General features: G+C 58.8%; 58 protein-coding genes (1 of these 58 running past the window's edge). 29 read left to right on the forward strand and 29 right to left on the reverse strand.

Annotation, left to right across the window (positions count from 1 at the left end):
- The 5 genes from AO242_RS07850 to AO242_RS07870 form a co-directional block, all read left to right on the forward strand.
- Nucleotides 1–237, forward strand: partial view of a TonB-dependent siderophore receptor gene (locus AO242_RS07850; RefSeq protein WP_099268275.1) — the end only. The gene continues 1986 nt to the left of window position 1, outside the view; the window shows 237 of its 2223 coding nt (coding positions 1987–2223); its start codon lies beyond the left edge, outside the window; the stop codon is at nucleotides 235–237.
- Between the two features lie 8 nt (nucleotides 238–245).
- The gene (locus tag AO242_RS07855) at nucleotides 246–1082 is read left to right on the forward strand and encodes a 5'-nucleotidase, lipoprotein e(P4) family (protein WP_027899346.1); all 837 of its coding nucleotides are present in this window, start codon (nucleotides 246–248) and stop codon (nucleotides 1080–1082) included.
- Nucleotides 1083–1140: 58 nt separating this feature from the next.
- Complete coding sequence (gene pnuC, locus AO242_RS07860) at nucleotides 1141–1734, forward strand: nicotinamide riboside transporter PnuC (protein ID WP_099268276.1); 594 nt, start codon at nucleotides 1141–1143, stop codon at nucleotides 1732–1734.
- 225 nt (nucleotides 1735–1959) lie between these two features.
- Nucleotides 1960–2868 carry a glutaminase B gene (gene glsB / locus AO242_RS07865; RefSeq protein ID WP_027899344.1) on the forward strand — a complete coding sequence of 303 codons (909 nt, stop codon included), beginning with the start codon at nucleotides 1960–1962 and terminating at the stop codon, nucleotides 2866–2868.
- A gap of 117 nt (nucleotides 2869–2985) precedes the next feature.
- Complete coding sequence (locus tag AO242_RS07870; protein ID WP_164706156.1) at nucleotides 2986–4131, forward strand: DUF1615 domain-containing protein; 1146 nt, start codon at nucleotides 2986–2988, stop codon at nucleotides 4129–4131.
- Here the strand turns inward: AO242_RS07870 and AO242_RS07875 are convergent.
- Together AO242_RS07875 and AO242_RS07880 are read right to left on the reverse strand one after the other, a co-directional pair.
- The gene (locus AO242_RS07875; RefSeq protein ID WP_231677404.1) at nucleotides 4128–4358 is read right to left on the reverse strand and encodes a DUF6555 family protein; all 231 of its coding nucleotides are present in this window, start codon (nucleotides 4356–4358) and stop codon (nucleotides 4128–4130) included. The two genes, AO242_RS07870 and AO242_RS07875, sit on opposite strands and share 4 nt — an antisense overlap.
- 50 nt (nucleotides 4359–4408) lie before the next feature.
- Complete coding sequence (locus AO242_RS07880; protein ID WP_099268278.1) at nucleotides 4409–4843, reverse strand: DUF1810 domain-containing protein; 435 nt, start codon at nucleotides 4841–4843, stop codon at nucleotides 4409–4411.
- 281 nt (nucleotides 4844–5124) lie between these two features.
- Between AO242_RS07880 and AO242_RS07885 the strand changes: the two genes are divergently transcribed.
- Nucleotides 5125–6936, forward strand: coding sequence for an ABC transporter ATP-binding protein (locus AO242_RS07885; protein WP_099268279.1), 1812 nt, complete (start codon nucleotides 5125–5127; stop codon nucleotides 6934–6936).
- Between the two features lie 355 nt (nucleotides 6937–7291).
- Here AO242_RS07885 and AO242_RS07890 read toward each other — a convergent pair whose 3' ends face one another.
- From AO242_RS07890 to nac, 12 genes are all read right to left on the reverse strand, one after another.
- Nucleotides 7292–8125 carry an ABC transporter substrate-binding protein gene (locus AO242_RS07890; protein WP_099268280.1) on the reverse strand — a complete coding sequence of 278 codons (834 nt, stop codon included), beginning with the start codon at nucleotides 8123–8125 and terminating at the stop codon, nucleotides 7292–7294.
- 58 nt (nucleotides 8126–8183) lie between these two features.
- The gene (locus AO242_RS07895) at nucleotides 8184–8912 is read right to left on the reverse strand and encodes an amino acid ABC transporter ATP-binding protein (RefSeq protein WP_176560589.1); all 729 of its coding nucleotides are present in this window, start codon (nucleotides 8910–8912) and stop codon (nucleotides 8184–8186) included.
- 22 nt (nucleotides 8913–8934) lie between these two features.
- Nucleotides 8935–9678 carry an amino acid ABC transporter permease gene (locus AO242_RS07900; protein WP_099268282.1) on the reverse strand — a complete coding sequence of 248 codons (744 nt, stop codon included), beginning with the start codon at nucleotides 9676–9678 and terminating at the stop codon, nucleotides 8935–8937.
- A gap of 6 nt (nucleotides 9679–9684) precedes the next feature.
- Nucleotides 9685–10383 (reverse strand): amino acid ABC transporter permease, encoded by a 699-nt coding sequence (locus tag AO242_RS07905; RefSeq protein ID WP_049826736.1) that lies wholly within the window; start codon nucleotides 10381–10383, stop codon nucleotides 9685–9687.
- Nucleotides 10384–10488: 105 nt separating this feature from the next.
- On the reverse strand, nucleotides 10489–11241 hold the full coding sequence (locus AO242_RS07910) for an SDR family oxidoreductase (RefSeq protein WP_099268283.1): 753 nt from the start codon (nucleotides 11239–11241) through the stop codon (nucleotides 10489–10491).
- Between the two features lie 344 nt (nucleotides 11242–11585).
- On the reverse strand, nucleotides 11586–12353 hold the full coding sequence (locus tag AO242_RS07915) for a LamB/YcsF family protein (RefSeq protein ID WP_099268284.1): 768 nt from the start codon (nucleotides 12351–12353) through the stop codon (nucleotides 11586–11588).
- A complete protein-coding gene (locus AO242_RS07920; protein WP_099268285.1) occupies nucleotides 12350–12772 on the reverse strand; it encodes an acetyl-CoA carboxylase biotin carboxyl carrier protein in 423 nt (140 codons plus the stop codon). Before AO242_RS07920 ends, AO242_RS07915 begins: the two co-directional genes overlap by 4 nt.
- A 10-nt stretch (nucleotides 12773–12782) precedes the next feature.
- Complete coding sequence (locus AO242_RS07925; protein ID WP_099268286.1) at nucleotides 12783–13754, reverse strand: biotin-dependent carboxyltransferase family protein; 972 nt, start codon at nucleotides 13752–13754, stop codon at nucleotides 12783–12785.
- Nucleotides 13751–14422 carry a 5-oxoprolinase subunit PxpB gene (gene pxpB, locus AO242_RS07930; protein WP_099268287.1) on the reverse strand — a complete coding sequence of 224 codons (672 nt, stop codon included), beginning with the start codon at nucleotides 14420–14422 and terminating at the stop codon, nucleotides 13751–13753. Before pxpB ends, AO242_RS07925 begins: the two co-directional genes overlap by 4 nt.
- A complete protein-coding gene (accC, locus tag AO242_RS07935; RefSeq protein WP_099268288.1) occupies nucleotides 14419–15771 on the reverse strand; it encodes an acetyl-CoA carboxylase biotin carboxylase subunit in 1353 nt (450 codons plus the stop codon). Before accC ends, pxpB begins: the two co-directional genes overlap by 4 nt.
- 26 nt (nucleotides 15772–15797) lie before the next feature.
- Nucleotides 15798–16247 (reverse strand): acetyl-CoA carboxylase biotin carboxyl carrier protein, encoded by a 450-nt coding sequence (locus AO242_RS07940; protein ID WP_099268289.1) that lies wholly within the window; start codon nucleotides 16245–16247, stop codon nucleotides 15798–15800.
- A 105-nt stretch (nucleotides 16248–16352) separates the two neighbouring features.
- Complete coding sequence (nac, locus tag AO242_RS07945) at nucleotides 16353–17267, reverse strand: nitrogen assimilation transcriptional regulator NAC (protein ID WP_099268290.1); 915 nt, start codon at nucleotides 17265–17267, stop codon at nucleotides 16353–16355.
- Between the two features lie 1108 nt (nucleotides 17268–18375).
- Between nac and AO242_RS07955 the strand changes: the two genes are divergently transcribed.
- From AO242_RS07955 to AO242_RS07970, 4 genes are all read left to right on the forward strand, one after another.
- Nucleotides 18376–19584 carry an aspartate transaminase gene (locus tag AO242_RS07955; RefSeq protein ID WP_099268343.1) on the forward strand — a complete coding sequence of 403 codons (1209 nt, stop codon included), beginning with the start codon at nucleotides 18376–18378 and terminating at the stop codon, nucleotides 19582–19584.
- Between the two features lie 9 nt (nucleotides 19585–19593).
- Entirely contained in the window at nucleotides 19594–21129 is a 1536-nt protein-coding gene (locus AO242_RS07960; RefSeq protein WP_099268292.1) for an MFS transporter, read from the forward strand.
- Nucleotides 21130–21191: 62 nt separating this feature from the next.
- Nucleotides 21192–22523 (forward strand): OprD family porin, encoded by a 1332-nt coding sequence (locus AO242_RS07965; protein WP_027901502.1) that lies wholly within the window; start codon nucleotides 21192–21194, stop codon nucleotides 22521–22523.
- Nucleotides 22524–22663: 140 nt separating this feature from the next.
- Complete coding sequence (locus AO242_RS07970; RefSeq protein ID WP_099268293.1) at nucleotides 22664–23668, forward strand: alpha/beta fold hydrolase; 1005 nt, start codon at nucleotides 22664–22666, stop codon at nucleotides 23666–23668.
- A gap of 33 nt (nucleotides 23669–23701) precedes the next feature.
- On the opposite strand, the gene AO242_RS07975 is transcribed toward AO242_RS07970, so the two are convergent.
- A complete protein-coding gene (locus AO242_RS07975; protein ID WP_099268294.1) occupies nucleotides 23702–24103 on the reverse strand; it encodes a DUF4124 domain-containing protein in 402 nt (133 codons plus the stop codon).
- A gap of 365 nt (nucleotides 24104–24468) precedes the next feature.
- Between AO242_RS07975 and phnC the strand changes: the two genes are divergently transcribed.
- From phnC to AO242_RS08045, 14 genes are all read left to right on the forward strand, one after another.
- Nucleotides 24469–25302 carry a phosphonate ABC transporter ATP-binding protein gene (gene phnC / locus AO242_RS07980; RefSeq protein ID WP_099268295.1) on the forward strand — a complete coding sequence of 278 codons (834 nt, stop codon included), beginning with the start codon at nucleotides 24469–24471 and terminating at the stop codon, nucleotides 25300–25302.
- Between the two features lie 69 nt (nucleotides 25303–25371).
- Entirely contained in the window at nucleotides 25372–26376 is a 1005-nt protein-coding gene (phnD, locus tag AO242_RS07985) for a phosphonate ABC transporter substrate-binding protein (RefSeq protein ID WP_027901496.1), read from the forward strand.
- A 58-nt stretch (nucleotides 26377–26434) separates the two neighbouring features.
- Entirely contained in the window at nucleotides 26435–27232 is a 798-nt protein-coding gene (gene phnE, locus AO242_RS07990; protein WP_099268296.1) for a phosphonate ABC transporter, permease protein PhnE, read from the forward strand.
- 172 nt (nucleotides 27233–27404) lie between these two features.
- Nucleotides 27405–28112: a phosphonate metabolism transcriptional regulator PhnF gene (gene phnF, locus AO242_RS07995; RefSeq protein ID WP_027901494.1), complete on the forward strand. Its 708-nt coding sequence runs from the start codon at nucleotides 27405–27407 to the stop codon at nucleotides 28110–28112.
- Between the two features lie 14 nt (nucleotides 28113–28126).
- Nucleotides 28127–28582 (forward strand): phosphonate C-P lyase system protein PhnG, encoded by a 456-nt coding sequence (gene phnG / locus AO242_RS08000; RefSeq protein ID WP_099268297.1) that lies wholly within the window; start codon nucleotides 28127–28129, stop codon nucleotides 28580–28582.
- The gene (gene phnH, locus AO242_RS08005; RefSeq protein WP_027901492.1) at nucleotides 28582–29190 is read left to right on the forward strand and encodes a phosphonate C-P lyase system protein PhnH; all 609 of its coding nucleotides are present in this window, start codon (nucleotides 28582–28584) and stop codon (nucleotides 29188–29190) included. The genes phnG and phnH overlap by 1 nt, the downstream gene beginning before the upstream one ends.
- Nucleotides 29190–30266: a carbon-phosphorus lyase complex subunit PhnI gene (locus AO242_RS08010; protein ID WP_099268298.1), complete on the forward strand. Its 1077-nt coding sequence runs from the start codon at nucleotides 29190–29192 to the stop codon at nucleotides 30264–30266. Before phnH ends, AO242_RS08010 begins: the two co-directional genes overlap by 1 nt.
- Nucleotides 30263–31147 (forward strand): alpha-D-ribose 1-methylphosphonate 5-phosphate C-P-lyase PhnJ, encoded by an 885-nt coding sequence (locus AO242_RS08015; RefSeq protein WP_099268299.1) that lies wholly within the window; start codon nucleotides 30263–30265, stop codon nucleotides 31145–31147. The genes AO242_RS08010 and AO242_RS08015 overlap by 4 nt, the downstream gene beginning before the upstream one ends.
- On the forward strand, nucleotides 31144–31962 hold the full coding sequence (gene phnK, locus AO242_RS08020) for a phosphonate C-P lyase system protein PhnK (RefSeq protein WP_099268300.1): 819 nt from the start codon (nucleotides 31144–31146) through the stop codon (nucleotides 31960–31962). Before AO242_RS08015 ends, phnK begins: the two co-directional genes overlap by 4 nt.
- Nucleotides 31963–31984: 22 nt before the next feature.
- Nucleotides 31985–32701, forward strand: a complete 717-nt coding sequence (phnL, locus tag AO242_RS08025; RefSeq protein ID WP_099268301.1) for a phosphonate C-P lyase system protein PhnL — start codon at nucleotides 31985–31987, stop codon at nucleotides 32699–32701.
- Nucleotides 32695–33885, forward strand: a complete 1191-nt coding sequence (locus AO242_RS08030) for an alpha-D-ribose 1-methylphosphonate 5-triphosphate diphosphatase (RefSeq protein ID WP_099268302.1) — start codon at nucleotides 32695–32697, stop codon at nucleotides 33883–33885. Before phnL ends, AO242_RS08030 begins: the two co-directional genes overlap by 7 nt.
- Nucleotides 33885–34451 (forward strand): phosphonate metabolism protein/1,5-bisphosphokinase (PRPP-forming) PhnN, encoded by a 567-nt coding sequence (gene phnN / locus AO242_RS08035; protein WP_099268303.1) that lies wholly within the window; start codon nucleotides 33885–33887, stop codon nucleotides 34449–34451. Before AO242_RS08030 ends, phnN begins: the two co-directional genes overlap by 1 nt.
- Entirely contained in the window at nucleotides 34442–35191 is a 750-nt protein-coding gene (gene phnP / locus AO242_RS08040) for a phosphonate metabolism protein PhnP (RefSeq protein ID WP_099268304.1), read from the forward strand. The genes phnN and phnP overlap by 10 nt, the downstream gene beginning before the upstream one ends.
- A 99-nt stretch (nucleotides 35192–35290) precedes the next feature.
- Nucleotides 35291–35620, forward strand: coding sequence for a thioredoxin family protein (locus AO242_RS08045; RefSeq protein WP_099268305.1), 330 nt, complete (start codon nucleotides 35291–35293; stop codon nucleotides 35618–35620).
- Nucleotides 35621–35768: 148 nt separating this feature from the next.
- Here the strand turns inward: AO242_RS08045 and moaA are convergent, their stop codons facing one another.
- From moaA to AO242_RS08105, 12 genes are all read right to left on the reverse strand, one after another.
- Complete coding sequence (gene moaA / locus AO242_RS08050; RefSeq protein WP_027901483.1) at nucleotides 35769–36767, reverse strand: GTP 3',8-cyclase MoaA; 999 nt, start codon at nucleotides 36765–36767, stop codon at nucleotides 35769–35771.
- Between the two features lie 58 nt (nucleotides 36768–36825).
- A complete protein-coding gene (locus AO242_RS08055) occupies nucleotides 36826–37644 on the reverse strand; it encodes a formate/nitrite transporter family protein (protein WP_099268306.1) in 819 nt (272 codons plus the stop codon).
- A gap of 356 nt (nucleotides 37645–38000) precedes the next feature.
- The gene (locus tag AO242_RS08060) at nucleotides 38001–39023 is read right to left on the reverse strand and encodes a sensor histidine kinase (RefSeq protein ID WP_164706154.1); all 1023 of its coding nucleotides are present in this window, start codon (nucleotides 39021–39023) and stop codon (nucleotides 38001–38003) included.
- Nucleotides 39007–39459 carry a response regulator gene (locus AO242_RS08065; protein WP_099268308.1) on the reverse strand — a complete coding sequence of 151 codons (453 nt, stop codon included), beginning with the start codon at nucleotides 39457–39459 and terminating at the stop codon, nucleotides 39007–39009. Before AO242_RS08065 ends, AO242_RS08060 begins: the two co-directional genes overlap by 17 nt.
- 176 nt (nucleotides 39460–39635) lie before the next feature.
- A complete protein-coding gene (locus tag AO242_RS08070; RefSeq protein ID WP_099268309.1) occupies nucleotides 39636–40976 on the reverse strand; it encodes a cation:proton antiporter in 1341 nt (446 codons plus the stop codon).
- Between the two features lie 261 nt (nucleotides 40977–41237).
- Complete coding sequence (locus AO242_RS08075) at nucleotides 41238–42290, reverse strand: ABC transporter substrate-binding protein (protein ID WP_099268310.1); 1053 nt, start codon at nucleotides 42288–42290, stop codon at nucleotides 41238–41240.
- A gap of 33 nt (nucleotides 42291–42323) precedes the next feature.
- Nucleotides 42324–43457, reverse strand: a complete 1134-nt coding sequence (locus AO242_RS08080; protein ID WP_241154081.1) for an NAD(P)/FAD-dependent oxidoreductase — start codon at nucleotides 43455–43457, stop codon at nucleotides 42324–42326.
- Nucleotides 43458–43462: 5 nt separating this feature from the next.
- The gene (locus AO242_RS08085; RefSeq protein ID WP_099268312.1) at nucleotides 43463–44833 is read right to left on the reverse strand and encodes an FAD/NAD(P)-dependent oxidoreductase; all 1371 of its coding nucleotides are present in this window, start codon (nucleotides 44831–44833) and stop codon (nucleotides 43463–43465) included.
- A complete protein-coding gene (locus AO242_RS08090) occupies nucleotides 44830–45120 on the reverse strand; it encodes a (2Fe-2S)-binding protein (RefSeq protein ID WP_099268313.1) in 291 nt (96 codons plus the stop codon). The genes AO242_RS08085 and AO242_RS08090 overlap by 4 nt, the downstream gene beginning before the upstream one ends.
- A gap of 24 nt (nucleotides 45121–45144) precedes the next feature.
- Nucleotides 45145–45939, reverse strand: coding sequence for an ABC transporter permease (locus AO242_RS08095; RefSeq protein ID WP_099268314.1), 795 nt, complete (start codon nucleotides 45937–45939; stop codon nucleotides 45145–45147).
- A gap of 3 nt (nucleotides 45940–45942) precedes the next feature.
- On the reverse strand, nucleotides 45943–46815 hold the full coding sequence (locus AO242_RS08100; RefSeq protein WP_099268315.1) for an ABC transporter permease: 873 nt from the start codon (nucleotides 46813–46815) through the stop codon (nucleotides 45943–45945).
- Nucleotides 46812–47840, reverse strand: a complete 1029-nt coding sequence (locus AO242_RS08105; RefSeq protein WP_099268316.1) for an ABC transporter ATP-binding protein — start codon at nucleotides 47838–47840, stop codon at nucleotides 46812–46814. The genes AO242_RS08100 and AO242_RS08105 overlap by 4 nt, the downstream gene beginning before the upstream one ends.
- A 250-nt stretch (nucleotides 47841–48090) precedes the next feature.
- Here AO242_RS08105 and AO242_RS08110 point away from each other — a divergent pair, with 250 nt between their 5' ends.
- The 5 genes from AO242_RS08110 to AO242_RS08130 all read left to right on the forward strand — a co-directional run bounded on the left by AO242_RS08110 (nucleotide 48091) and on the right by AO242_RS08130 (nucleotide 53672).
- On the forward strand, nucleotides 48091–48927 hold the full coding sequence (locus tag AO242_RS08110; protein WP_099268317.1) for an IclR family transcriptional regulator: 837 nt from the start codon (nucleotides 48091–48093) through the stop codon (nucleotides 48925–48927).
- Between the two features lie 293 nt (nucleotides 48928–49220).
- A complete protein-coding gene (locus AO242_RS08115; protein WP_099268318.1) occupies nucleotides 49221–50840 on the forward strand; it encodes a methyl-accepting chemotaxis protein in 1620 nt (539 codons plus the stop codon).
- 93 nt (nucleotides 50841–50933) lie between these two features.
- Nucleotides 50934–52988: a hybrid sensor histidine kinase/response regulator gene (locus AO242_RS08120; RefSeq protein ID WP_099268319.1), complete on the forward strand. Its 2055-nt coding sequence runs from the start codon at nucleotides 50934–50936 to the stop codon at nucleotides 52986–52988.
- A 25-nt stretch (nucleotides 52989–53013) separates the two neighbouring features.
- A complete protein-coding gene (locus tag AO242_RS08125; protein WP_099268320.1) occupies nucleotides 53014–53451 on the forward strand; it encodes a YqaA family protein in 438 nt (145 codons plus the stop codon).
- Nucleotides 53452–53540: 89 nt separating this feature from the next.
- Complete coding sequence (locus tag AO242_RS08130; RefSeq protein WP_099268321.1) at nucleotides 53541–53672, forward strand: YHYH domain-containing protein; 132 nt, start codon at nucleotides 53541–53543, stop codon at nucleotides 53670–53672.
- 153 nt (nucleotides 53673–53825) lie between these two features.
- Here AO242_RS08130 and AO242_RS08135 read toward each other — a convergent pair whose 3' ends face one another.
- Together AO242_RS08135 and AO242_RS08140 are read right to left on the reverse strand one after the other, a co-directional pair.
- Nucleotides 53826–54677 carry a CAP domain-containing protein gene (locus AO242_RS08135; RefSeq protein ID WP_027901469.1) on the reverse strand — a complete coding sequence of 284 codons (852 nt, stop codon included), beginning with the start codon at nucleotides 54675–54677 and terminating at the stop codon, nucleotides 53826–53828.
- Between the two features lie 125 nt (nucleotides 54678–54802).
- The gene (locus AO242_RS08140; protein ID WP_027901468.1) at nucleotides 54803–55210 is read right to left on the reverse strand and encodes an SRPBCC family protein; all 408 of its coding nucleotides are present in this window, start codon (nucleotides 55208–55210) and stop codon (nucleotides 54803–54805) included.
- Nucleotides 55211–55228 lie beyond the last annotated feature (18 nt).

Raw genomic sequence — 55228 nt, forward strand, 5'->3', positions numbered from 1 at the left:
AGCGGTAGCAAGTACGCCAACAGGCAAGGCAGTGTAAAGGTCGACGACTATGCGGTGTTTGATATGGGCGGCCGTTACAGCACCAAGGTCGAGGGCTATGACACGGTGCTGCGCCTGACTGTCGACAACCTGTTCGATAAGCGTTACTGGCGTGATGTGGGCGAGTCTGCGGGCGACGGCTATCTGTTCCCCGGCGCACCGCGTACTGCGCGAGTGTCGGCCACTGTGAATTTCTGAGGTCAAGCATGGGCAAGTTCTTTATCAGTGGCGCGTTGGTACTGTGCGCTGCACTCGCCGGGTGCCAGCAACGGCCACCCGCCAATGATCAACTGGATGCCGTGCTGTGGACGCAGACGTCCATCGAGCACGAGTTGATTTACCGGCAGGTGTTCGACAGCGCCACGCGGCAACTCGATGTCGCACTGGCCGATCCGACCTGGGATGCCTTGCCGCAAGCACCGCGTAACCTGACCGGGTTGCCGCCAGCGGTGATCGTTGATATCGACGAAACCCTGCTGGATAACATTCCGCTTAACGCGCGGGATATTCGCAACGATCAGGTTTATTCCTATGATCGCTGGAATGTCTGGGTGGACGAGGCCAAAGCTCAGGATTTGCCGGGGGCGGTGGGTTTCCTGCAGGCCGCCGCTCAGCGTGGCGTCAAGGTGTATTACCTGACCAATCGGGAGCATTCACAAGTGGCGGCCACAGTGAAGAACCTGCGCCTGCGTGGTTTTCCGGTGGACGATGCGCAGCAGGTTCTGGCGGCGGCGACGCCCACTGGTGGATGTGAGAAGGACGGCTATGGCAAGACCTGCCGCCGCCAATGGGTCGCCAGCCATGCACGGGTATTGATGCTGGTAGGGGATTCATTTGGTGATTTCATCCAGGCCGACAGCAATAACCTGGCGGCACAACGCAAGGCCGCTGCGCCGTATCTGGCCTGGTTGGGACAGCGCTGGTTCCTGCTGCCTAATCCGACTTATGGCAAATGGTACAGCGCACCGTACGGTGATCAGGAAGATCTGCCGATGACGCGCAAACGCGAGCTAAAACAACAGGCGCTGGATCTCCAGCAATAACAACAACGCTAATGCTTTCCAGGCTGGTGCTTTTTGCCAGCAAGCCGAGGGGCAAACCATGTCAACACTGGAAATAATCGCGGTGCTCATCAACATCATCGGTGTGTGGCTCACCGCCCGGCGCATTCGTTGGTGCTGGCCGGTGAGTGTGGTGGCGGTGTTGTTGTATGCGTGGATTTTCTACGACGCAAAGCTTTACTCGGACATGTTGCTACAGGTGATTTTTGCCTTCCTTCAAGGCTACGGCTGGTGGTGCTGGAGTCAGGGCGGGCTGGACAATGGCAAGGTGCATGTGGCGCGCCTGCCGCTGCAAACGGCTGTGTTGAACCTGATCGTCGGTGCGATGGCAGCCGTGCTTCTCGGCAGTCTGATGGCCCACTTTACCGACGCCGTCGTTCCGTGGCTGGACGCATCGCTGACAGCTTTCAGCCTGGTCGCCAGCGTTTGGGCAGCACGCAAATACGTCGCGAGCTGGTGGCTATGGATCGTTCTCGACTGCGTCTATGTCGGCATGTACCTGCACCGCGATCTGGATCTGACTGCCGGATTGTATGCGGGGTTTGTGGTACTTGCGTTCTACGGCTACCGCGCCTGGCGGCGTGATCTACTGAGTCAGGAATCCCTGCGTGGGGAATTGAATGCTGGGGCTTGAGCCAGGAAACCACCGGATTGAACTGCATCCTGTAGTACCCAGCCATTTGCATTTCTGAGCTGACCCAAACTGTAGGAGCGCACGAGCATCGCGAGGCCGCGATAGCGTTGTATCAGACAGATCGCCATCGCTGGCCTCGTAACCTGCAAGTCAACAGGTGACCTGTGTGATGCGCTTCGCCGATTGATCGTCTAGCATGCGGTCCCAAAAACAATGAGCGCATCCATGCAGAAGTTGCTGAACGAGATACTCGATGAAGTACGTCCCTTGATCGGAACGGGCAAGGTCGCCGACTACATTCCGGCGCTGGGCGACGTGCCTGCGAATCAATTGGGCATTGCCGTATATGGCAACGACGGTGAGCTGTATTGCGCGGGCGATGCCGAGACGCGCTTTTCTATCCAGAGTATTTCCAAGGTCTTCAGCCTGGTTCAAGCCATCGGTCACTCCGGCGAGGAAATCTGGCAGCGGTTGGGCCATGAGCCCTCCGGTCAGCCGTTCAATTCGCTGGTGCAGCTGGAGTTCGAGCGCGGTCGGCCACGCAATCCCTTCATCAACGCCGGAGCGTTGGTGATCTGTGATATCAACCAGTCACGCTTCGCGGCACCCGCGTTGTCGATGCGTGACTTCGTGCGTCGTCTGTGCGGTAACCCTGAGATCATTTCCGACTCCAAAGTCGCCGAGTCCGAATATCAGCACCGTTCACGAAACGCAGCTGCGGCCTACCTGATGAAGTCCTTCGATAACTTCCACGGCGAAGTTGAAGCGGTCCTGCGCAGCTACTTCCATCACTGCGCCTTGAGCATGAGCTGTGTCGATCTGGCCCGCGCCTTTGGCTTCCTCGCCAATCAAGGCTATTGCGTGCACAGCGGTGAGCAAATTCTCAGTGCTCGACAGACCAAGCAACTCAACTCAATCATGGCCACCAGCGGGCTTTATGACGAGGCAGGCAACTTTGCCTACCGGGTGGGTTTGCCGGGCAAGAGCGGGGTAGGTGGAGGTATCGTGGCCGTAGTGCCTGGACGTTTCACGGTGTGCGTCTGGTCCCCCGAGCTCAATGCGGCAGGCAACTCTCTCGCTGGCATGGCCGCGTTGGAAAAGCTCAGTTCGCGCATCGAATGGTCGGTGTTCTGACCGCGGATTTATCGCTATTCAGGAAATCTCCGAGCATTCATGCTGTTACGCAGGTCTATTGAATTCGAATCAGCGGCCATGGGGCTGATTCCAATTTTCAGCAGTGCCAGGGGATGCATGCTTTTGAATCGATCATCGCTGCCGGTTTTCGGGTATTCGCTCGACTTTTCTACTGTGCTCAAACCCTTGCTGATCGCGTTCGGCGGGTTGTTACTGGCTGCTTGCGGCACTCAACGCACTCAGCAGGCTCCGGAACTGACGCCGGGGCAAGTCCGTGCGCAGATTGTGCGTCTGATGCCCGCTAAAACGCCGGACCGGGAAGGCTGGGCTGCGGATATTCAGACGGCCTTTGCCGCGCAGGAACTGGAACCCAGCACGGAAAACCTGTGTTCTGTATTGGCAGTTACAGAACAGGAATCCACCTATCAAGTTGATCCGGCCGTACCGGGGATGGCGAGAATCGCTCGGGGCGAAATAGATCGCCGCGCCGCCCGATTGCACATTCCGCAGATGCTGATTAACCGTGCGTTGAAAATCCGCTCGCCTGACGGCAAAACCTATGCCGCGCGACTGGAGGCTGCACGCACCGAGAAGGACCTCAGCGCGATCTTTGATGATTTCATTGGCATGGTGCCTTTGGGGCAGACGCTGTTTGGCAGCCTGAACCCGGTACATACGGGCGGGCCTATGCAGGTAAGCATCGCCTTCGCCGAGAAACAGGCCAAGGGTTATCCATACCCGGTTGACGGCACGATTCGCCGCGAAGTATTCAGCCGACGTGGCGGCATGTATTTCGGGATCGCCCATTTGCTCGGCTACCCGGCTGATTATCCGCAGTCGCTTTATCGCTTCGCCGATTTCAATGCCGGTTGGTACGCCAGTCGCAATGCGGCGTTCCAGAGTGCCGTCAGCCGCGCAACGGGCATCAAGCTGGCGCTGGACGGTGACTTGATTCGATACGACTCCACGTCACCCGGCGCCACCGAGTTGGCGATTCGCTCGCTGGGCAAGCGCCTGGATATGAGCAATTCGGCGATTTTCAGCCAGCTCAAGCAGGGCGATACGCTGGATTTCCAGAAGACTGAAGTGTACGAGCGGGTCTTCGAACTCGCCGAGCAGGCCGCAGGCAAACCGTTGCCGAGGGCAATCCTGCCGGGTATTACGCTGCAGAGTCCGAAGATCACCCGCGACCTGACCACCGCGTGGTTCGCCGAACGGGTTGATGATCGGCGCGAGCGATGCGTGCAGCGGGCAGGACGTTAGGTTTGTTCCTGCCAACTGACGTCGGTCAATCCCGAGCGTTCCGCGTGATGCCTGAGCAGGATAATCTCTTCGGGGGGCGGAGACTGATTGTGCAATACGCCGATACCTGCGTGCAGGCAGGCGTAATACCAGGCATCGGAGTCAGTCATTTGCGAATCAATTTGTACGAACAGTTTTACTTGCCCGTGGATCCTGTAGCGGATCTCGAAGTGTCGGCTAACTGCCATAAAGCGCTCCATGGGTGATAGCGCTATGACACTAGTGGCGTTCTGATAGTTCAATCACTGCGATTGCTGATTTTTCCCTGAGTGTTGGCATCGTGCGTGCCATCAAAGAAGGTGTCGAGTACGGCTTGAAACACTTTGCGTTGAGGTCCAGCGATAGCGAAAAGAGTCATGCTTGAGTGGAGCTTCAGATCATCGGGGGAGCCGAATATCTGCCGTGCCGTCCGTTGCAACTGTGGCTCGATGATTTTCGCGCATTGCTCCAGACGTGCTCCGAGGAGTGGATGCGCGAGATAGGCCTGGGCTTCATCCAGGCAGGTAATGGCATACCGACGGGCCATTTCGCTATGACCCAGTCCGGCAATTTGCGGGAAAACGAACCACATCCAGTGGCTTTGTTTGCGGCCGGCGCTGAGCTCTTTGAGCACCTGCTCGAATACCGGGTCTTGCGCATCGACGAAACGCTGCAGGTTGTAGGTGTCTTCCATGGTGCACGTCCTCGGGGCTTATGATGTGAGCTTAGTCGTTAACATGGTCTGTACCTGCCGCGATGTACCTGAAATCAAGCTGTCGCGAAGCAAACACAGGACCTGTAGGAGCTGCCGAAGGCTGCGATCGCGGCGTATCAGGAAAAATGCTTCGCAGCCTTCGGCAGCTCCTACACAAAATGGATTTCAATCCAGTAGTTTGTATGTTGTTTGGTGCTCGTGAGCTTCTACAAATCACCACCAGCAGGTTTTCAATCCAGCCATTCAGAGTCCCCCCAAGCATGCCCGTTGTCAGTCGTTTCACCGCTTTTCTCGATCAGGCGCGCCGTGCCATGGGACTGGTCTGGACCACGTCCCGAGGTTTGTCGCTAGGCTTGATCGTCGCCACCTTGATGGCGGGTGTACTGCCTGCTCTGGCTGCCTGGCTTGGCCAGCGCATAGTCGATGCCGTAGTGGCTGCCATGCAATTGCATGCGGCGGCGGGGGATGCGCCATTGTGGCCGGTGTTGCGTTACGTGTTGCTGGAAGCAGGCGTACTGGCCCTGTTGGCTGGCACTCAGCGCGCGTTGTCCGTGCAGCAATCGCTGTTGCGCGTGCAGCTGGGGCAGAAGGTCAACACGCTGATTCTTGAGAAAGCCCAGACCCTGTCTCTGATCCAGTTCGAAGACTCCGAGTTTTACGACAAGCTGGTGCGGGTCCGTCGCGAGGCTTCCACCCGGCCTTTGGCGCTGGTGACCAAATCCCTGGGCCTGATCCAGAACCTGATTTCCCTGGTCAGCTTCGGCATTTTGCTGGTGCACTTTTCGCCGTGGGCCCTGCTGATTCTGGTGGTCGGTGCCTTGCCGGTGTTCTTTGCCGAGGCGCATTTCTCCGGCGATGCATTTCGGTTGTTCACTCGTCGTGCCCCTGAAAGCCGTCAGCAGAATTACATCGAGACGCTGCTTTCCCACGAAACCTACATCAAGGAGGTCAAGCTGTTTGGCTTCGGTCCCTTGCTGATGCAGCGTTATCGCGACACCTTCCAGCGGTTGTATGCCGAAGACCGTAAGCTCACCCTGCGCCGCGATGGCTGGGGCTTTCTGCTGGGACTGTTGGGCACCAGCGCGTTTTATCTGGCCTATGCGTGGATTGTGATCGACGCGGTGCACGGGAAGATCACCCTGGGGCAGATGACCATGTACCTGGTGCTGTTCAAGCAGGGACAAAGCGCCGTCAGCAGCAGCCTTAGCGCAATCAGCGGACTGTACGAAGACGGTTTGTACCTCGCTGACCTCTACGAATACCTCGGGCAGCCGGTACCGGTGGAAACCGGCCATATCACCGAGGGTGTGCTGCCAGGCGATGGTCTGCGTTTTGAAAGCGTGAGCTTCAGTTATCCCGGCTCCAGCCACGTAACGCTGGAGAACATCGACCTGCATTTGGGCCCGGGTCGCAGTGTGGCGCTGGTTGGCGAAAACGGCTCTGGCAAGACGACGTTGATCAAATTGCTGACCCGCCTTTATCGGCCCAATCAGGGGCGCATCCTGCTCGACGGCAGTGACCTCAATGACTGGAACGAAGATGCACTGCGACGCCGCATTGGCGTGATTTTTCAGGATTACATTCGCTACCAGTTTGTAGTCGGAGAAAACCTCGGAGTTGGCGATATCGATGCGTTCGGCGAAGAGAATCGTTGGCGCGATGCAGCCAGTCAGGGCATGGCAGCGGAGTTCATCGAGCGCCTGGACAAAGGCTATGCCACGCAACTGGGCCGGTGGTTTGCCGGTGGGCAGGAGCTGTCAGGCGGGCAGTGGCAGAAGATCGCCTTGTCCCGGGCATACATGCGCCGCAACGCAGACATTCTGATTCTCGACGAGCCGACCGCTGCACTGGATGCCGGGGCGGAAGCGGCGGTATTTGATCACTTCCGCGAGTACGCCAAAGGGCGCATGACACTGTTGATTTCGCACCGGTTCTCCAGTGTGCGTAACGCCGATCATATCGTGGTGCTGGATAAGGGCAGGGTACTGGAGCGGGGCAATCACGCCAGCCTGGTGGCTGCGGGCGGCCGCTATGCCGAGCTGTTTGATTTGCAGGCGCGGGGGTATCGGTAAGAGATTGAAAACCCTCTACCACTGTGGGAGCAGAGCTTGCTCCTATCAAACAAACTACAACTATTTGATTTGGAGTACTTTTTCATCTGTAGGAGCGCGCTTGCCCGCGATCGCGTCAGCACAGGCAATATATTCATCGACTGACAGACCGAATCGCGGGCAAGCGCGCTCCTACAGGGTCCGTGTTTGCTGCGCGACAGCGTGGTGTCAGGGACACCGGGGCGACTCCCACAGATTCTGCGCAAACTCCTTAGGACCGGCTGGGGTTGCACCCGAACATAAAGTCCCCCACACAGGTCTGAGTTAGCAGGCAGAAAAAGAATCTGCCACGCATTCAGCCAAAGGTATCAGCCCATCAAGGCAACGGATCAAACTTCAGTGCGCTCAGGCTCTGCACTTTGTCTTCGCGGACCATTTTGTATTCGGTGTTCGGGCCGATCCAGCGTTCCCAGATAGCGTCGATTTCACCGGCGTCGTCCATGGCTTTCAGTGATTCATTGACCTTGGCGAGGAAGGCGGGCTCATCCTTGCGCATACCGGCACCGATCGGCTCAAGGGCCATGGGCTCTTTGGCGATGGCCAGTTCGATGCCGGACGCCTTGGCCTGATTGACCAGTTTGATCGCGGTCATGGTGTTGGTGACAAGGCCCAAGACCTTGTTCTGCTGCAACGCCATGTAAGCCGAGCCGGTGTCCTGGAAGGTCACTGGAATGGCTTCAGCAATCCGGATCGACTGCTCGGAGGTCGAGCCCTTGGTGGAGCTGATGCGCTTGCCCTTGAAGAACGCCTTGTCCTTGTCGGCATTGGCCGCGTGAACCACCAGGGTTTCCTTGGCAATGTAGTACGGGTCGCTGAACTGGATCTGGTCGGCGCGGGTTTTGGTGTACGCGAGGTTGGCGAACAGGACGTCAACGCGGCCCATTTTCACTTCTGGAATCCGTGCTTCAACCGACATCGGCTTGAGCTCCAGCTTGACGCCGAGCTTCTTCGCCAAGGCAGTACACAGGTCCACGTCCATGCCTACCAGTTCACGGGTTTTCGGATCCGGTGCGGAGAATGGCGGGACATCGGCATACACGCCGCAGCTCAACGACTGCCTGGCCATGATGTCGCTCAACTGATCGGCGTGGGCGATGGTGACTGCCAAAGGACTCAAGGCTACAGCGGCGAACAAATGCTTGATACGCATGGGAAACTCCAGAAATTCAGGATGAGTTAAGAGCAGGTCCAGCGGCAGTTTTTAGAAATCAGTGCGCCCGCAGGTCTGCGATGAAACGTTGGGCGCGAGGGTGTTGGGGTTGGCTGAAAAAGCTCTCAGGGTCGCTTTTTTCAAGGATCTGCCCGGCGTCCATGAACCAGATGGTGTCAGCGACTTCACGGGCGAAATTCATCTCGTGGGTCACGCACATCATGGTCATCCCGTCTTTGGCCAGGCCTTTCATGACGCTCAGCACTTCGCCGACCATTTCCGGGTCCAGGGCGCTGGTGGGTTCGTCGAACAGCATCACCGGTGGTTCCATGGCCAAGGCTCGGGCAATCGCCACTCGCTGTTGCTGGCCGCCGGACAGTTGCGCCGGATAAGCCCCCGCCTTGTGCGCCAGGCCCACACGGTCCAGCAACTGCATGGCCCGCTCCTTGGCAGCCGAACCCTTGAGCCCGAGGGTCTTGGTCGGTGACAGGATGATGTTGTCCAGCACCGACAGATGCGGGAACAGGTTAAAGCTCTGAAACACGAAGCCCACCCGGCTGCGCAGGCGATTGACGTTGGCATCGGTGCCGTTCACGTCTTGACCGTCGAACAGGATCTGGCCTTTCTGGATGTCTTCCAGGCGGTTGACTGTACGGATCAGGGTTGATTTGCCCGAGCCCGAAGGCCCGCACAGCACCACCACTTCACCGGTGTTCACTTGTGCGGTGAGGTTGGTCAGCGCCTGGTACTCGCCGTACCACTTGTTGACGTTGGAAAACATGATCATTGGACGCATGAGTCAGCCCTCTTCAATTAATGGGGGTCAGCAAAGGGCTGTCGACGGCGGCAGCGGTGACGGTGCCCAGACGCTTGCGGGCAATGCGCCGCTCCAGCCAGTCGGCCAGATGAGTCAGGGCGAAACACAGCAGGTAGTAGATGACAGCAAGGATGAAAAACACCTGGAATGGCTTGGTCAGCAACTGGTTGTTTACCTGATTGGCGGCAAAGGTGATTTCCTGCACGTTGATCACGTAGCCCAGCGAGGTTTCCTTGATAATCGAAATGAACTGGCTGAGCAGGCTGGGCAGGGCGTTGTAAAGTGCCTGAGGCAAGATCACCCAAAGGGTAGTGCGCATATAGCCCATGCCCAGTGCCCGGGACGCTTCGTATTGGCCGGCTGGCAACGCCTGAATGCTGCCGCGAATGATTTCGCTCAGATAGGCGCTCTGGTAGATCACCAATGTGCACAGCATGGTGGTGAAACCGGTGATGTTGTGGCCGATCAGCAGCGGCACCAGGAAGTAGGTCCAGAAGATCACCATCAGCAGCGGGATGCCGCGCAGTACATAGACCCAGACGGTCGAAAACCAGCGCAGCGGGGCCCATGGGGAAATCCGCGCCATGGCCAGCAACAGGCCTAGCGGGAAGGCGAAAACTAGCGCCAGAATCGCCAGAATCAACGTCGCCGCCAGACCGCCCAGTGGCCCGTGCGGGTATTGACCAATAAGGAACAGCGTCCAGTTCTGTTGAAGGATCGTGAAGATATCGAACATGCTCGCTTACCTCGCCAGGGCTTTGTTGAATCGCTTGGCCAGCAGGGCACCCAAGCCCATCAGCAGCAGCGAAAAGGCCAGGTACACCACCGAGGCGACCAGAAAGGATTCAAAGGTGCGGAACGTGTAGTTCTCGACTTCGCGAGTGGCGTAGGTCAACTCCATCACGCCAATGGCCATGGCCAGGCTGGTGTTCTTGAACAGAAGTACGGTGTGGTTGATCAGCGAGGGCAGGCAATTACGCACCCCTTGCGGCAGGATCACGTAACGCATCGAGCGCACGTAGCCCATGCCCAGCGCCCGTGACGCTTCGGTTTGTCCGGATGGGATGGCGCGCAGGCCGCTGCGAATGTCTTCGCTGAAGTAGGCGGCCTGACAGAGGCCCAGCGCGATGACGGAAAACAGATACTCAGTGTTGTAACCCGCGAGCCAGATCTGAGTGGAGGTCGACAGCAAGGTTGGAATACCGAAATACCAGAGCATCAATTGCACCAGCGTCGGCACGTTGCGGTGGTAGGAAACGTAGGCCGCCACCAGACCATTGGCGTATTTGTTGCCGGTCAGACGCACCGTCACCAGAACCAGCGCGAGCAGCATGGCCAGGCACCAGGCGAACAGCGCCAGTTGCAACGTCATTTCGATGCCCTTGACGATCAACTCGGCGTATTCGCCGGTGAGGATCGGGGCTAGATCGAAGTCATTCATGGTCAATCCCTATCGGCATTGGTAGGGGCAGAAAAAATGCCAGGCGCTGGCCTGGCCAAAAGAGCGCATTGACGGATCAGTCCGTTCTGGTCGCCTGGGCTGAACTCAACCCTGATAGTCCTGTGGGCGGGCCGTGGACAGACCGCCGGGGACTTGCAGCGTCGGGGTGATTTCCATATGGCCAATGTTCACCGCAACCGGGGCCGCGATCGCGAAGGCGATGGCATTGGCGATGTCCGCGGCCACCGGCAATTCGAAACCTTCGACGAAGCGTTTGTAGGTCTCTTCGGAGTCGCCATGCACATGGGCAAAGATGTCAGTGGCAACCCGGCCCGGACAGATTTCGGTGACCCGGACGCGCTTGCCGAATGCGTCAATACGCAGCTGGCGCGAGAGCATGCTCACGGCTGCTTTAGTCGCGTGATACGTGGAGTTGCCGCCGAAGTTGTAGGCCGCAGCGATGGAGCTGATGTTGATGATATGGCCGCTGTCGCGCTCGACCATGCCGGGCAGCGCCAGACGGGCCAGATGCAGCACTGCGCGCAGGTTGACGTCGATCAGGAAGTCGATACCTTCAGCGTCCGAAGCCAGGATCGAACCCGGACGATCAACCCCGGCGTTGTTGACCAGAATGTCGAAGCTGTGTTTTTCGAAGAGGGCGGTGAGGCCCGGCAGGTCGGTCACGTCGATGACGTGGGCGATGCAGCCGGTACGTGCCGCCAGTTCGGCGAGCTTGTCGGCGCTGCGGGCAATGGCGTGAACTTCAATGCCTTCCTGACACAGGCGCTCAACCACGGCGGCACCGATCCCGGAAGAGGCGCCGGTGACCAGCGCGGTTTTGTAATCGGAAAATGGCATTGCGTGTACCTCTGAATCTAGTGGTTCACCGGTCTGTCCGGTGAACGTTAAATACGGTCTGGTGTTGCTGATGTATCGACTCTATCCAGCACCAACCCTGACGACCAAGACGGAATGGCTGTGTGGCTATAAGCGTCTCTTATGACGTCTGGTGCGCCTGGAACGCATTTTCTATAGGAACTGACCCAGTGTCTCTGAAACAGCGCTCTCGCCCAGCAACGGGGATCTGTTGGAGCGAGGCTTGCCCGCGAAGAACGATAACGCGGTGTGCCTGACCCACTGAGTCGGCTGGTTCGCGGGCAAGCCTCGCTCCAACAAATCCCGTGTTCGCTGCGCGATAGCCCTCACGCCATCAGTTTGCTGATCGGCACGATCTGCCCACCCGCTGATTCGATTTCAGTACGCACGGTTCTCGCCAGTTCGACTGCGCCGGGGGTGTCGCCATGCAGCAATATCGAGCAGGCGCTGACCTTGATCACCTTGCCGCTGATGCTGGTCACGGTGCCGTATTCGAGCAATTGGCGAACCCGTTGCAACACAGCGGCGGGGTCCTTGATCACCGAATTGGCGATCTTGCGCGGCACCAGCAGGCAGTCGTCGTCATAGGCGCGATCCGCCAGAAAGGTCGTCGCAACCCGCAGATTGTTCTGGCTTGCAGCCGTTTCAATGGCGCGGCTGCTGGATGAACTGACGATGATCTCGGGGTCAAACGCTGCCACTGTGCGAATCAACTGCGCTGCCATGTCGGCATCGGCAGCGACCATGTTGCCCAGCGCGCCATGAAAGCTCATGTGAGTCATGTGATGCCCGGCGACTCTGGCGATGGCGGCCAGCGAGCCGAGTTGATACGTCACATAGGTGCACAGCTCTTTGATTTCGATATTCATCTGCCGACGGCCAAAACCCGCCAGGTCCGGGAAGCCGACGTGGGCCCCCAGATCGATGCCTCTGGCTTTGGCCAGCAGCGCCGTGTTGTTCATGATCAGCGGGTCGCCAGCATGGAAGCCACAGGCAACGTTGGCCGAGGAAATGATCTCCATCAGCGCTTCGTCTTCACCCATGCGCCAGGCACCGAAGCCTTCGCCCATATCGGCATTCAAATCAATCTTCATGGTTGCACCGCGTCGGCGTCGAAAGGTAAGAGGCTGATTAACGGCTGGCCGTAACTGACGGTCGTGCCATTGGCGACAAGTACGCTGCAAACCTGCCCGGCATGCTGACTGCGCACCGGCAGCAGCAAAGTACCAACGGCCAGAATTGCAATCAGTTGACCGGGCTGAAGGTCACTGCCGACAGGCGCGAGCACGATGCTGTCGTCCGGGTGGGCCAGCAGCAAACGGCCTACACCTGAGGCCTTGATCTGCAGCGCGTCCGGCTCAGGCTGGTTTTCCGAGGCCTCGGTCGAACTGGAGTACTCAGCTGCAACACCACGCTTCAAACTCAACTTGAAACCTGGTTTATCGATTTCTGCACCGGACAAACCGGCTGCGGTCAGGTCAGCGACCAACTGGCGAATCTGTTCAATGTTCATGCTTCGTTCCTCAGCGCCGGGCCAGATTCTGCAGGGCCACAAGACGTCGCACTTCAGCCAGGTAAGCCTGATTTTCCTCAAGAGCATCCAGCGCCTGGTCGTAGCTGCATTCGATGAAACGAATCCGGCTGCCAATCGCTGCCTGACCCAGACGCCACAGGTCTGCCTCAATCACGGTGCCGAACTTCGGATAACCGCCGCTGGGTTGGGCATCACGCATCTGAATGATCGGCTGGCCGCCGTGAGGCACTTGAATCACACCGGGCACGATGCCGTGAGAGCGGACTTCCATGGCCTGCTCGGGCAGGATCGGCGTGCCTTCCAGCCGGAAACCGTAACGGTTGCTCTGTGAGGTGATCTTCCAGTCATCGCTCCAGAACGAGGCGCGGGAATCAGCCTTGAATGCCTGGTATTCCGCAGCAGGCAATACGCGCATGGCGACAACCCCGTCAACACTGAGGGGCAGGGCATGAGTCGGGCTCAGTACACCAAAATCCACAGAGCGGGCGAGCAATCCTGGCGCAGCGGCAGCCAGTCGATCACCTTGCTGCAAGGCCCGGCCTTGAAAACCACCGAATTCGCCGCGCAACTGAGTGCTGCGTGAACCCAGCACCATCGGTACGTCAACGCCCCCCGCCAGACACAGGTAAGCGCGGCAGCCAGCAACCGGCTGATTGATCGTCAGCGTCTGACCCTTCAAGCCCTGCATTACCCAGTTTGGCGGGAATCCAACACCGTCCAGATCGGCCGCGCTGGCAGCACCGGTGACTGTAAAGGCGCAGTCTTCAAGCAGACGTACTTCAAAAGGGAATACCGGTATCTCGATGGCGGCTGCTTCTTCGGCGTTGCCCAGCAGAATATTGCCGGTCGCGACCGCCAGGGTGTCCATGGCGCCGGAAGTACCCACGCCATAGCCCAGACTGCCAATGCGGCCCAGGTCCTGAACCGTGGCCAGGGCCGTGGCGGATAAAATCTCGATCATCGAATGATCCTCTCGATGCGAAAACGCAACAGATCCCCCGGCTGCAACAGCGCCGGAGGTGATTGAGCGGGGTCGAAAAACACCATTTCGGTGCGGCCAATGGTGTTCCAGCCGCTCGGGCCTGCGGAGGCAGAAACACCGGTCTGCACGCCACCGATGGACACCGCGCCTGCGCCAATACTCAGCACCGGCACTTTGCGCCGTGGCGTGGCAATGCGCGTATCCATGCCGCCCAGATAGCAGTAGCCTGGATGGCTGCCCAGGGCATACACCGGGTACAGCGGTTCGCTGTGCAGGTGCGCGATGGTTTCAATGTCCAGCCCGGTGTGGGCGATCACGTCGTCCATGTGCGGACCGAACTCGCCGCCATACACCACCGGCAACTCGATTATCCGGCCCTCAAGTGGCAGCGGCTCGCTGGCTTCCCACGCTTGCAGCAAGCGCTCGGTCAAGGCGCTCAGGTGGCGCGGCGGGACGTTGAAAGTCAGCATCAGGTTGTTCATGCCCGGCACCGACTCACGGATTTCCGGCCATTGCTCAGTCATCTGCGCCATGGCCCAGATCCGTTGTTGAGGGGCCAGATCAAGACTGCCGTGCGCTTCGAAGAGCAGGGCAGTGGTACCCAGCAAGCTGATGGTCGGACGTGTGTCCGGGAGAGCGATGCTCATTGCGGGCTCCGTTGCTTTAACCAGTGCTCAAGATGATGAATGTCCACGCCACCGGCGCAGAACGCGGGGTCGTCGAGGATTTCCCGGTGCAAGGGGATGTTGGTGGAGATGCCTTCGACGTACAGCTCGCTGAGCGCCAGACGCATGCGTGCCAGCGCTTCTTCACGGGTCGCGCCGTGGCTGATGACCTTGGCGACCATCGAGTCGTAGTAGGGCGGTACGCGATAGCCCGTGGTGACGTGGGAGTCAACGCGTACACCAAAGCCACCGGGCACTTCCCAGCGGGTGATCTGCCCCGGCGTCGGCATGAAACTGATCGGGTCCTCGGCGTTGATCCGGCACTCCAGCGAGTGACCGCTGGTGACGATATCCGCCTGACGTAATTCCAGACGTTCCCCACGGGCCATGCGTATCTGCTGCTGAACGATGTCGATGCCAGTGGTCATCTCGGTCACCGGATGCTCGACCTGCAAGCGTGTATTCATTTCAATGAAGAAGAACTGGCCGTCTTCGTAGAGAAACTCAAAGGTGCCCACGCCGCGATAACCGATCTGCTGACAGGCCTTCACACAGCGTTCGCCCACATGTGCGATCAGTTGTGGATCGATGCCCGGAGCGGGGGCTTCTTCGAGGACCTTCTGGTGGCGACGTTGCAACGAACAGTCGCGACTGCCCAGCCACACGGCATTGCCGTAGGCATCGCACAGCACCTGGATTTCCACGTGCCGCGGATGGCCGAGAAACTTTTCGATGTACAGTTCAGGGTTGCCGAAGGCCAGACGGGCTTCTTCCCGGGTCAGGGCAATAGCGTCGAGTAATTCCGCTTCTTGCTGGACCACGCGCATGCCACGGCCACCGCCGCCGCCAGCGGCTTTGACGATCACCGGATAACCGATTTCACGGGCCACGGCGAGGATTGCCTGCGGGTCGCTGGACATGCTCGAATCAGGCCCCGGCACGCACGGCACACCGGCTTCGCGCATGGCCCGCTTGGCGGCGACCTTGTCTCCCATGGTGCGGATGCATTCAGCGCTGGGACCGATAAACGTCAGGCCTGCTGCTTTGATGCGTTCTGCGAAGTCTGCATTTTCGGACAGGAACCCGTAGCCGGGATGAATCGCCTGAGCGCCGCTGACCTGTGCGGCAAACAGCAGGGCAGCCTGATTCAGGTAACTGTGGGTCGGTGCAGCGGGACCAATACACAAGGCTTCGTCAGCCTGAGTGACGTATTGCGCGTGGCGGTCAGCCTCGGAGTACACGACTACGGTTTTCAGACCCAGACCCCGACAGGCACGCTGGATACGCAGGGCAATTTCGCCACGGTTGGCGATCAGCACTTTATTGAACATTGTGGGCACCTAAAAAATACGGGGGGTCAAACCAGGCGAAACAACGGCTGGCCGGATTCAACCTCGGTGCCGCCGCTGGCCAGGATCGCGTCGACAATGCCGGCGTGAGGCGCTTTGAGCGGGTGGAACATCTTCATCGCTTCAAGAATCGCCAGGGTTTGCCCTGCTTCGACGTTGTCACCGACTTTCACGAAAGGCGCTTCACCGGCTGCCGGGGTCAGGTGCAGTACGCCGTACAGGCTGGCCTTTACCTCACCACCGGTTTTGTTTTTCTCCGAAGCAGGGCGGGTGACCTGGACGGCGGCTTTTGGCGCTGCCTTGGTGGGCGCTGTGTTTGCAGGTGTGCCCTGCACGGTGTTGCAACCTGTGGCATCTTTGAACAGGCGCAACGTGCTATCGCCTTCCGTGAGGCTCAGTTCGATCAGGTCGGACTCGGCCAGCAACTCGATCAGTGCCTTGATGCGTTCTTGATCCATACCCTTGCCTTTACCTTTGCAGCTTGCCGTATTGAATGAAGTTCAATCTAACGAGGGCTGCGAAGGACCGCCAAGACGGTTTGGCTGTGGGGTGATAAGGCACGCTTATGACGCTGAGACGGTTTGAGCACGCATCTCTGCGACCAGCTCCAGCAGGATCGCCTTGACCGCCTGAGCCGGTACCGACAAGGGCAAATGACCTGACAGACACAAGGCTAGCGGCGCCTGAATATCTGGCTCGACGATGCGCAACATGCGTGCTCCGGTGGCGGCGACCAGCACCTTGGCGGCTGATTCGGGAAGGATGGTCGAACCAAAGCGTTCAGCTACCGCCGAGGTCAGGGTCGCCGACGATTCCACTTCGGCGACCACGTTTGCGCTCTGGCCAATGCTGACAAAGGCTTCGTCTACCAGCTTGCGCATGATGTTGTAGGGGCGGGGCAGGAGCATTTCCATGGGGGCCAGCTCGGCCAGGCCAATTTCATCACGTCCGTCCAGGTGCTCTTCAGCACTGACCAGATACAGGTTCTCCCGTAACAGTGGCACGAAGCTCAGGCCATGCACTTCGCGACCGCCATACAGCACGGCCATGTCCATGCGGCCATTCATGATCAGTTCGCTGAGGGTGGTGCCGAAGTTTTCATTGAGGTACAGGAGAATGCCCGGATATCGCTCGCGCACCCGTCGTAGCAGAGGTAGCGACAGCGTGGACGCAGCGGTGCCCGGCGCGAGCCCCACTGACACTTGGCCGGACAGTGCGTGACCGGTGTCGTTGACGTCGCTGATCGCCTGCTCACACTGGCGCAGGATGTGTTGTGCATGGCCGTACAAGACCTTGCCCGCTTCAGTCGGCGTCACACCGCGTTTGGTGCGAATCAGCAGTTGCTGATGCAGTTCGGCTTCGAGGGTTGCCAGCTGTTGGCTAAGGGCGGGCTGGGCGATATGCAGGACGTCGGCGGCTTGGGTCAGGCTGCCGATGTCGACGATCTTAACGAAGTACTTCAGGCGACGGAGGTTCAAGAGGAGGGCTCATGGTGGGCTGACATCTGTTGGGTGTTAGCAAAAGCCAGGCCACCGGTGGAGAAGGCACAGGTATCTACATAACTTCTGTATTTGTGTACATATCCGTTATTGGGGTAACGGCTGGTATTGGTTGCGCTTTTACAGCGCCTCACTTTTGATAGATCCGGAAGCCGGCCCAGACAAAAGTAAGCAAAACGCTCTTGCCCCACCACTCGGCACCTCGCTGGTGCTCGGTGTACCCGCCCGCAGATCCTGAACCGTGGGCCGCCGCAACGGGCCATCCATGGCCCAATGCGGCTAACCTGGCGTCCTGCCCCTCTTCAACTCAAGGGCGCCCCACGCTTCAGAATCTGCGTTCGGCCAGCGTGGTTTAACGGGGCGCCTCAGATCAAAATCAAAAGCGCGGCGGCCTGACAGCCGACCTGGTTGTGCGGGTTTGCCGGGCATCTGTAGGAGCTGCCGAAGGCTGCGAAGCGGTGTGTCAGACATCGAATGCGTTGGATGTGGTGGCGTCTCGCGAACAAGTTCGCTCCTACCGGTCCGCGGGGAACCGCTGCTTTTGATCTGCTTTTGATTTTGATCTTAAGCGCCCCGTTAAACCACGCCGGCCGGAATTCGACCTTGCTGTGTGGGGTGAACCGGCAGGGATGCCGGTTTAGCCGCCTCAGGCCATGGATGGCCGGTGGCGGCGGCCCCACGCAGCAAGGTCGGATTACGGGCATGCCGAGCCTAGGCGAGGCACCAAGTGGTGGGGCAAGAGCGTTTTGCTTACTTTTGCGCTCCATCAAAAGTGAGGCGCTGTAAAAGCGCAACCAATATCCGCCATAACACAGTAACGAATATGTACACAAATACAGAAGTTATGTGAATACCTATTCCCAAAGGTCTACCCCAAAACTATAAGCCTTTGCTATGACCAGACGCGTCACGGCCAATTGTGCCTGCCCAACGTACAGTAAAGTATGGCTTGTTCCATTTTGGTGCATAGGTGATCCATGCCCGGTCATAAGCACTTCCTATTAACCCAGAACGAAACTGTCTTATCTGCTAAAGGATGCAGCCTCGTAACGTAGAGCCTCGAATGTCACCTCCGAGGATCACCACCTTGAACGCCTCCCGCATCGCCGCCCGCGTGCAACGCATCAAACCTTCGCCGAGCAGCGCCGCTGCCGACCGTGCCAACGAACTGCGTCGCCAGGGCAAATCGATCATTAACCTGGTCGTCGGCGAGCCCGACTTCGATACCCCAAAACACATTCGCGAAGCCGCCAGCGCCGCCATCGAAAATGGCGCAACACGCTACACCCTCAACGCCGGCACCCTTGAGCTGCGCCAAGCCATCGCCGCCAAACTGGCCCGTGAAAACAGCCTTGATTACCCGGCGTCGCAAGTGGTCGTCACCAGTGGTGCCAAGAGCGCAATCTTCAATGCGTTTGCCGCGACGCTCGGGGCAGGGGATGAAGTGCTGATTCCTGCACCTTACTGGGTGTCTTACCCGGACATGGTGCTGGCCTGCGAAGGCGAGCCGGTGACGCTGGCCTGCCCGGAAGAAAACGGCTTCAAGCTCACCGCAGAGCAATTACGTGCCGCAATTACCGAGCGTACTCGCTGGCTGCTGATCAACTCACCCAGCAACCCGACCGGCGCCAGTTACAGCGCTGAAGAGCTGCGGGCCTTGGCCGACGTGTTGCTGGATTTCCCCGACGTGTTGGTGATGACCGATGACATCTACGAGCACATTCGTTTCGACGATGCACCCAACGCCCACATCCTGACCGTGGAACCGGCGCTGCGTGATCGCGTGCTGGTGATCAATGGTGTTTCGAAGACGTACGCCATGACCGGTTGGCGTATCGGCTACGCGGCCGGTCCGGCTGACCTGATCAATGCCATGGCGACCTTGCAGTCGCAGTCGACCAGCAACGCCAGTTCTGTCAGTCAGGCGGCGGCGGTGGCAGCGCTGAACGGTGATCAGTCTTTTGTAAAAGAGAGCGTGGTGGTTTACCAGCGACGTCGCGACCGCTGTCTGGAACGGATCAACGCCATCGACGGCCTGAGCTGCCTCAAACCCAACGGCGCGTTCTACCTGTACGTCAACTGTGGGGCATTGCTCGGTAAAACCAGACCCGATGGCAAGCCCTTGGAAACCGACGCCGATGTGGTGATGTATTTGTTGGAAAGCCAGGGCGTAGCAGTTGTAGCCGGTACAGCCTATGGTTTGGCACCTTTCTTCCGGATGTCCATCGCCACGGCGTTGGAAACCCTGGAAGAGGGTTGTTCGCGAATCGCCACCGCCGTTGCAGCATTGGGCTGAGGCGCGAGCATGACGACCCAAGTGAGCGCGCTGAGTTTCCGGCAAGCCTTGTTGGCGATGCTGGGGATCTCACTGGTGCTGATGCTCTCGGCGCTGGATCAGACGGTGATCGGCAACGCCTTGCCGAGCATTGTCGCCGAGCTGCAAGGGTTTGAGCTCTATGCCTGGGTTGCCACGGGTTATCTGCTGACCTCGATTGTCACCATCCCGGTGTTCGGCAGGCTTGGCGATTACTACGGTCGCAAGCCGTTCGTGATCGCGGCCACCATCGTCTTCACCCTGGCTTCGCTGGTCTGTGCTCTAGCCAACGACATGCTGGTGCTGGTGATTGGTCGTGCGCTTCAGGGTGTCGGCGGCGGCATGCTGATCGGGACAGCGTTCGCCTGCATTCCTGAGTTGTTCCCGGATACCCGGCAGCGACTGCGCTGGCAGATGATGCTCAGTGCGCTGTTCAGCGTGGTCAACGCTATTGGTCCCGGGCTGGGTGGTTTCCTGACCGAAGCTTATGGCTGGCGATCGGTGTTCTATCTCAATTTGCCGCTGGGTTGCCTGGCACTGTTTTTTGCCTGGCGTTATCTGCCGTATTACCGGCCGGTGCAAGTGACAGGCATTCGTCTGGACTGGCCAGGTGCTCTCTTGATTGCGCTGGCATTGGGCAGCCTGCAACTGGGGGCTGAGTGGATGGGGCATTCCAGCACAGCGTTAAGCGCCACATTGGGTTTGATTTGCCTGCTTTCTGTCGCGGCGCTCTGGTTCTGGGAGCGTCGCTGCAAATCCGCATTACTGCCCCCGGCGATGTTTGCAGTGCCGAGCCTGCGCATTCTTTTTTTGCTGTCAATGCTGGCCGGCGCGATCATGTTTACCTTGCTGTTTTACCTGCCGCTGTTGCTGCAGGGCAGCTACGGATACTCACCCAAGGACGCTGGTTTGTTGATTACGCCGCTGGCGTTGAGTATCACTCTTGGCGCGATCGTCAACAGCCGTATCGTGACCCGGCTGCGTAACCCCAATCTGTTACCGCTGGCCGGGTTCGTTGCCTTGCTGATGGCTTGTGTCGGGCTGTCGCTGGTGGGGCGGCAGGCTTCTTTCAATACCTTGTTGATGTTGATTCTGCTGGCCGGTGTGGGTCTGGGATTCATCTTGCTCAACCTGACCGTCTTCACCCAGACCCAGGCTGAGCGGCAGTTTCTCGGTATCGCTACCGCGTTGACCCAGTCATTGCGACTGGTCGGTGGTTTGCTGGGCACAGCGGCCATGGGCGTGCTGGTCAACCTGCTGTACGTGAGTCATTTGAATAGAGTGTTTCTGGCAGCGGGCCAGGAAGGAGAACTGGCTCGCTATATCGACCCGCAGGTTTTACTCAATTCAACCCCGGCCGTTGGTGGCAATCATCAACTACTGGAGCTGGCGCGTGATGCGTTGGCGCGCTCGGTGGGTGTTGGTTTGTTGATGTGTGCCGGGCTGGGTGTTATCGCATTACTGATTTTAGTTCGCCTGGCGCCCGTCAAGTTGTTAGCTGCTACTCAATCTACTGCTTCGAAATAATAAGAAACTCACTGCCCACTCCTGACTGCTTACAACACTTACTTACAGCTGAGGATATCTCGATGGAGCTTATTTATCGCTCACCCCGCGTGGTGGCTGGTATTTGTGGAATGGTCATGGCCCAACAGGCGTTCAGTGCCGGTTTTGTCGAAGACAGCAAGGCCAGTGTTCTGGCACGTAACTTCTTCAGTAACGCGGACAACCGCAGTGGTACTGCGGATCCTAATTACACTCAGGAGTGGGGCCAGGGTTTCATTTTTGATTTCCGTTCCGGTTATACCCCGGGCACTGTAGGTTTCGGTGTAGACGCGCTGGGCATGCTCGGTATTCGTCTGGATTCCGGTAAAGGCCGCCATTACAACCCGACCAGCACGGCATTCAACGGTAACGTGTTTCCGACTGACAGCGATGGCCGGGCGGTAGATGAGTTCGGCAGCATTGGCCTGACCGCCAAGGCACTGGTGTCCAAAACCGAGTTCCGCTACGGCACACTGGTGCCTATGCTGCCGGTGGTGATCTCCACCGACCGCATGCTGCAACAGACTTTCAATGGCGGTCAGGTTCAATCCAAAGATCTGGATAACTTCACCTTTACCCTCGGCCAACTGGAACATGTCAAAGGTCGTGGGTCGAGTAACCAGATGGGGATGTCGATACCTGGCGCGAATAACGCGGTGAGCGGCGAGTTCGTTAACAAGTTCTATTACGGCGGTGTGGATTACAAACCGACCAAAGACCTGACCGTCCAGTATTACTACGGCAACTTGAAAGACTTTTACAAACAACACTTTCTCGGCTTGAAATACGACATGCCGGTCGGGCCAGGTGTATTGCGTTCGGACCTGCGTTACTTCGACAACAGCTCTGATGGCGCCAATGGCAATGATCCGGCGTTCTACACGTTCGGTTATTACGGCGATGGCGTCACCAAAGGCAAAGTTGACAGCCGTCTTTCCAGTGCGTTGTTCACTTATATGATTGCCGGTCATAGCCTGTCTGCCGGTTTCCAGCAAGTCAGCGGCGACAGCGATGCGGTCTGGCTGAATCAGGGTGACGGTTCCAGCGCGTACTTCATGACCGAATCAATGATCGGCAAATTCCAGCGTGCCGGTGAAAGTACCTGGCAGGTTCGTTACGGCTATGACTTCGCTCAGGTTGGCGTTCCGGGGCTGACGTTCCTTGGCATGTACGAAAGCGGCTCGAATATCCGCACGCCGGACGGTGATCGCAAGGAGTGGGAGCGCAACCTGACGCTGGGCTATGTGGTGCAATCCGGGCCTCTTAAAAAGCTCGGCATCCAGTTGCGGCATGCCTCGCTACGTACTCAGGTCACTACCCAGCGTGACAGCGATGAGCATCGGGTGATCGTGACGTATCCGCTGGATATTCTCTGATCCCGACCGGGACACGGCTCCCTGTTTATTCAGAACAGGGAACCGCACTTAACTCTTACTTCATGTTTCATCACTTGCCCGCAACACTAGGCGCGGTGTATCACCTTGGGCTGAATATTTTTGCTCAGGAGAGATTGCACATGCGTGCTGCAAATATTGCCGGTTTCATGCTGGCTCTGGCATTACCCGTCGGGGCGATGGCCGACACACCCAGCTATGGCAAGCAACTTGAGGGTTTTAAATACCCTTATCCGTTGAGCAAATTCGAATTCGAATCTCAGGGTAAAAAGCTCGAAATGGGTTACATGGATGTCGCCGCCCAAGGCAAGGCCAACGGTAAAACCGTGGTGCTGATGCATGGCAAGAATTTTTGCGGCGCAACCTGGGAAGACAGCATTAAGGCCTTGAGCAGCGCGGGCTATCGTGTGGTCGCGCCAGACCAGATTGGCTTCTGTACTTCCAGCAAACCCGAGCAGTACCAATACACCTTCCAGCAACTGGCGACCAACACCCATGCGCTACTCGCCAAACTGGGCGTCGACAAGGCGACCATCATTGGTCATTCCACTGGCGGCATGCTCGCCACCCGTTATGCCCTGATGTATCCGCAGCAGACTCAACAACTGGTCATGGTCAACCCGATTGGTCTGGAAGACTGGAAAGCCCTGGGTGTGCCGTATCGCACGGTGGATCAATGGTATGCACGTGAGCTGAAAGTTACCGCCGAAGGCATTCGCAAATACGAGCAGAACACCTATTACGCCGGCCGCTGGAAGCCCGAATACGACAAGTGGGTGGACATGCTTGCCGGTCTGAGCAAGGGGCCGGGCAAGGAAGTGGTGGCGTGGAACTCGTCGCTGATCTACGACATGATTTTCACTCAGCCGGTGTTTTATGAATTCCCGAAACTCACCGTTCCGACTTTGCTGATGATTGGCGACGCGGACACGACAGCCATCGGCAGCGACATCGTTTCGCCGGAGCTCAAGGCTAAGCTGGGTAACTACAAAGTACTGGGCAAGGACGTCGCGAAGATGATTCCCGGCGCCAAACTGGTTGAGTTCCCGGGGATGGGGCATGCACCGCAGATGGAGGATCCGGTGGGGTTCAACAAGGCGTTGATTTCAGGGTTGGGTGGGAAGTAAGCCGTCGTAGCGCGACCAGGCGGTCCTGAGGACTTATTTACCTTTCTTCCCTGACTGACCGCCCGAAGGATCAAAACACTGGCTGTCATACCGCGGACTTTCGCACAGCGATTTTGCAGTCGGGGGAGGCGGGCGGTTCTTTTGATATAGCTTATAGCTCTCCGTCTCATAGACAGTGACCTTGGTCCGGCCGCTGACTTTCAGGAACTCGGTAGCCTTCAGATTGATCTTGTGCGCGTGATCCACGGGCTCACCCTGACGTAGCATGTTGGGTGGGCCTTGTCTTTGTACGGACGTCGCAGCGTTGTCTTCGCTGCAAGGGACTGACGCAAAGCTCACCTTGCCTTCAGGCGAAGTGCATTTGAATATCTCGCTGCGAGCAATCCCGCTGGCGAGCAGGGCGGTGATGGCTAGCGCCAGTGAATATCCTTTCATGAAGTCTCTCCGTAGGTGGCGCAAAGCTACCATTTGTGCTGTGCAAGCCCCAGATATTTTTGCGCTTGCGATACGGCATCTGGCTTTAGCTGGTTCAAACCAGGTTCCGAACGCTATGCCTGTCTCGTACGCATAAAGTAAACGGTTAGTGCACCGACTGGATATCAGGTCACCGAAGGCTAGTCGTCCGGATGATCGCGAGCCGGGCGGTATCGTTTCCGGCTTTTGACACTTGCGTCGGAAGCATCTTGCGACACCTCAACCTTTCACAAAACGGTTACTCAACCGTCACTTCCAGTTCACCCCGTTGAAACACCCCAGGCCTACTGTCAGTTGCAACTCACAACAACCAGACAGAGAAGCCCATGAACCCAGCCATCCATGTCGAGCGTCTGAACAAGACTTTTGCGCGCAAGCCCGCGCTGGTTGATCTGGCATTGTCTATACAACCCGGAGAAATGGTCGCCCTGATCGGTGCCTCGGGTTCCGGCAAATCCACGCTGTTGCGTCACCTTGCCGGGCTGGCGTGCTGTGATCGTGGCAATGGCGGGAGCGTACAGGTGCTGGGCCGAGAGGTGCAGGCCGCTGGCCGCCTCAACGGCAAGGTACGCAAGCTGCGTTCCGATATCGGCTACATCTTTCAGCAGTTCAATCTGGTCAACCGTCTCAGCGTGCTCGATAACGTGCTGCTGGGTTGCCTGGGACGCATGCCCGGCTGGCGCGGCAATCTCGGCCTGTTCAATGCCGAAGAAAAACAACGCGCCTTGCAGTCACTGGACCGCGTCGGTCTTGTGGATCTGGCCGCACAGCGTGCCTCGACCTTGTCGGGGGGCCAGCAACAGCGAGTCGCCATTGCCCGGGCGTTGACCCAGCGTGCCGAGGTGATCCTCGCTGACGAGCCTATCGCTTCGCTGGACCCTGAGTCCGCTCGCAAGGTCATGGAAATCCTCGCCGATATCAATCGCACTGACGGCAAGACCGTAGTCGTCACCCTGCATCAGGTGGATTACGCCGTGCGCTATTGCCCTCGCGCCGTGGCGCTTAAAGGCGGACGGATTCATTTCGACGGTGACGGGAAAAATCTCAGCAGCCAGTTCCTCAATGATCTGTACGGCGCAGACGTGGACACCAGCCTGATGATTGCTGAAGAGGGTCGACGCATCGTTGCCCCACCTCGTCTGGTGCTGGCTCGCAACTGAGCCGCCTCCCATTACTTTTAAAAAAACCGAACACAACAAACAGCCAAACCCAAACTGAGGAGTGCTTCCATGTTGAACCGTATCGGTCGCGTCGTTGCGTCTGCCGCGTTGCTGGGCAGTTGCCTGCTGGGCACTGCCCACGCCGACGAGAAAGTCATCAACTTCGGCATCATGTCTACCGAGTCTTCGCAGAACCTGAAAAGCATCTGGCAGCCGTTTCTGGATGACATGGGCAAGAAGACCGGGCTGAAAATCAACGCCACCTTCGCCTCGGACTATGCAGGCTTGATCCAGGGCATGCGTTTCAACAAGGTCGACGTGGCCTGGCTGGGCAACAAGGCCGCCATGGAAGCGGTGGACCGCTCCAACGGTGAAATCTTCGCTCAGACTTCGGCCGCCAACGGTGCGCCGGGCTACTGGAGCGTGATCATTGCCCGCAAGGACAGCCCGATCAACACCGTCGAAGACATGCTCAAGAATGCCAAGACTCTGACCTTCGGTAACGGTGATCCAAACTCCACCTCCGGTTATCTGGTACCGGGTTACTACGTGTTCGCCAAGAACAACGTCGACGCCGCTACGGCCTTCAAGCGCACCTTGAATTCCAGCCACGAAGTGAACGCTCTCAGCGTTGCCAAGGGCCAGCTGGATGTTGCGACCTTCAACACTGAAAGCTGGGATCGCCTGGAAGTCACCCAGCCGGATATGGCTGCCAAGCTCAAAGTGATCTGGAAGTCGCCATTGATTCCGGCCGACCCAATGGTCTGGAGCAAAGCGCTGTCGGACGAGAATAAAAACAAGATTCGTGAGTTCTTTGCCGATTACGGCAACACCGACGAAGAGAAAGCCGTCCTCAAGGGCATGCAACTGGGCAAGTTCCTCAAGTCCAGCGATGACCAACTGCTGCCGATCCGTCAGCTGGATCTGTTCAAGCAGCGCACCGAAACCCTCGCCAGCACCAGCCTCAATGCCGACGAGAAAGCCAAACGCCTCAAGGACATCGATGCGGGCTTGAGCAAGTTGCAGGAACGCCTGACCGAGCTTGAGAAGAAAAACACTGCAAGTGCGGGTTGATTGATCCGGGGCGTGCTCTTGTCGGGCACGCCCACCTCCTGCTTAACGAGATCCGACAATGACGAGCACGACTACCCATGCGGCTTACACCCAGGCTGCCGGCAAACGCAGTTGGCCGCAGTACCTGGGCTGGGGCCTGTTTCTGGCCATGCTGGCCTGGGCCTGGCAGGGCGCCGAGATGAACCCGTTGGCGCTGTACCGCGACTCGGGAAACATGGCGACTTTCGCCGCCGATTTCTTCCCGCCTGACTTCCACGAGTGGCGCTCGTACCTCAAGGAAATGATCGTCACTGTGCAGATTGCTCTGTGGGGCACGGTACTGGCGATTGTCTGCTCGGTCCCGCTGGGCATCCTTTGCGCTGAAAACATCACCCCTTGGTGGATTCACCAACCGCTGCGTCGGGTCATGGACTCCTTTCGCTCCATCAATGAAATGGTCTTCGCCATGTTGTTTGTGGTGGCGGTCGGCCTGGGTCCCTTTGCTGGCGTTCTGGCGCTTTGGATCAGTACCACAGGTGTACTGGCCAAGCTGTTCGCCGAAGCCGTGGAAGCGATTGATCCAGGTCCAGTCGAAGGTGTGCGTGCCACCGGTGCCAGCGCCTTGCAGGAAGTGATTTACGGCGTGATCCCGCAAGTCATGCCGTTGTGGATTTCCTACGCGCTGTATCGCTTCGAGTCCAACGTGCGCTCGGCAACAGTCGTGGGCATGGTCGGCGCGGGCGGGATTGGCGTGATCCTCTGGGAAAACATCCGCGCGTTCCAGTTCACCCAGACCTGCGCCGTGTTGCTGGTGATCATCGTGGTGGTCAGTGTCATCGACATCGTGTCCCAGCGTTTGCGCAAGCAGTTTATTTAGATGTCGTGGTGGACCGGATTTTGTGCTGTGGATGTTGCTCTCGTAGGACCGGCTTTAGCCGGGAGGGCGTCGGTGGTTTCAAGTAGGTGTGTCGACCCTGGTGGCGCTCTACCGGCTAAAGCCAGTCCTACAGGGTTACGCGCTGTTTTACGAAATAAGGTGTTTTTTAACCATGGACATGTCTAGACAACAAGCCGAGCCGCTGTACCTGGAGCTCGCCAACATTCTGCGCGCCGAGCTCGGCAGTTACACCTCAGGGGATTACTTGCCTCCTGAAGTTCAGCTCGCTGCACGTTTTGAAGTCAACCGTCACACCATTCGCCGTGCCATCGATGAGTTGGTGCGTGAGGGCAGTGTGTTGCGGCGGCAGGGTAAAGGTACGCAGGTATTGCAGCGTCCGTTGATCTATCCCATGCGAGCTGACAGTGCCTATACCCAGTCGTTGTCAGCGCAGGGCGTTGGCGTTGATGCCACGCTGCTGCAGCGTCAGGAGTGCCCGGCCAGCGCTGAAGACGCTGAACACTTGCAGCTGGATCAATACGCGCCGCTGATCGAGCTGCACACCTTGCGCAAACTCGACGGCCATCCGGTGAGCCTGATTCGCCATCGCTTCTGCGCCACCCGCAGCGAGTTGCTGGCCAGTTACCGACGCGGCTCGCTGCGCCAGTTCCTGGCTGACCGCGACTTGCCGCTGACTCGAACCCTGAGTCTGGTCGGGGCGCGTCTGCCCAGTCGTGAAGAGGCGGATCTGTTGATGATGCCGCGTCATCTGCCAGTGCTCACCGTTCTCACTGTTTCCCGCGACGGCAGCGGCCATCCGGTGGAGTTGTCCCGCTCCACCAGTCGTTCCGACCGCTTTCAGTATCAGTTCATCGTCTGATGGAGATGCCCTATATGAACCCTGCTACAGACCCCGCTATTGCCGCACGTCAACGCTGGATCGGTGTACTCGCTCGCGCCGTCGGTGACGAGTTGAGCCGTCACGAATCGGCGTTACGTGACGCCGAATACCAACTGATTCGCGCCCCGGAAATCGGCATGACGCTGGTGCGTGGCCGCATGGGTGGCACCGGCGCGGCCTTCAATGTCGGTGAAATGAGCGTGACCCGTTGTGTCGTACGCCTGGCTGATGGCCGTACCGGTTACAGCTATCTGGCCGGGCGCGACAAACCCCGCGCCGAATTGGCCGCACTGGCCGATGCCCACCTGCAAGGCCCGCAGCAACAACACTGGCTCAGCGAACTGATCGAGCCTATGGCCCGCGCCCAGCTCAAGCGCCGCGCTGACAAGGATGCCGAAACCGCCGCCAGCAAAGTGGAATTCTTTACCCTTGTCAGAGGAGAAGACTGATGAATGCAGCACTGTTGCAACCGGCATTCGCCGACCCGGTACTCGACGCCCAGCGCAGTTTTCGCGCGGCCCTCAAAGCGCTGGCAGGCCCTGGTGTCATCCACACCTTGCAGGCGGCCCAGCGACCGCCCGCACTTACCGGTCTTGATTCAGCCACCCATGCCTTGTGCCTGGCCTTGCTGGATATCGACACCGCTCTGTGGCTGGCTCCGGCTTTCGATACCCCGGCGATTCGCGCCAATCTGGCTTTTCACTGCGGCTGCCCGATTGTCACTGAGCGCCGCCATGCGCGATTCGCCTTGCTCGACGAGAGCCAGCTACAGGATCTGTCCGGCTTCGACCTGGGTAACGACCGTTACCCGGATCAGTCCTGCACTTTGTTGATCCAGTTGCCCAGTCTGGGCGGCGGTAGCTCCATGAGCTGGCAGGGACCGGGCATTGAAAGCGAAAACAAAGTGGCCTTGCCGTTGAGCGACACGTTCTGGAACCAGCGCGAGCAACACAACGATTTTCCCCGAGGGCTGGACGTGTTCTTTGTCGCCGACAGCGATCTGCTCGGCCTGCCGCGCAGCACCCGGGTCACACAACTTGCACAGGAGCGTGCCTGATGTACGTCGCCGTAAAGGGTGGCGAACAGGCCATCGATAATGCTCACCGCCTGCTGGCCAAAAAACGCCGGGGCGATATATCCATTGCCGAACTCAGCGTCGAGCAGATCCGTCAGCAATTGCCTTTGGCCGTGGCTCGCGTGATGACCGAAGGCTCGCTGTACGACGAGCAACTGGCTGCGCTGGCCATCAAGCAAGCGGCGGGGGACATGATCGAAGCGATCTTCCTGCTGCGTGCCTACCGCACGACACTGCCGCGTTTCAGCGCCAGCTTGCCGATCAATACGTCGGACATGCAGCTCAATCGTCGTTTGTCGGCCACCTTCAAGGACCTGCCCGGCGGGCAATTGCTTGGCCCGACGTTCGACTACACCCATCGCCTGCTGGACTTCACCTTGCTGGCAGACGGCGAATACCCGGGGCCGCAGGCGCAGGAAAACGCCGTTCTTGAACCTTGCCCGCGTGTCTTGGGGTTATTGGCCAAAGAAGGCTTGATGAAGAACGAAGCCGACAGCAGCGAAGACGTTGCCGACATCACCCGCGAGCCGCTGGAGTACCCGGCCAATCGTGCTCAGCGCTTGCAAGCCCTGGCCCGTGGCGATGAAGGTTTTCTGCTGGCCCTGAGTTATTCCACCCAACGCGGTTATGGCCGCAATCACCCGTTCGCCGGGGAAATCCGGATTGGCGAAGTCGAGGTCTGGATCGAACCTGAAGAGCTGGGTTTCCCGATTGCCATTGGCGCCATCGAAGTGACCGAGTGCGAAATGATCAACCAGTTCGTCGGTTCGGCCACTGAACCGGCGCAATTCACTCGCGGTTACGGTCTGGCGTTCGGCCACGCAGAGCGCAAGGCGATGGCCATGGCGCTGGTAGATCGCTCTTTACGCGCTGAAGAGTTCAACGAAGAAATCCAGTCTCCGGCGCAGCAGGAAGAGTTTGTCCTGGCCCATTGCGACAACGTCGAGGCTGCCGGTTTCGTTTCGCACCTGAAATTGCCGCACTACGTCGACTTCCAGTCCGAACTGGGGCTGATTCGTAAACTGCGTGCGCCTGCACAGAAGGAGCCCAAGCCATGAATGCTTATCAGCAGGCAAAACCCCAGCCCCAGCGCGACGAGGCCTACAACTTCGCGTATCTGGATGAGCAGACCAAACGCATGATCCGCCGTGCGTTGCTCAAGGCGGTGGCCATTCCCGGTTATCAGGTGCCATTTGGCGGCCGTGAAATGCCGCTGCCGTATGGCTGGGGCACGGGTGGAATGCAACTGACGGCAGCGATTCTGGGCGCTGAAGACGTGCTCAAGGTCATCGATCAGGGCGCGGACGATACCACCAATGCCGTGTCGATCCGGCGCTTCTTTGCCCGCACCGCCGGTGTTGAAACTACCGAGCGCACGCCTGAAGCAACCGTCATCCAGACCCGCCACCGGATTCCGGAAACGCCCCTGAGTGCGGATCAGATTCTGGTCTATCAAGTGCCGATTCCCGAACCGCTGCGCTTCATTGAGCCACTGGAAACCGAAACCCGGACCATGCACGCCCTCAATGACTACGGGGTCATGCACGTCAAACTTTACGAAGACATCGCCACGTTCGGGCACATCGCGACCAGCTACGCCTACCCGGTAATGGTCGATGAACGCTACGTAATGGACCCGTCGCCGATCCCCAAATTCGACAACCCAAAACTCGACATGAGCCCGGCGTTGATGCTGTTCGGGGCGGGGCGGGAAAAACGCCTGTACGCCGTGCCGCCGTTTACCCGAGTGGTGAGCCTGGACTTCGAGGATCACCCGTTCGAGATCCAGCGCTGGGAACACAACTGCGCCATTTGCGGCAGCCACGATTCCTATCTCGACGAGCTGATTCTTGATGATTCAGGAACCCAGAGCTTCGTCTGTTCCGACACGGATTACTGCGCTCAGCGCGTCAGCCAGCAACAGGAGGCGAGCCAATGATCAGCGGGCAAGTCAGCCACAACATTACGTCACTGCCCGAGAGCACACAGCCGCTGCTTAAGGTTCGTGACCTGACCAAACTGTATGGCCCGGACAAAGGCTGCCAAGGCGTCAATTTCGAGCTGTATCCGGGGGAGGTGCTGGGCATCGTCGGTGAATCCGGTTCCGGTAAATCCACTTTGCTCTCGCTACTCAGTGGCCGCTGCCCGCCAGACCGTGGCGGCATCGATTATCGCGGCAAGGACGGGCAGATGCTTGATCTGTACAGCGCCAGCGAAGCCCAGCGCCGCACCTTGCTGCGCACCGAATGGGGTTTCGTCGAGCAAAGCCCGCGTGATGGTCTGCGCATGGGCGTGTCCGCCGGAGCCAATATCGGCGAACGCCTGATGGCTCAGGGCGTGCGCAATTATCAGGCGCTGCGGGAAGCCGGCATTGACTGGCTGACTCAGGTGGAGATTGATCCGCTGCGCATCGACGATCTGCCGCGCACGTTCTCCGGCGGCATGCAGCAGCGCTTGCAGATCGCTCGCAATCTGGTCTCCAGTCCGCGACTGGTGTTCATGGATGAGCCAACCGGCGGCCTCGACGTCTCGGTGCAGGCGCGCTTGCTGGATTTGCTGCGCGCCCTGGTGCGTGAGCTGGACCTGGCGGTGGTGATCGTCACCCATGACCTGGCCGTCGCCAGACTGCTGGCCGACCGTTTGATCGTGATGCGTCGCTCGCGGGTGGTGGAAACCGGTCTGACCGACCAGATCCTCGATGACCCGCAACATCCTTATTCGCAGTTGCTGGTGTCTTCGGTGCTGCAGCCGTGAATCGCCTTTTGGGGGACGTCTCATGAATACGCTGATCGAGGTCCGCGACCTCTCGAAAACTTTCACATTGCACCAGCAGAACGGTGTCGCGCTCAACGTGCTGCGCGGCATGAATTTCAAAGTACGCGAAGGGGAATGCCTGGTGCTGCATGGCGACTCCGGCGCAGGCAAGAGCACTTTGCTGCGTACGCTATACGCCAACTATTTGCCCGCTGGCGGCAGCATCCGCGTGCAGCATGACGGTGAATGGCTGGAGCTGGTGGGTGCAGAGCCCCGGCAAGTGCTGGCGGTAAGGCGCCAGACGTTGGGTTACGTCAGCCAGTTTCTACGGGTGATCCCGAGGGTTTCCAGTCTGGATGTGGTCATGGAGCCTGCGCTTTCACGGGGCTGGTCAAAAGCCGACGCCAAAGCCCGTGCCGAACAGCTGCTGACCCGCCTGAACATTCCACAGCGCCTGTGGCAACTCGCACCGGGGACTTTTTCCGGCGGTGAGCAACAGCGTATCAATATTGCCCGCGGCTTCATGGTGCCCTGGCCCGTGTTGCTGCTGGACGAGCCCACCGCATCGCTGGATGACAGCAATCGCCAGGTGGTGCTGGAGCTGATGAGTGAAGCCAAACATGCCGGTGCAGCGTTGATTGGGATCTTCCATGACCGCACCGCCCGTGAAGCGGTTGCCGACCGCTTTCTGGACATGACCCCGGTGGACCTGACCGCCAAGGAGTTGCAGCAATGCTGACCGAACAGATTCTCACCAATGCTCAAGTGGTAACCGCTGATCAGGTGTTCAACGGCACCGTGGTAGTGCGCGATGGCGTGATCGTTGAGATGCAAACCGGGCGTAGCCAGGCGCCTCAGGCGCAGGACCTGCAAGGCGATTTCCTGCTGCCTGGCCTTGTCGAGCTGCACACCGACAACCTTGAAAAACACCTGTCGCCACGCCCCGGCGTAGACTGGCCTTCGGCGTCGGCGGTGCTCAGCCATGATGCGCAGATCATTGCATCGGGCATCACCACGGTGTTCGACGCGCTGTCTATCGGTGACGTCAACCCCAAGGGCAAGCGCATGCAGCAACTGCCTGCGATGCTGGAAGCGATTGCCCACGCTAACGCGGCAGGCCTGACCCGTGCCGAGCACCGCCTGCACTTGCGTTGTGAAGTCTGCCACCCGGACACCTTGAGCGTGTTCCGCGATCTGGTAGCGCAGCCACTGGTGCAACTGGTGTCAGTGATGGATCACTCGCCGGGTCAGCGCCAGTTCGCGCTTGAGTCCAAGTACCGCGAGTACTACATGGGCAAATATCAACTGACGACCGCGCAAATGGACGAGTTCATCGTTGAGCAAGTGGGCAATTCCCGTGAGTACAGCGATCGTTTTCGTCGCGCTATCGTCGAGGATTGCCTGGCGCGAGGACTGTCGGTGGCCAGCCATGACGACGCGACACTGGCTCATGTCGAGGAGTCCGCAGGCTACGGCATGAGCATCGCTGAATTCCCTACTACCATGGAAGCGGCGCAAGGTTGTCGGCGTCTGGGCATGAGCGTCTTGATGGGCGCACCCAACGTGGTTCGCGGTGGATCTCACTCCGGCAACGTGGCAGCCGTCGATCTGGCAAAAGAAGGGCTACTGGATATTCTCTCCAGCGACTATTATCCGGCCAGCCTGTTGCAGGCCGCGTTCACGCTGGCCGGGCAGGGCGATTACTGCACGCTGCCCCAGGCAGTCGCAATGGTCAGTCGGGCTCCGGCCGTTTCAGCCGGGCTGGATGATCGCGGGGAAATCCGGGTCGGGTTGCGAGCCGATCTGGTTCAAGTCCGTGCTGATAAGAGCCGTGGTGATAAGAGCCGGGCGGATAATGTCCGGAATCAAGGTACGCTGCCGGTTATTCAGCAGGTCTGGCGACAAGGCAAGAGGGTGTATTGATGGCAGGCAGGTTGATCTATCTCATCGGGCCGTCCGGTTCGGGCAAGGACAGCCTGCTGGATAGCGCGCGCGATGAACTGACCCGGCGCGGTTGTCGGGTGGTACAGCGCGTCATCACGCGTTCGGCGGAGGCCGTCGGTGAGTCCGCGCAGGCTGTGACCGTCGAGCAGTTTATGGCCATGCAGGCGCAGGGTGAATTCGCTTTGAGCTGGCAGGCCAACGGCTTGCATTACGGCATTCCGAAACAGGTCGATGAGTGGCTGGGGGCTGGGCTGGACGTTCTGGTCAACGGCTCCCGCGCGCATCTGTCTCAGGCCCGTCAGCGCTACCCTGATTTGCTGGCGATCTTGCTGACGGTCAATGACGACACCTTGCGCCAGCGATTGCTGGCCCGAGGCAGGGAATCAGTGGCTGACATCGAAGCGAGGCTGCAACGCAATTCCCGTTTCACTGTGGAGTTGCTGGACAGCGATTCAGCGGTATTCCTGCTCGACAACTCGGGAGCGCTGGAGCAGACCACCGAGCGTTTGTTGCAACACATCGCCCGTGAGCACGCATGCGCCTGACTTTGCTGGGCACCGCAGATGCTCGTCAGGTTCCGGTGTATGGCTGTCAGTGCCCGGCGTGTCTGGCAGCCATGGCCGATCATCGCTTGCGGCGGCTACCGTGCAGCGCCTTGATCGAGTGTGGCGATCAACGCTGGCTGATCGACAGCGGGCTGACCGATCTTGCCGAGCGTTTTCCACCCCGTACGCTGAGCGGCATCCTGCAGACCCATTACCATGCTGATCACGCCCAGGGCCTGCTGCATTTGCGTTGGGGGCAGGGACTGATCATTCCGGTACACGGGCCGAAGGATCCGGAAGGCTTGTCCGATTTGTACAAACATCCGGGTATTCTTGATTTCAGCCAGCCATTCGATGCTTTCGAGACCCGTGAGCTTGGCAGCCTGACCGTTACCGCCTTGTCGCTGCTGCATTCCAAACCCACCCTGGGCTATCTGCTGCAAGGCGAGGGCAGACGCGTTGCTTATCTCACCGACACAGTAGGTTTGCCTGACGCAACGCGCGCTTATCTGCAACGTCAACCGCTGGATGTGCTAGTCCTGGATTGTTCAATGCCGCCGCAACCGCAAGCTCCGCGTAATCACAACGATCTGAATCTTGCGCTTGAGATCATCAAGCAACTGCAACCGGGCAAGGCCGTACTGACCCATATCGGCCATACGCTGGATGCGTGGTTGATGGAGCACGAGGATGAGTTGCCGGAGCAGGTGGTTGTCGCCAGGGACGGGATGCAGGTTTGATCTGCGGTCGAACTTCGTCATACACGACCGTTCAAACGTGACAGATTGATCACGCGGTCATCGTCATGATGGTCATTTGCAGTGTGCGGAGATTTACCTATGAGCATTCAGCCTTACTCTACAGCGGCCCCGAGTCGCGCCGACGTCGATGCCTTTGCGGGGGCGACCCTGATCCAGTTCGGGACCGATTGGTGCGGCTTCTGCAAGGCTGTCGAGCCGCTGGTCAATAAGGTACTTGCGGACTATCCCGACGTACGTCATCTGAAAATCGAAGACGGCAGTGGGCGACCACTGGGCCGCTCATTCAGGGTCAAGCTTTGGCCAACACTGATTTTCATGCGCGATGGTGCTGAACTCAGTCGTCTGGTACGGCCCGGTAGTATCAGCGCGATTGAAGAGGCGTTTGAAGGGATGGTGCAGGAAGTCTGAAGCCACACTCTCCGTAGGACCGGCTTTAGCCGGGAGGGGCGGGTACATTCCCCATATATTCTTCGCCAGAAATAATGTCCTCCCGGCTAAAGCCGGTCCTACGGACTTCATGTATTCGCAGGAATAGCATTCCAGTTCGGAGGCTTTCCTACCCTCCCGTCATATTCATGAACCGCACCACCTGCACTTCATCGTTGACGCTGAAGTTGTGGCTCCACGGTTTCAACTGCATGGCGTCGATGATCGCTTTCTCAAGCTTTTCCGGTTGGCCCGGATTGGCACGCAGCACGGCTTTGAGATCCGCAGAGTGTTCATTGCCCAGACACAGGAGCAGCCGACCCTCAACGGTCAACCGTACCCGGTTGCAGGTCGCGCAGAAGTTATGGCTGTGGGGGGAGATGAAGCCGACACGAATGTCCGGTGCTTCCGCCAGGCGCCAGTAACGTGAAGGACCTTGAGTGGATTCAGCGGAATTGATCAGCGTATAGCGCTCGGCAATCCGTTCGCGTACCTGATCACTTGAGTAGAAGGACTCGGCGCGGCTGTGATCGCTGATGATGCCCAGCGGCATCTCTTCGATGAAGGAAATATCCAGCTTGCGGTCGATGGCGAAGGCCACCAGATCATTGATCTCATGATCGTTGCGACCTTGCATCACCACGCAGTTGAGCTTGGTGTGCACGAAACCCGCAGCGTTGGCTGCATCGATCCCGGCGATGACCTTGCTCAGGTCACCCGTGCGGGTCATTTCCTTGAAGCGCACCGGGTCAAGGCTGTCCAGACTGATGTTGAGTCGGGAAACTCCGGCGTCGAACAGCGGCTGAGCGAGTTTGTCGAGTTGCGAGCCATTGGTGGTCATGCACAGCTCACGCAAGCCGGGCAGGGCGGCAATCTGCTGACAAAGCCCGACAATTCCGGATCGAACCAGCGGCTCGCCGCCGGTCAGTCGAATCTTGCGTGTGCCAAGGGCGACAAACTGTTCAGCGACCTGATAAATCTCTTCAAGCGACAGAATCTGTTGGCGCGGCAGAAACGTCATTTCCTCGGCCATGCAATACACGCAACGGAAGTCGCAACGGTCTGTCACTGACATCCGCAGGTAATCGACCTTGCGTGCAAAGCTGTCCATCAGGATACGGTCTGACATTTCCACCTTCTCAATACTTTATCCAACAGCCATATAACAGCACTGTGCGTGGCAAGTTTCATATTTTTTGCGAACTGGCCGCCGGTGACGCTACAGGGTTATCGGCCGATGTCAGCGTTTCGCTATAGGACACATAGTAAGCCAGACCCACAAATACTGCGCCACCCACCGCGTTACCTAGAAATACCGCGACGAAGTTGTCCACGAACTGGGTCCAGCTCAGGGCGTCGGCGAATATTGCCGCAGGAATCAGAAACATATTGGCCACGACGTGCTGGAAACCGATGGCCACAAAGGCCATCACTGGAAACCAGATGCCGAGGATCTTGCCTGCAACATCCTTGCTGGCGTAGGACAGCCACACGGCCAGACAAACCAGCCAGTTGCAGCCGATCCCGGAAATGAATGCCTGGGTGAAATCTGCGTTGACTTTGCCGGTAGCGATGGCGATGGTCTTCGCCAGGAACGGACCTTCAGTCAAGCCCAGCAGGTGACCAAAGAAAAACGCGACAAACAGGGCTCCCAGCAAGTTGGCCACTGTCACCAGCAACCAGTTGCGTGCCACCGCCGACAGCTTGATTCGCCCAGCGAACATTGCCATCGGCAGGCTCATCATGTTGCCGGTGAGCAACTCGCCGCCCGCAAGAATCACCAGGATCAGGCCAATGGGGAAAACAGCAGCCCCGAGCAAATTACCGAATGAAGCCCACTGCGCCGGAATCATGGTGCTGACGTGGATATCCAGCAGGAAGCCGAGGGAAATGAATGCCCCGGCCAGAAAGCCCAGAATCAGGACTGAGAGCATGGGCAGGTGGGCTTTCTTCACGCCTGCTTCGACGGTCAGTTCGGCAATCTGTTGCGGGGTATTCACGGACATAATCATGGCTCAAGCAAGGCAACTTTCAGGGTGCGAGCGCGGGGCCCGCGACTGCTGGCAGTCACCGGTCAATATTTGGGGTTCTGGCGTCCTGTCGGGTTGCGCAACATGCGCGTGGGCACATTGGCGAAGTCCTGTGATTCAGAAGAGTGGTTCGCGGCATGTTCAGCGGCGGGCGGCGCACGGTACAGCGCAGTCGCTCGCGGACGGTCCGGGCAAGCTGGGCTCGTTCACCGAATTAGTAAGCAAGCTACTGAGTCGAAATGCCGCAGTCCAATCGCTTGTTCCGATGAGGTGATCGATAGACTCAATCACCGGTCTACAGGCCCCGTGCAGCAAGGGGTTAGCGGAATGGCTTAGTTGAGGGGAGTAAGCTTCAACATGAGCTCAACCTGTGCGCCATGACCCTTATCGAGTTGTTTGTTGCTGCGTTGCACGGTCGCGCCGCAGCGTTTGGACAGTGCATCCACAAGGCTCAAGGCCAAGGGCGTGCCTGACGCGGAGAAGGAAGTTAACACCTCATCGCTGAATCCGGGGCCTTGATCACAGATGCAGATCCGCGCTGTTTGCGTATCCATTGGCTCTATTTGCAGGTCGATACCACTGCCGTTGCTGTGCTTGATCGCGTTGTCCAGTAGCTCGTTGAGAATCAAACCCATGTTGGACGCTATTTGCAGGGAAACGTAAACCGGCCGGGTTTGAAGACTGAGCGCGATAGGCCTGCTGTACTGGGTGTCGATAACGCCCCGCGCCAGATCAGGCAGCAGTTGTGCGAGGTCGACCTGATTCTGGCTGTTGCGGTGTAACTGCTCCTGGACGGCGCCAATCCCTACCACTCGTGATATGGCCGACTGCATCAGGTTTTTTGCTTCGTCACCCTTGGCGCGCAGGCTGGAAAGTTGCAACAGGCTGATGATCAACTGAAGGTTGTTCTTGACCCGATGATTGAGCTCGGCAAGCAGCGCCTGCTGATTTTCCGCCATTTCCCGTTGTTCGGTGATATCGACGCAACTGCCGAAATAACCCGCGAACTCTCCGTCGCGGTAAAACGGTGCACCACTGTCCAGCATCCAGCGGTATTGCCCGTCATGACGCCTGACCCGGTAGGGTGTTTTGAAAGGTGCTCGCTCGTCGAATGCCTTGTCATAAGCATCGACACAAGCGCCCAGGTCTTCGGGATGAATATCATCCTTCCAGCCATAGCCGCAAAGCTGCTGCTGGCTCTTGCCGGTAAAGTCTGTCCAGGGCTTATTGAACCAGTCGCAGTGTTTGTCGCTTCTGGCTCGCCAGATCATCACCGGTGCGTGGTCAGCCAGCTCCCGGAATTCCCGTTCACCGAGTGCTGCCGGGTGGCTCGTCTCCTCAGGCTCGGATTTCATTGATGCTGACCGTTGGCAATCGTGACCGGGCAGGCTGGAATATCTCCAGTGCGTTATGAGCAGGGAGCGTGGCGAGGGGCCGACCATCCAGCAACGCTTGAGCAACTTTCGCGCACAGGCTGAGGTCTTGCGGCGCATAGGGTTTGCGCAACAAGCCCAACGCTGCATCGGCGTTGGCCCGGGCAGTGAGGATTTGCCCGCTGATGAACATCGAACTGACGCCATGCTCTTCCATAAGACTGCGGGCCAGCGCGATGCCCTCGTCATGACCACCGAGATTGATATCGACGAAAGCGATGTCTGCCCTCTGTTCACGGGCAAGTTTCAGCGCGTGAGACACGTCGTATGCAGGGCCGATTACTTCATGCTCTGCACCTAGCGTGGCGGCGGCAATCATTGCCAGGACCGGATCATCTTCTATTAGAAGGATGCGCATTCTTTATTCCTGCCTTTCAAACGGGAGACGCAAACGTTGGCGTGGGAGTGGCCAGTTACGTCGCGAGGCAAAAAGCGTCTACTCATGCAAATGCACGTCGTTGCAAGATTGGGCTGCCCCTTGACTGAATGGTTCATAAATGGTTTTAAAAACATTCAAACGAGTGTAAGTCTCTGTTATTCCTCTCGGATGCTTCGCTCATAACGCTCCAAAAGCGGTTGAATGCTGACACCGTGGAGCAGAATACTAAGTGCCACTACTGACAGCGTGAGGCTGATGCTGATACTTGCTACATCGTCCGGTAGCCCGTGGCCCAAGGCAAAGCACAGGTAGAACAGGCTGCCGATACCGCGTATGCCAAACCAGCCAACCAGAGCTTTCTGACGTTTGTTGAGCAATCGCTTGCTGATCAGAAGCCACACCGCAATGGGCCTGATGAAGCAGAACAGCACCAGGCCCAGGCCCACGGCGCGCCAATCCCAGTAGATCGCCAGCGATGCGCCGAGCAGAGTGATCAACAGCACTTCCATTGAGCGCTCCACCAGGCTTGAGAACGCCAGCATGTCACCCATCATCACGCCCGCAGCGAGTTGCGATTCACTGAGGTCGCCTTTCTCGGCAACCGTAGTGCGTTCAATGCTGCCGCTCATGTGACCTATCACCGGTTGTGCCAGATGTTCGGCGGGCACCTCGGACCGGGTTGTCTGTGCTTCTGCCTGACGCAAGCCAAGCCCTGCAGCGAACACTGACAGAAAGCCAAACGCGCCCAGACCGTCGGCGACTATGTAAGCGATGGCGATGAGAGCCAGGGCCAGAAAGTCGTTAGGCGAGGTGTCACTGTCAGCGTTTTTGATGCGCAGATAAATCATCAAATGCCCGATCCCGCGGCCCAGGCCGTAGCCGATCAACAGCCCGACAGGCACACCCCACAGCAGGTTTTTTATGGCCCAGTGCTGGATCCAGTCAGTGTCACCGCTGGCGTGAGTCAGAAACATCAGGGCGAAGATCACGAATGGAAAGGCCGTGCCGTCGTTCAGCCCCGCTTCACCTGACAAGCCAAAGCGCAGCCGGTCGGAGTCTTGAGCGTTGTTGACCTGCACCAGCGAAGCGAGAACCGGATCGGTGGGCGAGAGCATGGCGCCCAGCAAGATCGAAACGCCCCAGTACAGGCCGAACAGGTAGTGGGCCGCCAGGGCGGTGCCAGCAATGGTCGCCAGCATCACCGGCCCGGACAGCCAGTAAGCGGAGTGCCAGGCCTTGCTGTTCAGCGGCAGACGCAGTTTGATCCCGGTGCTGAACAACGAGAACAGCACGGCGGCTTCGGTCAGACGCTCCAGCCAGCTCGACGCGTCGCGGAAGTCCAGATCCAGCATGCCCAACCCGGCAGGGCCAATGGCAAAGCCGAATGCCAGACACACAGCCGACGTCGTGACGGGCAGCCAGCGCAAATAAGAAGAAGTCAGCGCGAGCATCATCAGCAACGCGCCAAGTACGGTCATGCAAAGAATGAAACTCATCCGGCCTGTTTTCTCACAACTGAGCCCCGTCAATACGGAGCGATAGGGTTGTGACTGTTCAGGTTAGGGATAGTTGAAACATTTTGTATCAGGGCATCAAGGGGGTGGGCTTCTATAGTCACAAAGTGTCTGACTTTTTTCAGCCCCTTCGCGGGCAAGCCTCGCTCCAACAGAAATCGCTTAACGCTGTTGGAGCGAGGCTTGCCCGCGAAGAACGATGACACGGTTTATCGGTAGTCCAAGGCTGGTAGCGAGGTTTATCTACCGCTCCACTGTCCTGTTCCAGCGCGCATTCCACTCTGGACGCGTCTGGTTGACCTGATCCCAATCAATGGTCACTGCCGTTTCCAGATACTTGTTCATCGCCTCGACCTGAGCTTTGGTCTTCTCGGTCGTCGGGGTTTTCGGGTTTGACGGGATCTGATCACCAAACTCCAGCGCGGGTGCCTGAGCTTCTGGGGTCAACAGATAAGCCGCAAGCTTCTGCGCCAGTTCCGGTTGGTCGTTCTTGGCGATGGCGCACTCGGCGACGTTCAGTACCACGCCACCTTCCTTCGGAGGCGCGTACTCGACGGGCACGCCCTTGATCTTCAGCGCAGTCACCTGCGTGGGTGTGAGCGGGAACAGCGCGGCTTCGCCGGTTTGCACCATCTCGGAAATCTTCGCCGAGCTGGCGATATATTCCAGGACGTTCGGGCCCACGGTTTTCGGCCACGCCTTGAAGCCCGGCTCCACGTCAGTTTCGCTGCCGCCCTGAATGCGGTTGAACATCAGGAAACCATGCAGGCCGAATGTGGAGGAGGCCATGGACTGAAATACCACTTTTTCCTTGAACTTCTTGTCCGCCAGATCCATCCACGAGGTTGGCGCGGCCCAGCCGTTCTCCTTGAACATTTTCGTGTTGTAGGCCAACCCGGTGACGCCGAGGCTTACGGCAGCACCTTCATCCTTGATCTTCGCCTTTGCCGGCAGGTCCGCCAGAGAAGGGCTCGGCTGCAACTTGTCGCACAGACCCATGGAGATCGCCCGGTACATGATGCCGTCATCAAGGAACATCACGTGCATCTGCGGGTTGTCTTTACTGGCCTGAACCTTGGCGAGAATGTCCGACGAGGTCCCCGGCACGATCACCACTTTGACGTTGTTGGCTTTCTCGAAAGCAGGCAACACCTGATCGGCATAGAGGCGTTCCATGGTGCCGCCGTTCATGCCCAGATAAAGGGTCGTTGCGGCGTGGGCCGGGGAAGCGGCCAGCAATGCCGCCAAGGGCAGGCTCGACAAGCCGGTAAATGCGATACGTTTTACGTTCTTCATTGCAGCGACCTTCCTCTGTGCAAAGTAATGAAATCAATGGCTAACGGTTTTACAGGGTTGGGCAGTGTGTTGAAAACGGCGGACGGAAAAAGCGTCCAGGGAAATCGTTGACTGGCCAGCGCATACGTATTCGGCGAGAGCCTCACCTGCAGCGGGTCCAATCTGGAAACCAGAACCTGCAAAGCCGAAGCCATGCAGCAGGCCTGGTTGCAGAATGCTGGGGCCGAGCACCGGCTCGCGATCCGGCAGATAACCTTCGGTGCCGCTCCAGGTGCGAATTGCCTGGGCTCCTGCCAGTGGCGGGTACAACTCGACCGCGTTGCGCAGTATCTCCAGTACAGCCGCTTGCCCAGGCCTGGCGCGGGCCGGGTCCAGCGCAAAACCCTGTCCGCCGCCCAGCACGCAGTTGCCTCTGGCGACCTGCCGGGCATAGATGCCACCCCCCTCGACGCCGGTGCTGACGTCCATGAACATCGGCAGCGGCTCAGTGACCAACATGGCCGGATGCCCCGACACCATCGGCACCGGTTCGCCAAATTGTGCAGCCAGATCGCTGGCCCAGGCTCCCGCGCAGTTGAGCAACCAAGGCGCGCGCAGATTAAGACCGCTGGCCGTGTGGACCACAAATGCCTGGCCGTCGTGACCGACTTCAACCACCTTGGCCTGTTCGAAAATCTGCGCGCCAGCCCGCCTGGCTGCCTGGGCGAAAGCCGGGGACACCAGTCTCGGGTTGGCGTGGCCATCGTCGGCGCACAGGGAAGCGCCCACCGCGACATCGCCTGCCCAGGCAAACCGCGCCCGTAATTGCTCGCGATCCAGCAGTTGCAGCTCCAGTCCGAAGCCGCGACTGGCTTCGGCGTAAGCGCGCAAGGCGTTCATGTCTGTTTCGCTACGGGCCAGTTTCAGGTGCCCGGAGCGCTGATATTCGCCATCAATGCCAATCAGCTCGCGCAAACCGCTCCAAATGTCGTGGGCGCGTTGCGACAAGGGTAGTTGGCTCAACGGCCGACCCTGACGGCGCACGCCGCCGTAGTTGACGCCGCTGGAATGAGAGCCGCAAAAGTCCCGTTCAAGCAAGGTCACGCGCTTGCCTTTCATAGCCAGAAACAGGGCGGCTGAGGCGCCGACGATTCCACCGCCAATGATCAGCGCATCGCTTTCAATCACCGCGCTCATGACTGCGCCTCCACGCCAAAGGGCAACGGTTTGATCGGTGCCTGGCCGCGCAGCCGACCAATGCCTTGCAGGTCACGACCGCTGCAGTGGGCGACGATTTCCGTGGCTGCCAGTCCGCACATCCGGCCCTGGCAACGTCCCATGCCGACCCGGCACATGGCCTTGACCCGATTGATTTCCCAATGGCCTTCGTCGACGACGGTACGGATATCACCGGCGCTGACTTCCTCGCAGCGGCAGATAATGGTTTCGTCCGGAACCTTCGCGGCCCAATCAACGGGAAAGGGGAAAGCGGTTTCCAGTCCGTGACGAAAGCGCTGGATGCTCTCCAGTCTGCTTTTCAGCTGTTCGCTACGAGCGTTATCAATGTTCTGCCCGGTATCGGCAAGCAAGGCCAGCGCCGCCAGTTCCCCGGCCATTTCCGCTGCATCCGCGCCCATGATTCCTGCGCCGTCACCCGCCAGATAAACCCCTGCAATGCTGCTGCGTCCTGCGTCATCACGCGCTGGCAGCCAGGCGCGATTAAGGGCGCTCCACTGAAAATCGCAGCCGAGCAGGTCAGCCAGTTGCGTCTCACTGCGCAGTGCATGAGCGAACGCCACGGCGTCGCAATCCAGCGTTTGTACACGGTTGCTGCCTTGCCACTGCACGGTATTGACGCGTTTATGACCGTCGATACGTTGCAAGGTCGCGCCTTGATGAACGGCGATACCATGAGCGGTCAGCCAGGCGCGGTAGTACAAACCTTTAGCCAGCGTCAGCGGTTGGCCGAGCAGCGCGGGCAGGGCGCGGCACTGGGCGGAAAAGGGCGCGCTGTCGAGCACTGCAACCACGTTCGCACCGGCTTTGGCATATTGATACGCGACCAGGTAAAGCAGCGGACCACTGCCAGCAAACACCACTCTTTCGCCGATGGCGCAGCCTTGGTATTTCAGGGCAATCTGCGCCGCACCCAGGCTGTAGACACCCGGCAAAGTCCAGCCAGGCACCGGCAGGATGCGGTCGGTGGCGCCGGTCGCGATGATCAGATGGCTGTAATCAATGCTCCCGGCATGGTTCTCCTGCAGGGTATCGAGTCGCCGATCTTCGGCATTCCAGACAAGCGTTTGCGGACGATAGTCGATATGCGATGCCAGTTCGTCGAGGGTCTGATGCACGGCGATAGCCTTGCCCGCTTCAAAGCCATACAGCGCTTTTGGATCGCGACGGAAGTTCTCGGGCTGACGGCGATAAATCTGTCCGCCGCCCCGCAGGCCCTCGTCCAGCAGACAGGCTTTCACTCCGTGGGCATGCAAGGTTTGCGCAGCGCGAATGCCCGCAGGACCAGCGCCGACGATCACTACCAATTGCGCGGTATTCGTATTCATAGCTGCCGTCCCGGATCGCGGCTGACGATTTGCCCACCTTCGAGCAATGTCGAACAGGCGCGTACCCGGCGACCATCGCCCAGGCGCACCCAGCAATCCTGACAGGCACCCATCATGCAAAACCCGGCGCGGGGTTCGGCGCTGAAATCGCTGCCGCGCAAGTGTTCGCTGCTGGTCAGTACCGCCGTGAGCAACGTGTCGCCCTGCAACCCGCTGGCAGGCTGGCCGTCGAGGGTGAAGGCCAGCGCCGGACGGTCTTGTTCGGCCAAACGTTTGAGCAATGCCATGAGGTTCGCGCTCCAGGCCTCAGGTTAGTGTTTGCCGACCAGCACCCGATCCAGGCCATAAACCCGGTCGAGGATGATCATGGCGGCGGCGGTCAACGCGATAACCAGCGCGGAAACGGCGGCCATCATCGGGTCGATGGACTCTGTGGCGTAGACGTACATGCGCACCGGCAGGGTCTGGGTCGAAGGTGAGGTGACGAAGATCGACAGCGTTACTTCGTCGAAGCTGTTGATGAACGCCAGCAGCCAACCACCGGCCACACCGGGCAGAATCATCGGCAAGGTGATTTTGCGGAACAGCGTGAAGCGGCTGGCGCCCAGTGATTCAGCGGCCTGTTCGGCGCTGCGGTCGATGCCGATGGCCGCTGCAATTACCAGCCGCAGCACATACGGCGTGATGATCACCACGTGGGCCAGGGTCAGCCAGAAGAAGCTGCCGTTGACGCCCATCAGCGCGAACAAACGCAGCATTGCTACGCCCAGCACGAGATGGGGAATGATGATCGGCGAGAGGAACAATCCATTGAGGAAGTTGCGCCCCGGAAACTGGTGACGGGTGATGGCCAGCGCTGCCGGTACGGCAATAATCGTCGCCAGTGTGGCGGCGACAAAGGCCAGAATCAGGCTGTTGTAGAACGAGTCGATGAAGTCGGCACGCTCGAAAATCGCCCGGAACCAGCGCAGGGAAAAGCCTGAGGTCGGCAGGCTGAGGGTGTTCTCTGGCGTAAAGGCCACCAGGCAGACCACTACCAGCGGCGCGAGCATGAACACCACCACCAGGGCATGAAACGACAGGGCCAAAGGACCGTTTTTAGACATGGCTCATTCCCCCAGGGTTTTCTTGTAGCGGCCTTCGACCATGCGGTTCCAGGACAGCATGACCAGCAGGTTGACCAGCAACAGCGCCACTGCGATGGTTGCGCCCATGGGCCAGTTCAGTTCCGAGAGATATTGGTCGTAGACCACGGTGGCGACCATCTTCAGACGGCGTCCGCCAAGCAGGCCGGGGATTGCAAAAGAGCTGGCCGACAGGCCGAAGACGATCAGCGTGCCGGACAACACGCCGGGCATGACCTGAGGCAGCACCACCAGACGCATCACCTTGGCCTGACTGGCTCCGAGGGACAGGGCGGCCTGCTCAGCCGCCGGGTCAAGCTTCTGTAGCGAGGTCCAGATCGGAATGATCATGAACGGCAGCATCACGTGGACCAGCGCAATGATCACGGCGAACGGGGTGTAAAGCATCTTGATCGGTTGGCCCCCCAGCGCTTGTATGCCCTGATTGATCAGGCCGTCGGCACCCAGCAGCAGGCTCCAGCCGAAAGCGCGCACCACCACGGAAATCAGCAAGGGCGTGAGAATCAGAATCAGAAAGATCGAACGCCATGGCGTGCCCATGCGGCTAAGAATGTAAGCCTCAGGTACGCCGATAATCACGCAGAGCAGGGTGACCAGCGCACTGATCCAGAAGGTGCGCAGGAAGATCTCGTAGAAGTACGAGTCGGTCAGCACTTCGCCATAGTTGGCCATGGTGTAGGCATCGCTTTTGACCCCGACTTCGTAGTCGAACACGTTGAATGACAGGATCAGGGTCAACGCCAGCGGGACCAACAGCAGGCAGGTGAACATCACCAGTGCAGGGGCCGACAGTAGATAGCCGCGGCCGCCACGGCGCATATCGCTCAGCAGGCTCATGGATGCACCTCGTCGGCATCCAGTACGCGCAGCAAACCGGCTTGCCAATCCATTCCCACCGCCGTGCCTTCTTCCATTGGCGCGTCGCCGTCGTTGCGGCGCACCACGGTCAACTCGCCGATGGCGGTTTCAATGCGGTACAGCCATTGGCTGCCGAGGAAGTAGCGGGTGATGACCTTGCCTTGCAAGCGCCCGCTGCCAGCGGCCACCAGATCAATCTTTTCCGGGCGTAGGCTGAGAGTCAGTGCTCCGTCGCCGGGCACCTGGCGTACTTGCGCAGCGCCTTCGCTGTCCAGATCACCGGGCAGCATATTGGCCTTGCCAACGAAGCCGGAGATGAACCGGGTGCGTGGGTGTTCATACAGTTTGTACGGTTCGTCGATCTGGGTGATGCGCCCGGCCTGCATGACCACTACGCGGTCGCTGATGGACAGTGCTTCAGCCTGATCGTGAGTCACCATCAGCGTGGTAATACCCACTTCGCGCTGAATGCGGCGAATCTCGAACTGCATCTCTTCGCGCAAATTGGCGTCGAGGTTGGACAGCGGTTCGTCGAGCAGCAGTACCGGCGGCTCAATCACCAGCGCTCGCGCCAATGCAACCCGTTGCCGCTGACCGCCAGACAGCTCGCGCGGGTAGCGCTGGGCGTGCTGGCTCAGGCGGACCAGTTCCAGCACGGTTGCCACGCGGCGCTGAATATCTGCGGCGGGCACTTTGCGCATCCGCAGGCCAAAGGCGACGTTGTCGGCAACGCTCATGTGGGGGAAGAGGGCGTAACTCTGAAACACCACCCCCAGGCCGCGGCTGCTGGGTTTGGCGTGAGTGATGTCACGGCCATCAAGAATGATGCGACCGTCGCTGACGTCAACGAAGCCGGCGATCATTTGCAGGGTAGTGGTCTTGCCGCAGCCCGACGGGCCCAGCAGAGAAACGAATTCGCCTTTCTCCACCGCCAGATTCGTGGCGACCACGGCGTCGATGCTGCCGTAGCGTTTGGAGAGACCTTCAAGCTGCAAAAAAGCCATAGCTGCGTTCCACCTTTTCATCACGCACAGCGTTGCGGTGCGTTTTTGTTATGGGCAGATGCGAAATGAAAGCTTTGCAGTTGCTGTGGACGTTGGTGCTCGATCTGGGTCGGCTACCAGGTTTTGTTCAAATCGCCCTGTGGACTGAGATTAAGACGAAGACTAGGATGGGTGAAAGGGTGAATTTCACTGGATGGTATATTTCTTTCAGTTCTTTCGTTCAATGAATTAGTTATCGATAAGTGATCATATGAATTCCACTGAGCGGAATGAAAATTCAAAGGATGCTGGTGTCGGTGCGGTCTCGCGGTTGTTCGCAGTGCTGCGCTGCCTGGGTGATTGCTCGGAAGAGGGCGAACGCGTCACCCAACTCGCCCAGCAGGTCGGCCTCTCGCAACCCACGACCCATCGTCTGCTGCGCAGCCTGATGGATGAAGGCATGGTCGAGCAGGATCAGCGCAGTAAACGCTATCGCCTGAGCATCGAGTTCTTCGCTTTGGCCGCAAAGGCAGGCAAGACCAGCAACCTGCGTGACGTGGTGAGGCCGAGCATGCTGCGGCTTTCTGCCTCTTTGGGGGATTCATTGTTCCTGCTGGCGCGCAGTGGCTTCGATGCAGTCTGTCTGGATCGCAGTGAAGGCCCATACCCGATTCGCACCTTCACCGGCGACATCGGTGGTCGTGTCGCATTGGGCGTGGGGCAAGGCAGCCTGGCGATACTCGCGTATTTGCCGGAAGAAGAGCGCGACACGGTCATCCGCTACAACCTGCCACGTCTGAAGGATTTCCACCTGTACGACGAAGTGTTCCTGCGCTCTGAAGTCGAGAATGTCCGCCGCCTCGGCTACGCCGCCCGCAATACCGGCGCGCTGCCTGGCATGGCCGGTCTCGCAGTCCCCATCTTCGACCGCGAAGGCCGCTCGGTCGCCGCCCTTAGCGTCGCCACCATCAGCGACCGCCTCGGGCCGGACCGGTTATTGACGGTGGTGGAATTGCTCAAGCGTGAAGCAGCGATTATCAGCGCCAGGATCAACCCGTTTGACCCGACGTTGCGGCGGCCGAGTCAGGTGTTTGGGCAGGTGGATTAATAAGCTCGCTGTAATAGATTCTCTGTGGGGTAGCGCCCGTCTTCGACACAGCGCTGTCGCGAAGCAAACATTGGGCGTGTAGGAGCGCACTCGCACCGCGAGGCCGCGATAGCGGTGTATCAGAAATCCCCCGACACACTCAGAAACGATCAGCGGCCCTCAAGAACCCACCCCCCCAAGCCGATGCGCATACAAGCACGTTATGAGGCTCTCGCCCTTAACGTTTGTACAGGGAAGTCGACATTTTCCGGTCTGCGCGCTGCCGCAGATCCTCCCCCCGAGGTGTTCGTTCAATGGCTAAATCCCTCCGACTCCAGATACTGGGCATGCTGGGCGGCAGTCTTGTGCTTGTGCTGCTTATCGCTCTGGCCTGTTTCCAGTTTCTTTCCAGCAACGTGCAGTCCTATCGCGGCTTGCTCGAAGGTCCGGTGCATGCGTCGCAACTGGTCGACGAGGCCAACCTTGAGTTCAAGATCCAGGTGCAGGAGTGGAAGAACGTGCTGCTGCGCGGCAAGTTGCCGGCGGATCGTGACAGGTTCTGGGCGCAGTTCGAGGCGCAAGAACGTCAGGTTCAGGAATCCCTTGGCAAGCTGGAGCAGGTGCAGGGTGTGCCTTCTGCGACGCTGGCCGAGGTGCAAAAGCTGATGGAAGAACACAAGACTTTGGGGGCGGCTTATCGCAAGGGACGCGATGCGTTCATTGCAGCGGGCGGTGATCCGGTGGCGGGTGATATCGCGGTGAAGGGCGTCGACCGTGCGGCCAGCGAGCAGATGAGTCAATTGGTGGACTCCTTGCGCAAGAACAGCGGCGAGCAGTCGGTGTTGATCAGCGATGCGGCCGACCGGACGATTCTGTTTGGAGCATTGATCATGCTGGCTTCTGCAGTGTTGGTCGGTCTGCTGACATGGTGGGTGGTTAACCGCAACCTGATCGTGCCGATTCGCATGTTGATCGACTACGTTTCGCAGCTCAGCCATGGCAAATTTGGTGAGCGAGTCAATATCACCCGTCAGGATGAGCTCGGTCATCTGGCGGTGGCGGCCAATATCCTGCGCGATTTTCTGGCGGATACGTTCAACTGGCTCAAGCGCAGCACGTCGGAGCTGGACACTGCTGGCAACGAGTTGAAGTCCATCGCTACGCTGATGGCTCAGGGCACTCACGAGCAATTCGAGCGCACCGACCAGGTCGCCACCGCTATGACTGAAATGTCGGCGACTGCACAGGAGGTCGCCAGACATGCGGCTCAGGCAGCCAAGGCCGCGGATGATGCTGATCATCATGCCCGGGAAGGTGACAAGGTCATGCAGTCGACCATGAGCACCATCAATCTGATGCGCAGTGAAATCGGCAATACCGCCAATGTCATTCAGCTTCTGGAAACTGACAGCGTGCGCATCGGCAAAGTCCTCGAAGTGATTCGTGGTATCGCTGATCAGACCAATCTGCTGGCGCTCAATGCGGCCATCGAGGCTGCGCGAGCCGGTGAAGCCGGACGCGGTTTTGCCGTGGTGGCTGACGAAGTGCGGACGTTGGCGCAACGTACGGCGGTGTCCACTGCCGAGATCAACCAGATCATTAACTCAGTGCAGACCGGTGCCAGCGATGCGGTCATTGCGATTCAGGGCGGTCAGACCCGCAGTGAGGAGAGTGTCGAGCAGGTCAGTAATGCCAGCGCCACGCTAAACCGGATCACCAGTGCCGTGGAGGCCATCCGCGACATGAACCGGCAAATCGCGACAGCAGCTGAGGAGCAGACGTCGGTGGCCGAGGATATTTCCCGCAATCTCACGGAAATTACTGCGATTGCCAGTACCAATCAGGACAACGTCAAACGCACCCAGGCGGCGAGCCACGATTTGCACGGGCTGTCTGTGGGGTTGAATGATGTTATTTCACGCTTGAGCGCCTGATCAACGCAGCGGCTTGTAATACCTCGCCCGCACCGGCACCATTCACCGCAATCGGCCGCCAGGCTTTGGCATCACGATAAACAATGGTAGGGCATGAGCAGCGATTTTAAGGATGAATGGCCAGATAACAGCGAACCGCTTGAGTTTCCGGCAAGAGATGCGGCTGAGCGGCTGCAGCTTGCCCTGGATGCCGATGCGATCATCGGCACCTGGGTCTGGCATGTGCAGGATAACCACGTCATCGGTGACGAACGTTATGCCGCAACGTTTGGCCTGACTGCGCAGGAGGCCGTGGAAGGCCTGCCTCTGGAGAGGGTGACGGCCTCAATCCACCCGGATGACAGGGCGCGCGTCGAAAGCGAAATCGGTCAGACCTTGCTGCGCGGCGGTGTCTTCAGATCTGAGTACCGTGTATTGCACCGCGATGGTACTTATCGCTGGCTTGAGGCTAAAGGCCGCGTCGAGTTCGACGAGGAACGCCAGCCGACCCGTTTTCTGGGTGTGCTCATGGACATTGAGCTGCGCCGCGAGGCTGAAGTCGAGCGCGACCGGATCACGACGCTGTTACGCACCTTCACAGCAGCAGTTCCAGGCGTGGTCTACGCCAAGGACCGCCAGGGGCGCATGCTGGTTGCCAACCGTGGCACCACCGAGCTGATCGGCAAACCTCCCGAGTTTTATATCGGCAAGACCGACTTTGAATACCTTGAGGACAAGGATCAGGCACGCGTGATCATGGCCACTGATGAGCGGATCATGAGCGCTGGGGTGTCTGAACAGGTGGAGGAACAGGTCAGCCTGGCTGACGGCTCCGCAGCGACCTGGCTGTCGATCAAGTCACCGTTGTTCAGCGAAACGGGTGAAGTCATCGGTCTGATTGGCTCGTCCATTGATGTGACGGCCAGGAAACGGGCCGAAGCGGCGGTGCAGGAGCTCAACCAGACGCTGGAACAGCGCATTCGTGAAGCCATCAGCGAGCGTGAAGTGGTTGAGGAAGCGCTGCGTCAGTCGCAGAAGATGGAAGCGGTCGGGCAGCTTACCGGCGGTATTGCCCACGACTTCAATAATTTGCTGGCGGGTATTTCCGGAAGTCTGGAATTGATGCAGATGCGTTTGGGTCAGGGCCGGGTGGCGGATGTTGATCGTTATCTGGTGGTCGCTCAAGGCGCGGTGCAACGAGCGGCAGCGCTGACTCACCGGCTGCTGGCGTTCTCGCGCCGCCAGACACTCGCGCCTATTCCCACCAACGTCAATGCCTTGATCATGGACATGGAGGAGCTGATCCGGCGTACTGTCGGGCCTTCGGTTGATATTCAGGTTCGGGCCGACGCAGATTTGTGGGCTGCATTGATCGATCCGGCGCAGCTGGAAAACTCGCTGCTCAACCTGTGTATCAATGCGCGTGACGCCATGCCCCACGGCGGCAGCATTCTGATCGAGACACGCAATGAGTGTCTGGACGACAGTCACGATCTCGACCCTGAGGTGCTGCCGGGGGATTACCTGAGTATCCGCGTCACTGACAGCGGCTGTGGCATGAGTGCCGAAGTCGCGGCCAAAGCCTTCGAGCCATTCTTCACCACCAAACCGGTCGGCGAGGGCACAGGCCTTGGACTGTCGATGATCTATGGCTTTGCCCGCCAGTCAGGCGGCCAGATCAGGATTCGTTCGGAGGTTGATCTGGGCACGACGGTTTGCCTGCAGTTGCCACGTCACGAGCGTGGGCTGGAGCTTCCGGAACTTGCGTCGCCGGTCAGTCGTGCAGCTTTGACGGGGCAGGGTGAGGCGGTTCTGGTTGTGGATGACGAGTCATCGGTGCGGATGTTAGTCACCGAGGTACTGAGCAGTCTCGGCTACGTGGCCATTGAGGCCGCCGACAGCCAGGCGGGTTTGCGTATTCTGCAATCGGACGTGCGAATCGACTTGCTGGTAACGGATGTCGGTTTGCCCGGTGGAATCAACGGGCGGCAGATGGCCGATGCGGGTCGGCAATGTCGACCGGGCCTGCCGGTCTTGTTCATCACCGGTTATGCAGAAACCGCTGTGCTCGATAAATGCCACCTTGAGCCACTGACCGAAGTGCTGACCAAACCCTTCGCGCTGGAAGCGCTGGCTTCCCGGATCAAGGACTTGATCAAGGCCGTTTGACGATCCGTTGATGGGGTAGGGTTGAGTGTTCGAGATTTCCAGCTATGCCGGGTTGTTCCTCGCTGCCTTCGGTGCGGCGACACTATTGCCGATGCAATCCGAAGCGGTGCTGGTGGGCATGCTGCTGTCCGGGCATTGCACCGTCGCAACATTGCTGCTGGTTGCGACGCTGGGCAACGTGCTCGGCTCATTGCTGAACTGGATACTGGGTCGTTCGGTGGAGCGTTTTCGCCATAAACGCTGGTTCCCTGTCAGCGAAGCCAAACTGGAGAAAGCCCAGCGGTTCTATCTGCGTTACGGACGTTGGTCGTTGCTATTGAGCTGGGTACCCATCATTGGCGATCCGCTGACGATGGTGGCTGGCGTAATGCGCGAACCGCTGTGGAGTTTTCTGCTGATCGTCACGTTTGCCAAAGGCATGCGGTATTTGCTGCTGACGGCCGCGACCCCGGGCTGGACGTGAATTAACGACGCGCTATCCTGAGTGATATCAATGAGCCATACTATGCGCCTGATCATTCCATTCGCGCTGACCAGCGCAGAGAGCCGTCTATGAAGTTGCTTGCCATCGTAATCGTCGCATTCCTGTCCATGGCTTCAGTCACCGCCCTGGCCCATAGCGGTGGCACCGACTCCAAGGGTTGCCATCGCAACCACAAGACTGGCGATTATCACTGTCACTGAGTCAACTAATGGTCCAGGCAGCATCAGTTACATAAGCATTATTCTGATCGTACATGGTGACTCGGTTGACGCCCTCCCGGCTAAAGCCAGTCCTACGTGAGTGAGAGGTCCGTAGGAGCGGCTTTAGCCGCGAGGGCTTCACCTCCAAACCCATCACTGGGCACCAAACACGCCCGTCCAGTAAATCCCCGCATCGCTCTTGGGATCCACCGCGTAGGCCGCGCCCAGTTCGCTGAACGCCGGATTCATCAGGTTGGCGCAGTGACCGGGGCTCGCCAGCCAGCCCTCGACGACCTTGGCGACACTGCCTTGTCCGGCGGCGATGTTCTCACCAATCTGCCGACCTGAATAACCCGCCAGTTCTGCCCGATCACCTGGCATGCGACCGTCGCGGTCCATGTGGTCGAAGAAATTGTTGTTGGCCATGCCCCGGCTATGATTTTCAGCCGCCGAGGCCAGTGCCGGGTTCCAGGTCAGCGGCTTGGCAGCAGCCACGGCCTGAGCGCCGCATTGGCGAGATTGTGCTCGCGCAGTGTTGATCAGCGCCAACAGCTTTTGACCTTCAGCCTGCCAGTCTCCGAGACGCGCGGTCAGTAAGGGCCGGGCCAGCACGATACGCCAGTCGCGTCCTTCGCGGCTCACACCGATATCGACAAACTGTGGGTCGAGCACGACGCGGCAGAAGCTTTCCTGGATGGTGTTCATGGCCGACTGTGCATCCCGAGGGCCAGACAGGCTGATGGCCTGCACATTGACCATCGGATAAGTGGCGCGGGCCATGGCTTCCTGTAAATCTACCGGGCTGGTAGCTGAAAGTACCAGCCGGGTGTCTACGTTGAGTGGAGGCAACTCTTGTGAAACCTGATCGCCGCAACGCTGTGACTGGTTGCGGAAATTGTTGATGGAATCGACCAGTTGAGACTCTTCCGATGCCACCGCGGTGGCGGTAAATACCAATCCCAGTGACAAGGTGGCAAAACGCAAAAAAGATAAAGTAACGCGCATTAATGTCTCCTTGAACTGACCGCGCCCATGATGCGCGATTTTGCGCTGTGCTGCGAAATGCCATTTATCGAAGCAATATTGAGGCTCAAGAGCGCTGTCAGTTCAGTACCGCAGGTCTTCGAGGGTCAGAAATTGGCTTTAAGAGCGTCCAGCCCGCCTTGATAGACCTCAAGAAACAGTGCTTCAGCCTCTGCGTCGGAGATACCGTCAGGGGTGAAGCTGCCTGACCAGGTAATCAATGCCTCGTGATCGCCTGCTGCTGCGACCACGACGGTGGCGAGATAGTTGGTCACCGGGAACGGGCCTTTCACGATCGAATAGCTGTAGGTACGGTTGGCTTCGTCGAAAGTCTGCAGCTTCTCGACAATGACTGCGCCGTCGGCTGTGGTCAGCGTCCGGACACGTCCGCCTTCAGAGGCTTCGCTGCTGGCAATGAACGGCAGCCAGTCCGGCAGGGACAGGAAACCACCCACCAATTGCCATACTTTATCGGCTGATACGGGTACACGAATATTTGCAGAGGCCGTTGCCATGGGATTTGCTCCTGAGGG

The organism is Pseudomonas sp. ICMP 561 (genome assembly GCF_002699985.1).
In the GTDB taxonomy this organism is placed as follows: domain Bacteria; phylum Pseudomonadota; class Gammaproteobacteria; order Pseudomonadales; family Pseudomonadaceae; genus Aquipseudomonas; species Aquipseudomonas quasicaspiana.

What these genes read in the sequence shown, in the direction of transcription:
- AO242_RS07890 (WP_099268280.1), bottom strand. Translation starts at nt 8,125, where the DNA reads ATGCGTATCAAGCATTTGTTCGCCGCTGTAGCCTTGAGTCCTTTGGCA.
- AO242_RS08045 (WP_099268305.1), top strand. Translation starts at nt 35,291, where the DNA reads ATGAGCATTCAGCCTTACTCTACAGCGGCCCCGAGTCGCGCCGACGTC.
- AO242_RS08065 (WP_099268308.1), bottom strand. Translation starts at nt 39,459, where the DNA reads ATGCGCATCCTTCTAATAGAAGATGATCCGGTCCTGGCAATGATTGCC.
- AO242_RS07885 (WP_099268279.1), top strand. Translation starts at nt 5,125, where the DNA reads ATGCCCGTTGTCAGTCGTTTCACCGCTTTTCTCGATCAGGCGCGCCGT.
- phnL (WP_099268301.1), top strand. Translation starts at nt 31,985, where the DNA reads ATGAATACGCTGATCGAGGTCCGCGACCTCTCGAAAACTTTCACATTG.
- AO242_RS07855 (WP_027899346.1), top strand. Translation starts at nt 246, where the DNA reads ATGGGCAAGTTCTTTATCAGTGGCGCGTTGGTACTGTGCGCTGCACTC.
- AO242_RS07925 (WP_099268286.1), bottom strand. Translation starts at nt 13,754, where the DNA reads ATGATCGAGATTTTATCCGCCACGGCCCTGGCCACGGTTCAGGACCTG.
- AO242_RS07895 (WP_176560589.1), bottom strand. Translation starts at nt 8,912, where the DNA reads ATGATCATGTTTTCCAACGTCAACAAGTGGTACGGCGAGTACCAGGCG.
- moaA (WP_027901483.1), bottom strand. Translation starts at nt 36,767, where the DNA reads ATGTCAGACCGTATCCTGATGGACAGCTTTGCACGCAAGGTCGATTAC.
- AO242_RS07960 (WP_099268292.1), top strand. Translation starts at nt 19,594, where the DNA reads ATGACGACCCAAGTGAGCGCGCTGAGTTTCCGGCAAGCCTTGTTGGCG.
- AO242_RS08030 (WP_099268302.1), top strand. Translation starts at nt 32,695, where the DNA reads ATGCTGACCGAACAGATTCTCACCAATGCTCAAGTGGTAACCGCTGAT.
- AO242_RS08100 (WP_099268315.1), bottom strand. Translation starts at nt 46,815, where the DNA reads ATGAGCCTGCTGAGCGATATGCGCCGTGGCGGCCGCGGCTATCTACTG.
- phnN (WP_099268303.1), top strand. Translation starts at nt 33,885, where the DNA reads ATGGCAGGCAGGTTGATCTATCTCATCGGGCCGTCCGGTTCGGGCAAG.
- AO242_RS08060 (WP_164706154.1), bottom strand. Translation starts at nt 39,023, where the DNA reads ATGAAATCCGAGCCTGAGGAGACGAGCCACCCGGCAGCACTCGGTGAA.
- AO242_RS07905 (WP_049826736.1), bottom strand. Translation starts at nt 10,383, where the DNA reads ATGAATGACTTCGATCTAGCCCCGATCCTCACCGGCGAATACGCCGAG.
- glsB (WP_027899344.1), top strand. Translation starts at nt 1,960, where the DNA reads ATGCAGAAGTTGCTGAACGAGATACTCGATGAAGTACGTCCCTTGATC.
- AO242_RS07900 (WP_099268282.1), bottom strand. Translation starts at nt 9,678, where the DNA reads ATGTTCGATATCTTCACGATCCTTCAACAGAACTGGACGCTGTTCCTT.
- AO242_RS08075 (WP_099268310.1), bottom strand. Translation starts at nt 42,290, where the DNA reads ATGAAGAACGTAAAACGTATCGCATTTACCGGCTTGTCGAGCCTGCCC.
- pnuC (WP_099268276.1), top strand. Translation starts at nt 1,141, where the DNA reads ATGTCAACACTGGAAATAATCGCGGTGCTCATCAACATCATCGGTGTG.
- AO242_RS08010 (WP_099268298.1), top strand. Translation starts at nt 29,190, where the DNA reads ATGTACGTCGCCGTAAAGGGTGGCGAACAGGCCATCGATAATGCTCAC.
- AO242_RS08130 (WP_099268321.1), top strand. Translation starts at nt 53,541, where the DNA reads ATGAAGTTGCTTGCCATCGTAATCGTCGCATTCCTGTCCATGGCTTCA.
- AO242_RS07970 (WP_099268293.1), top strand. Translation starts at nt 22,664, where the DNA reads ATGCGTGCTGCAAATATTGCCGGTTTCATGCTGGCTCTGGCATTACCC.
- phnP (WP_099268304.1), top strand. Translation starts at nt 34,442, where the DNA reads ATGCGCCTGACTTTGCTGGGCACCGCAGATGCTCGTCAGGTTCCGGTG.
- phnF (WP_027901494.1), top strand. Translation starts at nt 27,405, where the DNA reads ATGGACATGTCTAGACAACAAGCCGAGCCGCTGTACCTGGAGCTCGCC.
- AO242_RS08135 (WP_027901469.1), bottom strand. Translation starts at nt 54,677, where the DNA reads ATGCGCGTTACTTTATCTTTTTTGCGTTTTGCCACCTTGTCACTGGGA.
- pxpB (WP_099268287.1), bottom strand. Translation starts at nt 14,422, where the DNA reads ATGAGCATCGCTCTCCCGGACACACGTCCGACCATCAGCTTGCTGGGT.
- AO242_RS07920 (WP_099268285.1), bottom strand. Translation starts at nt 12,772, where the DNA reads ATGAACATTGAACAGATTCGCCAGTTGGTCGCTGACCTGACCGCAGCC.
- AO242_RS07965 (WP_027901502.1), top strand. Translation starts at nt 21,192, where the DNA reads ATGGAGCTTATTTATCGCTCACCCCGCGTGGTGGCTGGTATTTGTGGA.
- AO242_RS08105 (WP_099268316.1), bottom strand. Translation starts at nt 47,840, where the DNA reads ATGGCTTTTTTGCAGCTTGAAGGTCTCTCCAAACGCTACGGCAGCATC.
- AO242_RS08115 (WP_099268318.1), top strand. Translation starts at nt 49,221, where the DNA reads ATGGCTAAATCCCTCCGACTCCAGATACTGGGCATGCTGGGCGGCAGT.
- phnE (WP_099268296.1), top strand. Translation starts at nt 26,435, where the DNA reads ATGACGAGCACGACTACCCATGCGGCTTACACCCAGGCTGCCGGCAAA.
- AO242_RS07910 (WP_099268283.1), bottom strand. Translation starts at nt 11,241, where the DNA reads ATGCCATTTTCCGATTACAAAACCGCGCTGGTCACCGGCGCCTCTTCC.
- phnG (WP_099268297.1), top strand. Translation starts at nt 28,127, where the DNA reads ATGAACCCTGCTACAGACCCCGCTATTGCCGCACGTCAACGCTGGATC.
- phnH (WP_027901492.1), top strand. Translation starts at nt 28,582, where the DNA reads ATGAATGCAGCACTGTTGCAACCGGCATTCGCCGACCCGGTACTCGAC.
- AO242_RS08095 (WP_099268314.1), bottom strand. Translation starts at nt 45,939, where the DNA reads ATGTCTAAAAACGGTCCTTTGGCCCTGTCGTTTCATGCCCTGGTGGTG.
- phnC (WP_099268295.1), top strand. Translation starts at nt 24,469, where the DNA reads ATGAACCCAGCCATCCATGTCGAGCGTCTGAACAAGACTTTTGCGCGC.
- AO242_RS07975 (WP_099268294.1), bottom strand. Translation starts at nt 24,103, where the DNA reads ATGAAAGGATATTCACTGGCGCTAGCCATCACCGCCCTGCTCGCCAGC.
- AO242_RS07870 (WP_164706156.1), top strand. Translation starts at nt 2,986, where the DNA reads ATGCTTTTGAATCGATCATCGCTGCCGGTTTTCGGGTATTCGCTCGAC.
- AO242_RS07880 (WP_099268278.1), bottom strand. Translation starts at nt 4,843, where the DNA reads ATGGAAGACACCTACAACCTGCAGCGTTTCGTCGATGCGCAAGACCCG.
- AO242_RS07875 (WP_231677404.1), bottom strand. Translation starts at nt 4,358, where the DNA reads ATGGCAGTTAGCCGACACTTCGAGATCCGCTACAGGATCCACGGGCAA.
- AO242_RS08015 (WP_099268299.1), top strand. Translation starts at nt 30,263, where the DNA reads ATGAATGCTTATCAGCAGGCAAAACCCCAGCCCCAGCGCGACGAGGCC.
- phnD (WP_027901496.1), top strand. Translation starts at nt 25,372, where the DNA reads ATGTTGAACCGTATCGGTCGCGTCGTTGCGTCTGCCGCGTTGCTGGGC.
- AO242_RS07915 (WP_099268284.1), bottom strand. Translation starts at nt 12,353, where the DNA reads ATGAAGATTGATTTGAATGCCGATATGGGCGAAGGCTTCGGTGCCTGG.
- AO242_RS08090 (WP_099268313.1), bottom strand. Translation starts at nt 45,120, where the DNA reads ATGGCATTGCTCAAACGTTTGGCCGAACAAGACCGTCCGGCGCTGGCC.
- AO242_RS08110 (WP_099268317.1), top strand. Translation starts at nt 48,091, where the DNA reads ATGAATTCCACTGAGCGGAATGAAAATTCAAAGGATGCTGGTGTCGGT.
- AO242_RS08070 (WP_099268309.1), bottom strand. Translation starts at nt 40,976, where the DNA reads ATGAGTTTCATTCTTTGCATGACCGTACTTGGCGCGTTGCTGATGATG.
- accC (WP_099268288.1), bottom strand. Translation starts at nt 15,771, where the DNA reads ATGTTCAATAAAGTGCTGATCGCCAACCGTGGCGAAATTGCCCTGCGT.
- AO242_RS08120 (WP_099268319.1), top strand. Translation starts at nt 50,934, where the DNA reads ATGAGCAGCGATTTTAAGGATGAATGGCCAGATAACAGCGAACCGCTT.
- AO242_RS08085 (WP_099268312.1), bottom strand. Translation starts at nt 44,833, where the DNA reads ATGAATACGAATACCGCGCAATTGGTAGTGATCGTCGGCGCTGGTCCT.
- phnK (WP_099268300.1), top strand. Translation starts at nt 31,144, where the DNA reads ATGATCAGCGGGCAAGTCAGCCACAACATTACGTCACTGCCCGAGAGC.
- AO242_RS07940 (WP_099268289.1), bottom strand. Translation starts at nt 16,247, where the DNA reads ATGGATCAAGAACGCATCAAGGCACTGATCGAGTTGCTGGCCGAGTCC.
- AO242_RS08140 (WP_027901468.1), bottom strand. Translation starts at nt 55,210, where the DNA reads ATGGCAACGGCCTCTGCAAATATTCGTGTACCCGTATCAGCCGATAAA.
- AO242_RS08055 (WP_099268306.1), bottom strand. Translation starts at nt 37,644, where the DNA reads ATGTCCGTGAATACCCCGCAACAGATTGCCGAACTGACCGTCGAAGCA.